Below are 44,431 nucleotides of genomic sequence, written 5' to 3'. Positions count from 1 at the left end.
CGCTCGACGAAGCCGGCGACGCGGTCGCGGTGTTGCGCGGTGATCAGCGGGCCGAGTTCGGTCGATGGATCGTCCTGCAAGCCGTACTTGATGCTGCTCACGGCGGCGCCGAGCTTCTCGACGAATTTCTCGTAGATGCCTGCCTGGGCATAGATGCGGCAGGCGGCGGTGCAGTCTTGACCGGCGTTGTAGAAACCGAAGGTGCGAATGCCGTCGACCGCGGCGTCGATGTCGGCGTCGTCGAAGATGATCACCGGGGCCTTGCCGCCCAGTTCCATGTGCATGCGCTTGACGCTGTCGGCGGTGCTGGAAATGATGTTCGCGCCAGTGGCGATCGAACCTGTCAGCGACACCATGCGCACTTTCGGATGGGTGACCAGCGGGCTGCCGACCGTAGGACCACGGCCGAACACCAGGTTGAGCACGCCAGCCGGGAAGATTTCCGCTGCCAGTTGCGCCAGGCGCAACGCGGTCAACGGCGTCTGTTCCGAGGGCTTGAGCACCACGGTGTTGCCGGCGGCCAGGGCCGGGGCGATTTTCCAGGCGACCATCATCAGCGGGTAGTTCCACGGCGCGATGGAGGCGATCACCCCGACCGGGTCGCGGCGGATCATCGAGGTGTGGCCGGGCAGGTATTCGCCGCCGGCCGAGCCGCTCATGCAACGGCTGGCGCCGGCGAAGAAACGGAACACGTCGGCAATCGCCGGGATCTCGTCGTTGAGCGCGGCGCTGTAGGGCTTGCCGCAGTTGTCCGATTCGAGCTTGGCCAGCTCTTCGCCGTGGGCCTCGATGGCGTCGGCGAGTTTGAGCAGCAGCAGCGAACGCTCCTTGGGCGGAGTCTGCGACCAGCTGTCGAACGCGGCATCGGCGGCGCGCACGGCGGCATCGACCTGGGCTTCGCTGGCCTCGTTGATTTCCACCAGCACGCGCCCTAGCGCCGGGTTGAACACCGGTTGGGCGGGGCCTTCGCCGGTGAGCAGTTGGCCGTTGATCAAGAGTTGGGTTTGCATGACATCGTCCTCTTCAAAGCTAATTATTTTTATCTGCAGAAACCGGCCCCTGTAGGAGCTGCCGCAGGCTGCGATCCTTTGATCTTGATCTTCAAAAGCAAGATCAAAGGATCGCAGCCTGCGGCAGCTCCTACAGGTTTGTAATCAGTTACTTCCCGCCGCTACCGGCCACGCTCTCACCACCCCGGGTCAGGTAATAGGCACCGAGGATCGGCAGCATCGTCACCATCATCACCAGCATCGCCACGACATTGGTCACCGGCACGTCCCGTGGGCGGCTGAGCTGGTTGAGCAGCCATAGCGGCAGGGTGCGTTCATGGCCGGCGGTGAAGGTGGTGACGATGATCTCGTCGAACGACAGCGCGAACGCCAACATGCCGCCGGCCAGCAGCGCCGAGCCGAGGTTCGGCAGGATGATGTAGCGGAAGGTCTGCCAGCCATCGGCGCCGAGGTCCATCGAGGCTTCGATCAGGCTGTGGGAGGTACGGCGCAAGCGGGCGATGACGTTGTTGTAGACGATCACCACGCAGAAGGTCGCGTGGCCGACGATGATGGTGAACATCCCCGGCTCGATGCCCAGTGTCTTGAACGTCGCCAGCAATGCGATACCGGTGATGATCCCCGGCAGGGCAATCGGCAGGATCAGCATCAACGAGATACCTTGCTTGCCGAAAAAGTCCCGTCGGTACAGCGCCGCCGACGCCAGCGTGCCAAGCACCATGGCAATCAACGTGGCAATGGCCGCGATCTGCAGCGACAACTTGATCGCTTCCAGTACGTCGGGCCGTGAGAACGCCACGCCGATCCACTTCAGGGTGAAACCCTTGGGCGGGAAACTGAACGCCGCGTCTTCGGTGTTGAAGGCATACAGGAAGATGATCAGGATCGGGAAGTGCAGGAACACCAGCCCGCCCCAGGCGGCGATACGCAAGCCCAGGGATGCTTTGTCAGAGTGCATCGAAGGCCCCCAGTCGTTTGACGATGGACAGGTAGATGGCGATCAGCACGATCGGCACCAGGGTGAAGGCTGCAGCCATTGGCATGTTGCCGATCGCACCTTGTTGGGCATACACCATGCTGCCGACGAAGTAGCCGGGCGGGCCGACCAGTTGTGGCACGATGAAATCGCCCAGGGTCAGGGAGAACGTGAAGATGGAGCCTGCCGCAATACCCGGCACCGACAGCGGCAGGATCACCTGCATGAAGGTCTGGCGCGGCTTGGCGCCGAGGTCGGCGGACGCTTGCAGCAGTGACGGTGGCAGGCGTTCCAGCGAGGCCTGGATCGGCAGGATCATGAAGGGCAGCCAGATGTAGACGAACACCATGAAGCGCCCCAGGTGCGAGGTCGACAAGGTACTGCCGCCGACCCCCGGGATGCCCAGCACAAACTGCAATAACGATTCAAGCCCCAGGTTCTGCACGAACCACTGTGCTACGCCGCCTTTGGCCAGCAGCAGCGTCCAGGCGTAGGCCTTGACGATGTAGCTGGCCCACATCGGCATCATTACGGCGATGTAGAAAAATGCCTTGGTTTTACCCGAGGTGTAGCGCGCCATGTAGTAGGCAATCGGGAAGGCGACGATGGCGCTGGCGATGGACACGACAATCGCCATGCTCAGGGTGCGCAGGATGATGTCGAAGTTCGATGGCTGGAACAGCGCGGCGAAGTTCGCCAGGGTCAGGTCAGGGGTGACCGCCATGGTGAAGTCGTCGAAGGTGTAGAAACCTTGCCACAGCAACGTCAGCAACGAACCCAGGTAAATGGCGCCGAACCACAGCAACGGCGGCACCAACAGCATCGACAGGTACAGGTTTGGCCGGCGGTACAGCAGGTTGGAAAACCTGCGCAACGCCGAGCCGCCCGACGAGGAATGAGGAACAGCCAGGGTGCTCATGTCACACCCCGCCTGTCAGGGTGTCGTGCAGCGGGATCATCGCTTCACGGGCCCAGCGTGCGCTCAGGCGTTGCCCGGTCTGGTGCTGGGCACTGGTGTCGAGCCATTGATTGTTGGCCTGGCTGATGTTCAAGGTCTGGCCGTTTTCCAGCTTCAATTCGTAGCGGGTGGCGCTGCCCTGGTATTGGATATCGTGCAGCAGGCCGCTGACTTCGATCTCATGGCTGGCCAGCGGGCCTTCGGCGAAGCGCACGTGCTCCGGGCGAATCGAGAACGGCTGGGGATTGCCGCTCAACTGCCGTGCCAGGTCGCCGCGAATCACATTGGAAGTGCCGACGAATTCGGCGACGAAGGTGGTCGAAGGTTTCATGTACAGGTTGCGCGGCGAATCGACCTGTTCAATGCGACCCTTGTTGAACACGGCGACGCGGTCGGACATGGACAGCGCTTCGGTCTGGTCGTGGGTGACGAAGATGAAGGTGATGCCCAGCTGGCGTTGCAGCTTCTTCAATTCGCCTTGCATCTGCTCGCGCAACTTCAGGTCCAGCGCGCCGAGCGGTTCGTCGAGCAGCAACACCCGTGGGCGATTCACCAGGGCACGGGCCAGGGCCACACGTTGGCGCTGGCCACCGGAAAGTTGCACCGGCTTGCGCTCGCCGTAGCCGCCAAGGGCGACCATGTCGAGGGCTTCCTCGGCGCGTTTGAGGCGTTCGGCCTTGGCGACGCCTTTGACTTTCAAGCCGTAGGCGACGTTGTCGCGAACGTTCATGTGGGGGAACAGCGCGTAATCCTGGAACACGGTGTTCACATCACGCTGGTAAGGCGGAAGGCCGGCGGCTTCCTCGCCATGAATACGAATGGAACCCGCGCTCGGTTGTTCAAAACCGGCGATCAGGCGCAGGCAGGTGGTTTTGCCTGAGCCGGAAGGCCCCAGCATGGAGAAAAACTCGCCGTCCTGGATGTCGATGGAAACCCGGTCAACGGCTTTCACTTCGCCGAACTGACGGGAAACGTTGGTGAACTGGACTGCAAGCGTCATGGTGCGGTGCTCCAAAAAGGCGCGCTTTCTAAAAAATCTGAATCGGTTGTGGCGTCGAAAAGATCGCAGCCTTCGGCAGCTCCTACAGGATTTGCAGAAGGCACCGAATCTGCGGTGCCTGCGGTCGCGGTAGGAGCTGCCGCAGGCTGCGATCTTTTGATCTTAAGAGGGCTTACCTGCCGCCCATGATCGCGATGTAGTCCTGGGTCCAGCGGCTGTACGGCACGAATTTGCCGCCCTCGGCCTGCGGGGTTTTCCAGAAGGCAATCTTGTCGAAGTTGTCGAAACCGTTGGTCTTGCAGCCTTCGGCGCCAAGCAGTTCGCTCTCTTTGCACGCCGCCGGTACCGCTGGCAACGAACCGAACCAAGCCGCCACGTCACCCTGGACTTTCGGTTGCAGCGACCAGTCCATCCACTTATAGGCACAGTTCGGGTGCTTGGCATCGGTGTGCATCATGGTGGTGTCGGCCCACCCGGTGGCGCCTTCTTTGGGGATGGTCGAGGCGATCGGCTGTTTCTCATTGATCAGGCCGTTGACCTGATACGGCCAGGCCCCGGACGCCACCACACCTTCATTCTTGAAGTCACTCATCTGTACGGTGGTGTCGTGCCAGTAGCGGTGGATCAACGGCTGCTGGGCGCGCAATAGATCGAGCACGGCCTTGTATTGCGCTTCGGTCAGTTCGTAGGGGTTCTGGATGCCCAGTTCCGGCTTGGCGGATTTCAGGTACAGCGCTGCGTCGGCGATGTAGATCGGACCGTCATAGGCCTGCACGCGGCCCTTGTTCGGCTTGCCGTCCGGCAGGTTCTGCGCGTTGAACAACACGCCCCAGCTGTCGGGCGCGGTCTTGAAGACGTTGGTGTTGTACATCAACACGTTCGGCCCCCACTGGTACGGGGTGCCGTAGGTCTGCTTGTTGACCACGTACCACGGCGCATCCTTCAGGCGCGGATCGAGGTTCTTCCAGTTCGGGATCAACGCCGTGTTGATCGGCTGCACGCGCTTGCCGACGATCAGGCGCAGCGAGGCATCGCCCGACGCGGTCACCAGGTCATAACCGCCCTTGGCCATCAGGCTGACCATCTCATCGGAGGTCGCAGCGGTTTTCACGTTGACCTTGCAGCCGGTTTCTTTCTCGAAACCGGTCACCCAGTCGTAGGCCTTGTCGCTTTCGCCACGTTCGATGTAGCCAGGCCACGCGACGATATCCAGCTGGCCTTCGCCGGCACCGACGGCCTTCAATGGCTCGGCGGCCTGGACAAACACGCCACTGGCCAGCAGTAAGGGGGTGATGGCACTGAGCAGTGCGGTCTTGTGCACGAACATGGGGTTTCCCTCTTCTTCAAATTATGGTCGGGGCAGTGGTGAACGTGGTGAAGCATGCCGTTAACGGCTTGTTATTAGCGTAGTCAGAGATGCTGCCCGTGGCGTGCCATGATGTGCCGCACCACGCTGTAGTCCTGGAGTGAATCGCTGGACAGGTCCTTGCCATAACCCGAACGCTTGAGCCCGCCGTGGGGCATCTCGCTGACCAGCATGAAATGGCTGTTGATCCAGGTGCAGCCATACTGCAACCGCGCGGCAACCTGCATCGCCTTATCCAGGTTCTGCGTCCAGACCGACGAGGCCAGGCCGTATTCCGAGTCGTTGGCCCAATCCACCGCCTGTTCCAGCTGATCGAATCGGGTCACGGTGACCACCGGCCCGAACACTTCGCGCTGGACGATTTCATCGCCTTGCTTGCAACCGGCGAGCAACGTCGGTTGGTAATAGAAGCCGGCGCCGGAATGCACCGCCGCGCCGGTCACCCGTTCGATATGCGGCTGGCCGAGGGCGCGTTCGACGAAACTGGCCACGCGGTCGCGCTGGCGGGTGCTGATCAACGGGCCGATTTCGTTGTCGGCATCGCGTTTACCGGCGAAACGCAGGCTGCTGACCGCCGCGCCGAGTTCGGCCACCAGGCGATCGTGAATGCCGGCCTGGGCGTACACCCGGCAAGCGGCGGTGCAATCCTGCCCGGCGTTGTAGTAGCCGTAGGTGCGCACGCCTTCGACCACCGCCTGGATGTCGGCATCGTTGCAGACAATCACGGGGGCTTTGCCGCCCAGTTCGAGGTGCGTACGCTTGAGGGTCTTTGCCGCGGCCTGGAGGATTTTCTGCCCGGTGACGATATCGCCGGTCAGCGACACCATGCGCACCTTGGGGTGGCTGACCAGATGACTGCCGACGCCTTCGCCGCCACCGCAAACAATGTTGATCACGCCGGGCGGCAGGATCTCGGCCAGCGCCGGGGCCAACGCCAGGATCGACAGGGGCGTGTGCTCCGAGGGCTTGAACACCAAGGTATTGCCGGCGGCCAGGGCCGGGGCGATTTTCCACGCCGCCATCATGATCGGGTAATTCCACGGCGCAATCGATGCAACCACGCCAATCGGATCGCGCCGCACCATGCTGGTGTAGCCCGGCAGGTACTCGCCGCTGAGCTGGCCGGTCTGGCAGCGCACGGCGCCAGCGAAAAAACGGAACACATCGACCGTGGCGCTCAGGTCGTCCTGACGCGCCAGATGCAACGGCTTGCCACAATTGAGGGATTCGAGGCGGGCGAGCAGGTCGGCGTTTTTTTCGATGGCGTTGGCGATATCGAGCAACAGGTTCGAGCGTTGCTGCGGCGTGGTCCGCGACCAGCCGGCGAAGGCGCGGTGCGCGGCGAGAATAGCGGCTTCGACTTGTTCGGTGCTGGCTTCGGCGATGTGCGTCAACACTTCGCCGGTGGCCGGGTTGAGGATCGCCTCGACACGGCCTTGCCCTGCGACTAATTCACCTTCGATCAACAATGCGGTGAACAACGGGGTCTGTGCGCCAGCCATTCTTCGGGTTCTCTTTTCTTGTGTGGCCATGCTGCTCCCTGTGACTGGGGCTGGCCGTCTTATATAGATACGACAAGACTAGTGCGCAGACCCGAGGTCGACAAATTCTAAATACTGAAGGTGGCGTTCGATTAAATAGATGGCTTGCGCCCGCCGTGGGGTTGCTCGCGAGCGACGGTCAGGAACGGGTCCACCAAGGCCGGGCGCGCAGTGCCGCGGCGCCACGCCAGGCCGACATCGAGGGTCTGGCTCAGGTCGGCAATCGGCCGCGCTTCGATGATGTCGCCCTCCAGCGACCACGGGCGATAAGTCATGTCGGGCTGGATCGAAACACCCAGCCCGGCTGCCACCAGGCTACGCACCGCTTCGGTCGAGGCCGTGCGCAGGGTGATGCGTGGTTGCAGGGAGGCGGCTGTCCACATGCGCTGGGCGTTGCGATCCATTTCATCGACGTTCAATTGAATCAGCGGCTCGCGGGCCACGTCGGCGAGGTTGATGCTGTCGTGTTCCAGCAGCGGATGCTGGGCCGGCAACCACAGTCGATGGGGTGAATGGGTCAGCACTTCGGTCTGCAAGGCGTGACGGTCTTCAAGGTTGGAGAGGATCAGCACCCCGACATCGATCTCGCCGCTGACCAGCAAATGTTCGATGTAGGGACGTTCGTCTTCCATCACGCGGATTTCGACGTTGGGGTAGGCGCGCTGGAAACGCGTGAGCAGGTCCGCCAGGTAGTAACCGGCGACCAGGCTGGTCACCCCGACGATCAATTGCCCGGCCACCTGGTCGGTGCTTTGTTGCAGGCTGCGCTTGGCATTGTCCACGGTGGCCAGGATCAAATGCGCCTGGCGCAGGAACTGATGCCCCTGATGGGTCAGGGTCATGCCCTTGGCGTGGCGATTGAACAGGCCAACGCCGATCTCCTGCTCGAGCTGCTGGATCGCCAGGGTCAGGGTGGATTGGGAAATGAACGCGGTTTGCGCGGCGGCGGAGATCGAACCGGTCTCGGCCACCGCAATGAAGTGCCGGATTTGACGCAGGGTCATCATGAGGCCGTACCAAGTAAGTAGTTTTTATAGATTTTATGCAGTGTATATCTTTTTTTTCGATGGGCTTCTGGGCAGTAATGGAACAAGCACTGGCAGGAGCTCTTTCCCAGCAACATCTGGAAGCAAACTCACCGGGGTCGCCGGGCACTTTCGATTTAGGCTGATGGCCTTAGTGTCCGGTTAAACCCTTTTGTGGAGGCGGAAAATGATCACCCGTGGATTGCTCGACCAACTGCTCAAGTCTGGCCAGGATCTGTTGCAAAAAAATACCGGTGCGGCGCAGAACAAGGGGGCGAGCAGTGGCATCGGCAGCTTGCTCTCCGGTGCGGGCGGCGGGGCCCTCGCCGCCGGGGCCATGGGCCTGCTGCTGGGTAACAAGAAGGCGCGCAAGGTCGGAGGCAAGGTCGCGGTTTATGGCGGCCTCGCCGCATTGGGCGTGCTGGCCTACAAAGCCTACGGCAACTGGCAAGCCCAGCAGGGCACGGCCCCGAAGACCGAACCGCAAACCCTGGATCGCCTGCCAATGGCGCAAGCCGAGCAGCACAGCCAGGCGATTCTCAAGGCCCTGGTGGCCGCGGCCAAGGCAGACGGTCATATTGACGCGCGCGAACGCGAGCTGATCGAAGGTGAGTTCAGCAAGCTCGACAACGATCAGGAGCTGCAACACTGGCTTCACGCGGAACTGAACAAGCCACTGGATCCGACCGATGTCGCCCGCGCCGCCAGCACCCCGGAAATGGCTGCCGAGATGTACATCGCCAGTGTGATGCTGGTGGATGAGGAGAGCTTCATGGAGAAGTCCTACCTCGATGAGCTGGCGCGGCAACTCAAGTTGGCGCCAGGGTTGAAGGCCGAACTGGAGAAGCAGGTGCGCCAGGCTTCGATGTAAGCCTTCAAAGATCGCAGCCTGCGGCAGCTCCTACAAGGGATCGGCGTGCACCTGTAGGAGCTGCCGCAGGCTGCGATCTTTTGACTATAAACCGACCACTTCGATTTTTTTTGCCAAGAGATGAGAAGTGGCGCAACCGTCTTATAAATGAAACAGCGCCCTCGGCTATACTCCCCGCATTTCAAAATGGCCCCGAGGATTGACTGTGAAGAACTGGACGTTGCGCCAACGCATTTTGGCGAGCTTTGCGGTAATTATCGCCATCATGTTGCTGATGGTGGTCGTCTCGTATTCGCGCTTGTTGAAGATCGAGACCAGCGAAGCCAGCGTTCGTGAGGATGCGCTGCCGGGCTTGTATTACAGCTCGATGGTCCGCGGCGCCTGGTCCGACAGTTACTTGCGGATGTTGGAGATGCTCGGGCTGGAGCAGGGGAAGGGCTTCACCGCCAAGGATGCCTCGGATTTCAAGGATTTCTCCGCGCGCTTGCAAGAGCAGATGGAGCTTTATCGCGCCACGGTGACGACGGATGAAGACAAGGTCGAATATGCCGCGTTTGAAAAACTCCACGCGGACTACCACCGCATCCTGCTCGCCGTTACGGATTTGCATAAACGCAACCAGGACGCCGAAGCCATCAGGATGTTCAACGAAGAGCTGACCCCCGTCTGGACAGCGGGTCGAATGAAGCTCAGTGATATTCTGCGCCACAACAAAGCAGTGGCAGACCAGGCTGTGGCGGCCATCGACGATGCGGTACTCACCGCCAAGATCATCATGGGTATTTCCCTGGTGTTCGCGGTATTGGCCGCCGGCCTTTGCGGCCTGCTGCTGATGCGCGCCATCATGGCGCCGATGAATCGTATCGTGCAAATCCTCGAAATCATGCGCACGGGCGATCTGAGCTCGCGTCTCAATCTTGAGCGCAAGGACGAATTCGGTGCCGTGGAAACCGGCTTCAACGACATGATGACCGAGCTGACCGCCCTGGTGTCCCAGGCCCAGCGCTCGTCGGTGCAAGTGACCACATCGGTCACCGAGATCGCCGCGACGTCCAAGCAACAGCAGGCCACCGCCACCGAAACGGCCGCGACCACCACTGAAATCGGCGCGACTTCCCGGGAAATCGCCGCTACGTCTCGTGACCTGGTACGCACCATGACCGAAGTGTCCACCGCCGCCGACCAGGCTTCGGTGGCCGCCGGTTCCGGGCAACAGGGCCTGGCGCGCATGGAAGAGACCATGCATTCGGTGATGGGCGCGGCCGACCTGGTCAACGCCAAGCTGGCGATCCTCAACGAGAAGGCCGGCAACATTAACCAGGTGGTGGTCACCATCGTCAAGGTCGCCGATCAGACCAACCTGTTGTCGCTCAACGCGGCTATCGAAGCCGAGAAGGCCGGCGAATACGGTCGAGGTTTTGCCGTGGTTGCGACTGAAGTCCGGCGTCTGGCGGACCAGACCGCCGTCGCCACCTACGACATCGAGCAGATGGTGCGCGAAATTCAATCGGCGGTGTCGGCCGGTGTGATGGGCATGGACAAATTCTCCGAGGAAGTGCGCCGCGGCATGTTCGAGGTGCAGCAGGTGGGCGAGCAGTTGTCGCAGATCATCCATCAGGTCCAGGCGCTGGCGCCGCGGGTGTTGATGGTCAACGAAGGCATGCAGGCCCAGGCCACCGGCGCCGAGCAGATCAACCACGCGCTGGTGCAATTGGGTGATGCCAGCAGCCAGACCGTCGAATCCCTGCGCCAGGCCAGCTTCGCCATCGACGAGCTGAGCCAGGTGGCGGTAGGGCTGCGTAGCGGCGTCTCGCGATTCAAAGTCTGATGAGCGAACTCACGGCCAAGCGCTCTGCCGTGAAACAGGCGGCGCACGCGTTATTCCTGGTGTTTCGCATCGGTCACGAGCGGTATGCCTTGCAGGCGATCGAGGTGGCGGAAGTGCTGTCGCGCCTGCCATTGAAGCCGATTGCCCAGGCGCCGCATTGGGTCGCCGGGGTATTGGCCTATCGTGGCGCGGTGGTGCCGGTCATCGACCTCAGCGCATTGACCTTCGGCACGCCCGCGCAGGCGCGCACCAGCACGCGCCTGGTGCTGGTGCATTACCGGCCGGATGCAACCGCCCAGGCGCAATTACTCGGTCTGATTCTGGAACGGGCCACCGACACCGTGCGTTGCAATCCGGCGGAATTTCAGCCCTATGGCCTGGACAATCCACAGGCGCCGTACCTGGGGCCCGTACGTGAAGATGCCCAGGGTTTGTTGCAATGGGTGCGGGTGGCCGACCTGCTGGACGATCAGGTCCGTGCGCTGTTGTACCCGACGCCACCCCTTGACCCGGCATTGCTGGAGCAGTGGCAATGAGTAGCGACCAGCGGTTTTTCGATTTTCTCAAGGAGCGTATCGGCCTCGACGTGACGTCGGTCGGCCCGGCGATCATCGAGCGTGCGGTACGCCAGCGCAGTGCCGCGTCCCAAGCGCAGACCGCCGACGAATATTGGCGCACCTTGCAGTGTTCAAGCGACGAGCAGCAGGCGTTGATCGAAGCGGTGATCGTCCCTGAAACCTGGTTTTTCCGTTACCCGGAATCTTTCACCACCCTGGCGAAACTGGCGACCAGGCGCCTGGCCGAGCTCAACAACATGCGCGCCCTGCGGATTCTCAGCCTGCCATGCTCCACCGGCGAAGAGCCTTATTCCATTGCCATGGCGCTGCTGGATGCCGGGTTCAAGCCGCACCAGTTCAAGGTCGATGGCATGGACGTCAGCCCTTTGTCGGTGGAAAAAGCCCGACGAGCGCTATACGGCAAGAATTCGTTTCGCGGTCAGGACATTGCGTTTCGTGACCGCCATTTCAGCGCCGAAAACGACGGCTATCGACTCAGCGCCCCGGTACTGGAGCAAGTGCGCCTGCAGGTCGGCAATCTGCTCGATCCGACCTTGCTCGCCAGCGAGCCACCCTTTGACTTCGTGTTCTGCCGCAATCTGCTGATCTACTTCGATCTGCCAACACAGAAACAGGTTTTCGAGGTACTCAAGCGCTTGACCCATGTTGATGGGGTACTGTTTATCGGCCCGGCGGAGGGCAGTCTGCTGGGGCGCCTGGGCATGCGTTCGATTGGCATCCCACAATCCTTTGCCTTCAGTCGCCATGGCGCTCCTGAGCCCGAGCCGCTGCCGGCATTCGTACCCACACCGTTGCCAATGCCGCAACCCGTGCGCAGGGTTGCGCCGGTACCGACTCAACGGCGCCCGTTCGCCAGCGTCAATCAGGTATCGCACCCGGTCGCACCAAGCACATCCGACGCCGCCGCGCTGCTGGCGAACGTCGCCGCGCTGGCCAACGAAGGCAAAAGCGCCGAAGCCCGTGCCGCCTGTGATAACTATCTACGCCACCACGAACCGGTGGCCCAGGTGTTTTATTGGCTGGGGCTGCTCAGCGATGTCGCCGGTAGCGTCCTCGAGGCCCAGGGTTTTTATCGCAAGGCGTTGTACCTCGACCCGCAACATGCCGATGCGTTGATGCACTTGGCCGCCTTGCTGCAATCCCAGGGGGATACCGCGGGAGCCAGACGATTGCAGGACCGCGCCGCCCGCAGCGAGCGCGCCGCCGACAGTGAGCGTAAACGATGATCGCCTCCGACACCTTGAACGTCACCCATGAAGATGCCCAGTCCATCGACGACTGCTGGAATCGCATTGGCATTCACGGCGACAAGTCCTGCCCGCTGCTGAGCGAACACATTCACTGCCGTAATTGCGCGGTGTATTCGGCGGCCGCCACGCGCCTGCTGGATCGCTACGCGTTGCAGCAGGAGGAACGCGCGTCAGCGTCCATTGCCGTCGAAAGCGAGGTGAAAACCCGTTCGCTGCTGATGTTCCGCCTCGGCGAAGAATGGCTGGCGCTGGCCACTCGCAGCCTGGTCGAAGTGGCGCCGTTGCAAACCATTCATTCATTGCCCCATCAACGCTCCCGGGCCTTGCTAGGGGTGGCGAATGTACGGGGTGCGTTGGTGGCGTGCCTCTCTCTGGTCGAGTTGCTGGGTCTCGATAGCACCAGCAGCGTTGCCAGCGGCGCGCGAGTCGTGCCGCGCATGCTGATCATCGCCGCCCACGGCGGTCCCGTGGTGGTGCCGGTAGACGAAGTGGACGGAATACATGCCATCGACGAACGCATCCTCGAAGCGGCGTCCCGCTCTGGCGCGCAGGCCAGTGCCAAGTACACCCGTGGCGTGATGCAATTCAAAGGTCGCAGCCTGCGCTGGCTGGATGAAGATCAGCTGATGTCCGCCGTGACCCGGAGCCTCACATGACCCCCGAGCAAATGCGCGACTCTTCGTTGCTGGAGCTGTTCAGCCTGGAAGCCGAGGCCCAGACCCAGGTGCTGAGCGCAGGTTTGTTGGCGCTGGAACGTGATCCGACCCAGGCTGATCATCTCGAATCGTGCATGCGTGCGGCACATTCGCTAAAAGGCGCGGCCCGGATCGTCGGCGTCGATGCTGGCGTCAGCGTTGCCCATGTCATGGAAGATTGCCTGGTCAGTGCCCAGGAAGGGCGCTTGTACCTGCGCCCGGAACACATTGATGCGTTGCTGCAAGGCACCGACCTGCTGATGCGCATCGCGACACCGAACAATGCGCCGGGCGCTGCGGACATCGAAGCGTATGTCGCATTGATGGGGCGCTTGCTCGATCCAATGGCTGCTGCGATACCGAGCATGACCCCCGCCGCGCTGGTGATGGCCGAGCTGCAAGTTGAAGCGCCCGCACCCACGATCGAAGAGCCGGCGGCGCCCGTCGAATCGCTGGCGGTATCGCCGAAACTGGCCAGGCGCACCACCGAAAACGGCGAGCGCGTACTGCGCGTCACTGCCGAGCGCTTGAACAGCCTGCTCGATCTGTCGAGTAAATCCCTGGTGGAAACCCTGCGGCTCAAACCGCACCTGGCCACCATGCAGCGGCTCAAGCGCATGCAGAGCAACAGTCAGCGGGCGCTGGAAAACCTCAACGTCCATCTCAAGGAGCAAGTCCTGAGCCTCGAAGCCCGGGAAGCCCTCGACGATGCACGCCGGCTCCTGGCGGAGTCCCAGCAATTGCTGGTGGAAAAAAACGCCGAACTGGATGAGTTTGCCTGGCAGGCCAGCCAGCGCGCGCAGGTGTTGTACGACACCGCCCTGGCTTGTCGCATGCGGCCGTTCGCCGATGTCTTGACGGGGCAGGTGCGGATGGTCCGCGACCTCGGTCGTAGCCTCGGCAAGCAAGTGCGGCTGGAGATCGAGGGCGAAAAGACCCAGGTCGATCGCGACGTCCTGGAAAAACTCGAAGCGCCACTGACTCACTTGCTGCGCAATGCCGTCGATCACGGTATCGAAAGCCCGGAACAAAGGCTGTTGGCGGGTAAGCCAGCAGAGGGCCTGATTCGTCTGCGCGCGTCCCATCAGGCCGGGTTGCTGGTGCTGCAACTGAGCGATGACGGTAACGGGGTCGATCTGGAAAAGGTCCGTCGCAGCATCGTCGAACGCCAGTTATCCCCGGCCGATACCGCCGCGCAATTGAGTGAAGAGGAACTGCTGACCTTCCTTTTCCTGCCCGGCTTCAGTCTGCGCGACACTGTCACCGAAGTCTCCGGGCGCGGCGTTGGCCTGGATGCGGTGCAGCACATGGTTCGCCAGTTGCGCGGTGCGGTGGTGCTGGAGCAGACGGCGGGCGAGGGCAGTCGTTTCCATCTCGAGGTGCCCCTGACCCTGTCCGTGGTGCGCAGCCTGGTGGTGGAAGTCGGTGAAGAGGCTTATGCCTTCCCGCTGGCCCACATTGAGCGCATGTGTGATCTGGAGCCGGCGGATATCGTTCAGGTCGAGGGCCGCCAGCATTTTTGGCATGAAGGCCGGCATGTCGGGCTGGTCGCCGCCAGTCAACTGTTGCAGCGTCCGGCCAGTCAAGGCAGCCAGCAAACCCTGAAAGTCGTGGTGATCCGCGAGCGTGATGCGATATATGGCATTGCGGTAGAACGCTTTATCGGCGAGCGGACATTGGTTGTATTGCCCCTGGATGAGCGCCTCGGCAAGGTCCAAGATATCTCCGCCGGCGCTCTGCTCGACGACGGTTCGGTGGTGTTGATCGTCGACGTCGAAGACATGCTGCGTTCGGTGGATAAGTTGCTCAACACCGGGCGGCTGGAGCGCATTGCGCGCCACAGCAACCAGGTCGTCGCAGCGGCCCGCAAGCGAGTCCTGGTCGTCGATGACTCCCTGACCGTGCGTGAGCTGCAGCGCAAACTGTTGCTCAATCGAGGTTATGACGTGGCCGTGGCGGTCGACGGCATGGATGGCTGGAATGCCTTGCGTTCCGAAGATTTCGACCTGCTGATCACCGACATCGACATGCCGCGCATGGACGGCATCGAGCTGGTGTCGTTGTTGCGCCGGGACAATCGTCTGCAATCGCTGCCGGTGATGGTGGTGTCCTACAAGGATCGTGAAGAAGACCGTCGTCGTGGACTGGACGCCGGGGCCGACTATTATCTAGCCAAAGCCAGTTTTCACGACGATGCCCTGCTCGATGCAGTGGTTGAGCTCATAGGAGGAGCACGGGCATGAAGATCGCAATCGTCAATGACATGCCAATGGCCGTGGAAGCCTTGCGCCGGGCATTGGCTTTCGAGCCGGCCCACCAGGTGATCTGGGTGGCGAGCAATGGCCGCGAGGCGGTGCAAAAGTGTGCCGAACAGACGCCAGACCTGATCCTGATGGATTTGATCATGCCGGTGATGGACGGAGTGGAGGCCACCCGGCGCATCATGGCTGAAACGCCCTGCGCGATCGTCATCGTCACCGTCGATCGCCAGCAGAACGTGCATCGGGTGTTCGAGGCCATGGGCCATGGCGCCCTGGATGTGGTCGACACGCCGGCCCTCGGTGCGGGTAATGCCCAGGAAGCGGCGGCACCGCTGTTACGCAAGATCATGAATATCGGCTGGCTGATCGGCGACAAGGGCAATCGGGAACGATCGGCACCGGATCCGACGCGCAGTTCGGGCCCACGCCAGAGCCTGATCGCCATCGGTTCATCCGCTGGCGGGCCGGCGGCTTTGGAATGCCTGCTCAAGGGATTGCCGCGGGATTTTTCCCCGGCCATCGTCTTGGTCCAACACGTTGACCAGGTATTTGCCGCTGGCATGGCCGAATGGCTCGGCAGCGCCAGCGGCCTGAACGTGCGCCTGGCCCAGGAGGGCGAGCCGCCGCAAAGCGGCACCGTGCTGCTGGCGGGCACCAACCACCATATTCGTTTGTTGAAAAACGGCAAGCTGGCCTACACGGCCGAACCGGTCAACGAGATCTACAGGCCCTCTATCGATGTGTTTTTCGAGAGCGTGGCCAGTTACTGGAATGGCGATGCGGTTGGCGTTTTGTTGACCGGGATGGGGCGTGATGGCGCGCAAGGGCTTAAACTCATGCGCCAGCATGGCTACCTGACCATCGCACAAGATCAACAAAGCAGTGCGGTGTACGGCATGCCGAAGGCTGCAGCCGCCATCGATGCCGCCGTGGAAATACGCCCGCTGGAAAAGATAGCGCCACGATTGCTGGAGATATTCCCCAAGTGACCCTTTCAACCGCATTCCTGGCCCAAGTAGTATTCAGGTGAACGCACATGAATGATTTACAGCTCGACGACTTCAAGACTGACGAAAATGCCGCCATGGTGCTGTTGGTGGACGATCAGGCGATGATCGGCGAGGCCGTACGACGCGGTTTGTCGAGCGAAGAAAACATCGACTTCCACTTTTGCGCCGACCCGCACCAGGCCATCGCCCATGCCGTGCGCATCAAGCCGACGGTGATCCTGCAGGACCTGGTCATGCCCGGCCTCGATGGCCTGAGCCTGGTACGCGAATACCGCAACCACCCGGCGACCAGGGACATTCCGATCATCGTCCTGTCGACCAAGGAAGACCGCTGATCAAGAGCGCGGCGTTCGCGGCCGGGGCCAACGACTACCTGGTCAAGCTGCCGGACAACATCGAGCTGGTGGCGCGCATTCGCTATCACTCGCGCTCCTACATGACGCTGCTGCAGCGTGATGCGGCCTACCGCGCTTTGCGGGTCAGCCAGCAACAGTTGCTCGACACCAACCTGGTGTTGCAACGCCTGATGAACTCCGACGGCCTGACCGGGCTGTCGAACCGTCGGCATTTCGATGAATACCTGGAACTCGAATGGCGCCGCTCGCTGCGTGAGCAGACCCAATTGTCGTTGCTGATGATCGATGTGGACTACTTCAAGACCTACAACGACACCTTCGGCCATCTGGAAGGCGACGAAGCCCTGCGCCAGGTCGCCGCGGCGATCCGCGACGCCAGCTCCCGACCTTCCGACCTCCCGGCCCGCTACGGCGGCGAAGAATTCGCCCTGGTACTGCCCAACACCTCGCAGGGCGGCGCGCGGCTGGTGGCGGAAAAACTGCGCATGACCGTGGCCGCGCTGAAGATCCCGCATATAGCCCCGACCGAAGGATCGAGCCTGACCATCAGCATCGGCCTGTCTACCATCATCCCGATATCTGGCAGCAATTGTCGTGAATTGATCTCGGCGGCGGACAAGGGGTTGTACCAGGCGAAGAACAACGGGCGTAATCAGGTGGGCATAGGCTGACCGACACAAAACACCCTGTGGCGAGGGGATTTATCCCCGCTGGGCTGCGAAGGGGCCCCAACAACGGGACTGCACAGTCCAACGGGGATAAATCCCCTCGCCACAGGTGATCTCCACAGTTGCAGAGGGCGTAGGTGAACCCCGCCTTTTCGGCCAAGCGGACTGCCGTTTCCGGCCGTTTACCGTTATACTCGCCGGCTTTCAAAAGTTCGCCAACGAGTGCTGCCCGCCATGGAAATCAACCCGATCCTTAACACCATCAAGGACCTGTCCGAGCGCTCCGAAACTATTCGGGGGTATCTTTGACTACGATCAAAAGCATGAGCGCCTGACCGAGGTCAATCGCGAGCTTGAAGATCCGAGTGTCTGGAACAAACCTGAATACGCCCAGGAACTGGGCCGCGAGCGCGCTGCGCTGGCGCAGATCGTCGATACCCTCGACGAACTGAACACGGGTCTGGCCGATTGCCGCGACCTGCTGGACATGGCTGTCGAAGAAAACGACGAAGGCGCAGTGGGCGATGTCGTCGCCGAGCTGGCCCGTCTTGAGGAAAACCTCGCCAAGCTTGAATTCCGCCGCATGTTCAGCCATGAAATGGACCCGAACAACGCCTACCTGGATATCCAGGCCGGCTCCGGTGGCACCGAGGCCCAGGACTGGGCCAACATCCTGCTGCGCATGTATCTGCGCTGGGCTGACAAACGCGGTTTCGACGCCACCATCATGGAACTGTCGGCCGGTGAAGTCGCTGGCATCAAGGGCGCGACCGTGCACATCAAGGGTGAATACGCCTTTGGCTGGCTGCGTACCGAGATCGGCGTACATCGCCTGGTTCGCAAGAGCCCGTTCGACTCTGGCAACCGTCGTCACACTTCGTTCTCGGCGGTTTTTGTCTCGCCAGAGATCGATGACAAGGTGGAAATCGAGATCAACCCGGCGGACTTGCGGATCGACACCTATCGTTCCTCCGGTGCCGGTGGTCAGCACGTAAACACCACCGACTCGGCCGTACGTATCACCCACGTACCGACCAATACCGTGGTCAGCTGCCAGAACGAACGTTCCCAGCATGCCAACAAGGACACCGCCATGAAAATGCTGCGGGCCAAGTTGTATGAGCAGGAAATGCAGAAACGCAACGCCGCGTCCCAGGCGCTGGAAGACACCAAGTCGGATATCGGCTGGGGTCACCAGATCCGTTCTTATGTGCTCGATGCGTCGCGGATCAAGGATCTGCGTACCAACATCGAACGCAGCGACTGCGACAAGGTGCTCGACGGCGATATCGACGAATACCTGGAAGCCAGCCTGAAATCAGGGCTGTAAGACATGCAATACGGGATCGGTCCCGATCCCTGTAGGAGCCGGCTTGCTGGCGATCCCCGGGCCGCAGGCCCGGGGGCAACGAACCTGTGATGGAATATTTAAAGACATGAGCGACCTAGAACTCGACCCGCAAGCCCTGCAACAGGAAGAAAACTCCCTGATCGCCCTGCGCAAGGAAAAGCTTGCTGCCGAGCGCGCCAAGGGCAATGCCTTCCCCAACGACTTCCGCCGCGAAAACTACTGCAATGACTTGCAGAAACAGTACGCGGACAAGACCAAGGAAGAGCTGGCAGAGGCTGCAATCCCGGTCAAGGTTGCCGGTCGCATCATGCTCAACCGTGGCTCGTTCATGGTGATCCAGGACATGACCGGTCGCATCCAGGTCTACGTCAACCGCAAGACCCTGTCCGAAGACACCCTGGCCGCGGTGAAAACCTGGGACATGGGCGACATCATTGCTGCCGAGGGCACCCTGGCCCGTTCCGGCAAAGGTGACCTGTACGTTGAAATGACCAACGTGCGCCTGCTGACCAAGTCCCTGCGCCCGCTGCCGGACAAGCACCACGGCCTGACCGACACCGAACAGCGCTATCGCCAGCGTTACGTTGACCTGATCGTCAACGAAGACGTGCGCCAGACGTTCCGCGTACGTTCGCAAGTGATCGCGCACATTCGCAGCTTCCTGATGAAGCGCGACTTCCTCGAAGTCGAAACGCCGATGCTGCAGACCATTCCTGGCGGTGCCGCGGCCAAGCCGTTCGAAACCCACCACAACGCGCTGGACATGGAAATGTTCCTGCGTATCGCGCCAGAGCTGTACCTGAAGCGTCTGGTGGTTGGTGGCTTCGAAAAAGTGTTCGAGATCAACCGCAACTTCCGTAACGAAGGCGTTTCGACTCGTCACAACCCTGAATTCACCATGTTGGAGTTCTACCAGGCCTACGCCGACTACGAAGACAACATGGACCTGACCGAAGAACTGTTCCGTGAGCTGGCACAGCTGGTCCTGGGCAGCACCGACGTGCCGTACGGCGACAAGGTGTTCCACTTCGGCGAGCCGTTCGTGCGCCTGTCGGTGTTCGACTCGATCCTCAAGTACAACCCTGAGCTGACCGCCGATGACCTGAACGACATCGACAAGGCTCGCGCCATCGCCAAGAAGGCCGGCGCCAAGGTGCTGGGCTTCGAAGGCCTGGGCAAGCTGCAGGTGATGATTTTCGAAGAGCTGGTCGAGCACAAGCTGGAGCAGCCGCACTTCATTACCCAGTACCCGTTCGAAGTATCGCCGTTGGCTCGCCGCAACGACGAGAACCCGAATGTCACCGACCGCTTCGAGCTGTTCATCGGTGGTCGTGAAATCGCCAACGCCTACTCCGAGTTGAACGACGCGGAAGACCAGGCCGAGCGTTTCATGGCCCAGGTGGCCGACAAGGACGCCGGCGACGACGAAGCCATGCACTACGACGCCGACTTCGTGCGCGCGCTGGAGTACGGCATGCCACCGACGGCCGGTGAAGGCATCGGCATCGACCGCCTGGTGATGTTGTTGACCAACTCCCCGTCGATCCGCGACGTGATCCTGTTCCCGCACATGCGGCCACAAGCGTAAGTGTTTCAATAAAAAGCCGCCTCTTCAGGCGGCTTTTTATTGCCTGTCTGGTACAAACGTATCAACTTGTTAGTTTCATCTGAGAGGAAAGACCTGTCGTGAATCGTGCAATGGCTCAAGAAGGTGCAGCGGGTATCGCCACTGCGGTTGCTGAAAGTGTTCAGTACCAGGGCCGCAAGGCCAGCCGGCAGGGCAGCGAGCAACGTCGACAGGACATTCTCGATGCCGCGATGCGCATTGTCGTGCGCGATGGCGTACGGGCCGTAAGGCATCGCGCGGTGGCTGCCGAGGCACAAGTGCCGTTATCGGCGACCACTTACTACTTCAAGGATATCGATGACCTGCTCACCGATACCTTCGCCCAGTATGTGGAGCGCAGCGCGGCCTACATGGCCAAGCTGTGGGTGAATAACGAGGGCCTGCTGCGCGACATGATCGCCAGTGGCGACGGCAGTGCGCAGGCTCGTTCAAAACTGGCGGACGACATTGCGCGGTTGATGACCGACTATGTGCACCGGCAACTGATCACCCGTCGTGAGCACTTGATGGCCGAGCAGGCGTTCCGCCAGGAAGCGCTGCTGAACCCGCGCCTGGCCGAGTTGGTGCGCTCCCATCAGCAAATCCTGTTGCAGGGTTCCTGCCAGCTTTTCCAGGTGCTGGGTTCTCGCGAACCACAGCAGGACGCCAAAGTGTTGACGGCGATAATCGGACGGATGGAATATCAGGGCCTGCTCAACGACGCCGAACCGGACGCCGAAGAGGAGATGCTGGGCATACTGACGCGTTATATGCATTTGGTGCTGGCTTCGGTATAACGCGCCCCCCGTACCGATCGTTCCCACGCGGAGCGTGGGAACGATCAGCGTGGACAAGTCATCGTGTGTCGATAGGGAGTGTTGAATGAAAGCTTGGTGCGCCGTAGTAATCGCCTTGTCGTTCCTGCTGCTCAGCGGCTGCCTGGTGACCTTCAAGGAGCCGCTGCCCACGAGCGAGCCCGCACCAAAAGGTTTATTGGGAAAATGGACCAGCACCAATGCCTGGGGTGAACCGCTGAATCTTGAGTTGACGCGCATCGGCGACAATCGCTATCAGGCAGTCAGCTACTTCAAGGCCAGGCCCAAGGAACGCGAGTCCTATCCATTTACCGTGTCTCACCACGGTAGCCGCTGGTATCTCTCGGCGAAAGCGCCAGCCCGGTTCGGCGGAAATTTCACGATTGCCGGCTTCGAACTCACCGACAAGCGTGAACTGGTGGTGTACAACCTCGACCTCGAGCAAATCAAGCAGGCGCTTGGGCAGAAAATTCTCAGTGGCGAAGGCTTCCAGACCGACGACGGCGAGGGTGTGTTGATCGACAGCAAGATGGACCAGGTATCGGCCTACCTCGACGATCCCGCCAACTCCGATGTATTCGTCGAAGCGGTCCGCTACCAGCGCCAGGCCAAGGCCCAATAACCAACAGGTTTCAACAGGAGTTCCGGGTGGACGATTACCAGCAGTCGATACGCATTTTGTCCGATCGCATTGTGCTGGCACAGACGCCGATTCGTGTCCTCGATGCGGTGAAATGGGACGACAACATCCGCAAGGGCTTCCTCAAGGCCAAGGGCAAGGAAATGCCCGCGGTGGACCGTGATTACTATCTCAACCGTCCGCTGGCCTTCGATTCCAGCAAGGTCAAGCTGGAATTCCAGAACATCGAGCGCGACATCACCCGTCAACTCGGCCAGTTCAACCCGGTCGGGCAAATCATGCGCCGCATGTGCAAGGAATACCGGATGGTGGTGCGCATGCTCGAAGCGCGTGGCACCGAGGATTTCGGCCTGATTTCCCAGGAGTTGTATGGCGCTGCCTCGGACGCCTTTCATGCTGGCGACCCGACCCTGTCCGACCTGGGCATGATGCTGTCCGAGTACCTGAACAACATCGACGGTCGTGGCGACCTCAAGGATGAACCGAAGACGCTGACGGCCAAGGAAGCGGTCGACCTGTTGCAACATCGCTTGAACAAAGTATTTGGCGAAGCCGAGGAAACCATCCGCGTGTTCGAGTCTGACGGCATCGTCGCCGATGCGGCTGCCGGCGCTGACTACATCAAGATCCGCTCCGATGCGATGTTCAATCAGCGCGATGTGCGCGCCCTGGAGGTCCACGAAGGGCTGGTGCATGTCGGTACCACCCTCAACGGTTTGAACCAGCCGATCTGCACCTTCCTGTCCAAGGGGCCGCCCTCGTCGACGGTGACCCAGGAAGGCCTGGCGATCCTGATGGAAATCATCACCTTTGCCTCCTACCCGAGCCGCCTGCGCAAGCTGACCAACCGCACGCGGGCCATTCACATGGTTGAGGAGGGCGCGGATTTCCTGCAGGTGTTCGAGTTCTTCCGCGAACAAGGCTTCGAGATGCCCGAGAGCTACAGCAACGCCAGTCGCGTTTTCCGCGGCTCGGTGCCGACAGGTCTGCCATTCACCAAAGACTTGTCCTACCTCAAGGGCTTCATCATGATTTACAACTACATTCAACTGGCCGTGCGTAAAGGCAAGCTGGAGCAGATACCGCTGTTGTTCTGCGGCAAGACTACCCTGGAAGACATGCGCACCTTGCGCCTGCTGGTGGATGAAGGCCTGGTGGTGCCGCCCAAGTACCTGCCTGAACAGTTTCGCGACATGAACGCGTTGTCGGCGTGGATGTGTTTCTCCAACTTCCTCAATCACCTGAGCCTGGACCGGATCGAGGCGGATTACTCCAATATCCTTTGATCAGATCGTTCCCACGCTCTGCGTGGGAATGCCGCCATGGACGCTCCGCGTCCACTGTGACGCGGAGCGTCACGTTATGCATTCCCACGCGGAGCATGGGAACGATCACCCACATTGAGGTTTCACCGGATGAGAATCCTCGGCATCTTCTGCCTTCTCCTGGCCCTGAGCGGTTGCAGCTCACTGCTGTTCTACCCCGAGCCCGGCCAGTTGTTCACCCCGGAGAAAGCCAAGCTCGAATACCGCGATATAACCCTGACCACCGCCGACGGCCTCAAGCTGCACGGCTGGTGGCTGCCGGCAAAAAAAGGTGTCGAGGTCAAAGGCACCGTTTTGCACCTGCACGGCAACGGTGGCAACCTGCCCATGCACCTGGGCGGGAGTTGGTGGCTGCCTAAAGAGGGTTACCAGGTGTTGCTGGTGGACTATCGCGGTTACGGCTTGTCCGAGGGCGAACCGAGCTTGCCGGCGATCTATCAGGACATCGACGCCGCGTTCAAATGGCTCGACCAGGCCCCGGAGGTCAAGGGCAAGCCGCTGATCTTGCTGGGACAGAGCCTTGGCGGTTCGATGGCGGTTCACTACCTCGTGCAACACCCCGAGCGGCAAAAACAACTGAAGGCGGTTGTGCTCGATGGTGTGCCTGCCAGTTACCGCAGTGTCGGTCGTTATGCGCTGAGCAATTCATGGGTGTTCTGGGCGTTCCAGGTGCCGCTGTCCTGGCTGGTGCCTGATGGCGACAGTGCGATCAATTCCATGGCTCAGCTCAATGGCGTGCCGAAACTGATCTACCACAGCATCGACGATCCGCTCGTGCCTCTTTCCAACGGCATCCGTCTGTATCAAGCTGCGCCGCCGCCCAGGGTGCTGCAACTGACCCGTGGCGGTCACGTGCAGACATTCGCCGACCCGGTCTGGCGCAAAGTCATGTTGCGTTATCTCGATGACCCGCAGCATTTCAACGGCCTGCGCCGCTTGGGCGAAATCCCCAATTACCCGGCACCCGAACATTCTGAAAATGAACCACCAGAGAGCCCGCAATGAGTGAAGAACGTAACGCCATCCCGCTGATCATCACCGGTATCTGCAGCATCCTCGGCACCGTCGCGGCCTTGTGGTGGTACGGCTACCTGCACTTCGCCAAGCCAGAGGATGCGTTGCTGCTCAACGAATTCACCATGCTCAAGACCGTGCCGGGCGAAGACTACAAGGTCTCCCTGGAACCGGCGGCGCAAGTGGCGCAGTGCATTGATGGCGTGTTGGTGCTGTTCGACACCGAACAGAAAGGCCTGACCGGCGTGCTGGTCAACAACAAGAAGAAAGCGGTGCGTTGCATGGGGCAGGAAACCCCGCAGAAGCTGGAACAGTAGGAGCTGCCGAAGGCTGCGATCTTTTGATCTTGAAAACTAAAAGCCCCGCCTGATCAGATCAGGTGGGGCTTTTGGATTATTGCGTGATGCTTAATTCGAGCTCACCGCCGAACGCGGAATCACCGGCTGGTTGTCATTGGAAATCGTCACTTCCACCCGACGATTCTGTGCCCGGCCCGAGACACTGGTATTTTCCGCCACGGGATATTCCTTGCCATAACCCTGGGCGACGATGCGGGTTGGATCAACACCCATCTTCACCAGCGCCATGCGCACGGAGCTGGCGCGGCGTTCCGACAGTGACTGGTTGTGCGAGGCGGTACCGGTGCTGTCGGTGTAACCCTCGACAATCACCTTGCGGTCCGGATTCTCCTGAAGGTACTGGGCCAGTTTGTTGATGTTCATCATGCCGTTGGATTTCAGCTCGGCCTTGTCGGTGGCGAACAGCACATCACCGAAGGTCACCAACGTGCCGCGATCGGTCTGTTTGGCATTGAGGCTGTCCTGCAGCTGCTTGATCTGCTGGTCGCGGGCGTCAAGACGCGCCTGGGCCCGTTGTGCAGAAGCGTTTTTCAGATTGGCTTCGGCGGTGCGCAGGGCGATGGTCTGCTTTGCCACTTCGACACGCTGGTTGGTCAGGTAGGCCAACTGGTCAACCTTGGCCGGGTCTTCCTTATCCAGGTAGGCCTTGTCGGCCTTGTCCAGGTAATCGCTGGCGTCCTTGGTTTCCAGCGCCGCGACTTTGCTCGCCTGCGGGTTGGCTTGCAGGCCGGAATAATTGGTACGGGCCTGTTCCAGATTGGCGTTCGGTGGCGTTGAGCATGCGGCCAAAGTAACGCTGGCGGCCAGCAGGGCAGGGATCATCAAATTTTTTGAATTCATGGTTTTAGTCCTTTTCAATCGAGTAAGAAATACGTCGTGCAGCGCTGTTACTGAACGGTGCGCTGGCTTTCCTGACGCAGTTCCTGAACCCCTTTCTGAGAGTCCTTCACAGATTGTTCGGCTTTCATCGCCTGGGCTTTGCGCTCGGCTACACGAGCGTCCCACTCAGCCTGTTCGGCCAAGGTCTTGGCTTGATCGAACTTCTTGTCGTGCATGGCGATTTCGGCTTGCTTGAGTTTGTCTTGTGCAGCCTTCATTTCCACTGCAGCGAATTCGGTACCACCGGCACTGACGGCGCTGTTGACCGCTGACTCGGTGACGGCGAATTGCTCGGTGGGTGGGTTACCCGCGCAGCCGGCCAGCACGAGGCCTGTGCCGATGGCCAGTGCCGCCATTTTCAGTCCGTGCAGGGAAGAGGATTTGCCAGTTCGGGTTTTCATCGTTTTCAACTCCATTGGGCTAACTCCTGAGCAACGTGAATATCCATCCTGGGCAATGAGCCGAAACCGTATTTCACAAGGCTTTTGAAACGGCCGTCCCAGGCGTGGTTACTGGGTTGACCCGAGGCGTTTTTTGAAAGTTCAGAAATTTAGCTGGCTATCGAAAAAATTTCGACGCAGCGCGAAGGGCTCTATATCAAGGAATGTGGCGATGAACACAGCTGTTCACACCCCTCGAAGGGGGTGCGAACAGTGATTTTCAGGAGGGACAAATACAAAAAAAATCAGTGCTTTTGCTTGTCGCCAGCGGCCGACAGGTCATGCAAGTGACGACGGGACAAAGCGAGGAAACGTGGGGTCGGGCCGATGTCTTCGTACAACGGATCGCCCTCTTCATCAGTGGCGACTACGGTGGAACCTTTCACATACGGAAAACTTTTTTCCAGTTCTTCCAGGGCAGCCCCGATCAGTTCGCCCAGCAGTTCTTCAGGATGCCGCTTGGGGTACATCTCGATAATCGCCGCAAGCCGTGCGGCAGCCTCCACGTCCAGATGAATCGAATAGCCTGTGTCGGTCAGGCGACCCTTGGCGTTTTCTTCCCAGTGGTTGGCAAGCTCGCGGATTTTCATAATGACCTCATTGCACTCCTGCTCCCGGCAGGCGGGGAATGTCCGGCAGATGCCGGCGACAGCCGTTGTACGGCTTACCCTTGAGACTAGCTTTTACGCCAAAGGTTTAAAGGCCCTTCGTCGTCTTGCTTGTAAGAACCGGTCTGGAGCGGCACTCTTAAGGTTCCTGGTCGACCGGATTTTTCGCTGGAGAACTGTTGATGACCGATATTGATGCACGCTTGCGCGAAGACGTTCACCTGCTCGGTGAGTTGTTGGGCAACACCATTCGGGAACAGTATGGGGACGGTTTTCTCGACAAGATCGAGCAGATCCGCAAGGGCGCCAAGGCTGACCGTCGCGGTTCCATGGATGCCGAGCTCAGCGCCAGTCTGAACCAGTTGACGGAGGACGAGCTGCTGCCAGTGGCGCGGGCGTTCAACCAGTTTCTCAACCTGGCCAACATCGCCGAGCAGTACCAACTGATTCATCGTCGCGAAGAATCCCAGCCCGCGCCATTCGAGGCGCGGGTGCTGCCGGAGCTGCTCGCCCGCCTGCGCGCCGAAGGTCATGGCGCCGAGTCCCTGGCCCGTCAGTTGGGGCGGCTGGAAATCGAGCTGGTGCTGACGGCGCACCCGACCGAAGTCGCGCGCCGCACGCTGATCCAGAAATACGACGCCATCGCTGCGCAACTGGCGGCGCAGGACCATCGCGACCTGACCAGCGCCGAGCGCGAGCAGATCAAGTCGACATTGCAGCGCCTCATCGCCGAAGCCTGGCACACCGAAGAAATCCGCCGCACGCGCCCGACACCGGTCGACGAAGCCAAATGGGGCTTCGCGGTGATCGAGCATTCACTGTGGCAAGCGATCCCCAACTACTTGCGCAAGGCCGACCAAGCCCTGCATGCCGCCACGGGACTGCATTTGCCATTGGAAGCGGCGCCGATTCGCTTCGCCTCGTGGATGGGCGGCGACCGCGACGGCAACCCCAACGTGACGGCGGCCGTGACCCGTGAAGTGCTGCTGCTGGCGCGCTGGATGGCGGCCGATTTGTACCTGCGCGATGTCGATCATCTGGCTGCCGAGTTGTCGATGCAGCAGGCCAGTGAAGAATTGAAGGCCAAGGCTGGCGACAGCGCCGAACCTTACCGCGCTGTGCTCAAGCAGCTACGCGAACGCCTGCGCGCCACGCGAAGCTGGGCGCACACCGCGTTGTCGACGCCGACGCCTGCACCGGCCGATGTACTGCAAGACAATCGCGACCTGCTCGACCCACTGGAGCTGTGCTACCACTCGCTGCATGAGTGCGGCATGGGCGTCATCGCCGACGGTCCCTTGCTCGATTGCCTGCGCCGGGCCGTGACGTTCGGCCTGTTCCTGGTGCGCCTCGATGTACGCCAGGACTCGTCGCGCCATACCGCGGCCATGACCGAAATCACCGACTACCTTGGCCTGGGTCGCTATGAAGACTGGAGCGAAGAAGAGCGCATCGCCTTCCTGACGCGCGAACTGAATAACCGTCGACCCTTGTTGCCGGCCTACTACAAGCCTTCGGCCGATACCGCCGAAGTGCTGGCGACTTGCCGGGAAATCGCTGCGGCGCCAGGAGCGTCGCTGGGCTCCTACGTGATTTCCATGGCCGGTGCCGCTTCCGATGTGCTGGCCGTGCAGCTGCTGCTCAAGGAGTCCGGGGTATTGCGGCCGATGCGCGTGGTGCCGCTTTTCGAAACCCTTGCCGACCTCGATAACGCAGGTCCGGTGATCGAGAAGCTCTTGTTGCTACCGGGCTATCGCTCGCGCCTGCAAGGCCCGCAGGAAGTGATGATCGGTTATTCCGACTCGGCCAAGGACGCAGGGACCACGGCAGCCGCCTGGGCCCAGTACCGGGCGCAGGAACAACTGGTGGATATCTGCCGCTCGCACGACGTGGAACTGCTGTTGTTCCATGGTCGCGGCGGCACCGTGGGGCGGGGTGGCGGCCCGGCGCACGCGGCGATTCTGTCGCAGCCGCCGGGTTCGGTCGCCGGACGTTTCCGCACCACCGAGCAGGGAGAAATGATTCGATTCAAGTTCGGCCTGCCGGACATCGCCGAGCAAAACCTCAATCTGTATCTGGCCGCGGTGCTCGAAGCGACCTTGCTGCCACCGCCGCCGCCGACACCTGAGTGGCGCCATCTGATGGACGAACTGGCCGCCGATGGGGTCAGCGCCTACCGTGCGGTGGTGCGGGAAAATCCGCAGTTCGTGGAATATTTCCGCCAGTCCACCCCGGAACAGGAGCTTGGGCGCCTGCCGCTGGGCAGTCGCCCGGCCAAGCGCCGTGCTGGCGGGATCGAAAGCCTGCGGGCCATCCCGTGGATCTTCGGATGGACCCAGACCCGGTTGATGCTGCCCGCCTGGTTGGGCTGGGAAGCGGCCCTGAGCAAAGCGCTGGAGCGCGGTGAGGGCGAACTGCTGCAGCAGATGCGCGAGCAGTGGCCGTTTTTCCGCACGCGCATCGACATGCTGGAAATGGTCCTGGCCAAGGCCGACGCGGATATCGCCCGCTCCTACGACGAGCGTCTGGTCGAGCCGGACTTGCTACCTTTGGGCGCGCATTTACGCGACCTATTGTCGCAGGCATGCGCCATCGTTCTCGGCTTGACCGGTCAGTCGCAGCTGCTGGCACATAGCCCAGCCACCCTGGAATTCATCCGCTTGCGCAACACTTACCTCGACCCGCTTCATCTATTGCAGGCAGAGTTGCTGGCACGATCGCGGCAACCGGATGTGGCCCAGGACAGCCCGGTAGAACAGGCGTTGCTGGTGTCTGTAGCAGGGATTGCCGCCGGTTTGCGCAACACCGGCTGAGGATTTTTGCCATGCTTTTGGGCATCCGGCGGGGGCGCCGGATGCGGTTCCAAGGCGGGTTAAAAAGTGCTGCCAGGCGACAGTTAATGATGGGGTTGCGACTTGGGGAACCCGGTTGCGCGGTCACGACAGGCAGTGGTTTCTCCGACTTTTGGCGGCTTGTGTGGGCGAAGCCTGCTGTGTATCTTGATCAGCCTTTGGCCGTTTGGGCGGTCACGACCCTATTTTTGAGATTGGCCCCACGAGGCGAATCTGACGTTATCCATATAAAAAATTGAGGAGCACATCGATGCGCGTCATTCTGCTGGGAGCTCCCGGGGCCGGTAAAGGTACTCAGGCTAAGTTCATCACCGAAAAATTCGGTATTCCGCAAATCTCCACCGGCGACATGCTGCGTGCCGCGGTCAAGGCTGGCACCGAGCTGGGCATCAAGGCCAAGAGCATCATGGATGCCGGTGGCCTGGTGTCCGATGACTTGATCATCGCCCTGGTCAAGGACCGTATCGCCCAGTCCGACTGCGCCAACGGTTTCCTGTTCGACGGTTTCCCGCGCACCATTCCACAGGCTGAAGCCCTGGTGACTGCCGGTGTCGAGCTCGACGCGGTGGTTGAAATCGCCGTTGAAGACGAAGAGATCGTGCAGCGTATCGCCGGTCGCCGTGTTCACGAGGCCAGCGGTCGTGTCTACCACATCGTCTACAACCCGCCGAAAATTGCTGGCAAGGACGACATCACCGGCGAAGAGCTGGTACAGCGCAAGGACGACACTGAAGAAACCGTGCGTCATCGCCTGTCCGTCTACCATTCGCAGACCAAACCGCTGGTGGACTTCTACCAGAAGCTGTCTGCTGCCAACGGCAAGCCGAAGTACAGCCATATCGAAGGCGTCGGCTCGGTTGAAGCGATCACCGACAAGGTGCTGGCTGCCCTGAGCTGAAAATAGCTTGATCTTCTACGGCCCGCTTGCGGGCCGTAGTTGTTTATACTGACGGACTTTTTTCTGACCTCTCTTGTGGAAACATCGATGAGCACCTTGCTGGCCCTGGACACCGCGACTGAAGCTTGCTCCGTTGCCTTGCTGCATGACGGCAAAGTGACGAGCCATTACGAGGTGATTCCGCGCCTGCATGCACAGAAGCTGCTGCCGATGATCCAGCAGTTGCTTGCCGATGCCGGTACCACCCTGCAAGCGGTCGATGCCATCGCCTTCGGTCGCGGGCCGGGTGCATTCACCGGCGTGCGGATTGCCATCGGTGTGGTGCAAGGCCTGGCCTTTGCACTCGATCGCCCAGTCTTGCCGGTGTCGAACCTGGCGGTGCTGGCCCAACGCGCCTATCGCGAACACGGTGCCAGCCAGGTCGCGGCGGCCATCGATGCGCGGATGGACGAGGTGTATTGGGGCTGCTACCGAGAAACCGCAGGGGAGATGCGCCTGGTCGGCTCCGAAGCGGTATTGCCACCGGAAGTCGCTGCATTGCCGGCCGATGCCAGCGGTGAGTGGTTCGGCGCGGGCACCGGTTGGGGCTATGCCGAACGCATTGGCGTCAGCCTGAGCGGGCAGGATGCGGGCATGTTGCCCCATGCTGAAGATTTGCTGACCCTGGCGCGTTTCGCTTGGGATCGTGGCGAGGCGATCGTGGCGGATGAGGCGCAGCCGGTTTACCTGCGCGATAAAGTGGCGACGCCGAAAGCGCGTTAATCCCTTGGTCCCAGGTGTCCGCTTCGCGAGCAGGCTCGCTCCCACAGGAGTTATGCCAATCCCTGTGGGAGCGAGCCTGCTCGCGAGGACGATCATGCCTGGCGAAGCCAATCGTCGTTTTCTAACCCCGGGTTTTAAACCTTTTGCCTTTTATGTGTTCTAGTTATCACTAGGCAGTTTGCGATGTGGGTTATGTGCCACTAGACTGCCATTACTGATACCGAGCATGCACCTATGCGTATAGACGGCGTTTCCTCTCAGTCCTACCCCATCAAGCGCAAGCCTCGCAAAGACCCGCGAGTGGAAGACGAGTCCGTCGATATCGAAGGCGAACTTGCATTTGCGACTGAAGAACAGCTGGCTGCCCGTGCCGCCAAAGCCGCTGCACAGAAGCTGAGCAATCTTCCCGCCCGCCAGCAGGACATGCTTTATCACCGCGCGATGAACAAAAGCGTGGCAATGGCGCTGGCCAGTTACCTGAGCACCGCCAGTTTCGTCGATTGGGATGCACAAGTGCTGGGCCTCGACCTGTACATCTGATGTTGCCTTACTACCTTGGTTGCCCGTCCTGGAGCGAAAACGCCTGGCGTGATTACCTCTACCCGGCAGCGGCCAGGCCCGCCGATTTTCTGGGTCTCTATTCCCAAGTGTTCAACGCCGTGGAAGGCAATACGACCTTCTACGCGAGTCCCTCTGCCAGTACCGTGCAGCGATGGGCCGAGGTCATGCCCGCACACTTTCGCTTCACCGCGAAGTTTCCCCGCGAGATCAGTCACGGCGGGGACCTGCGAGAACAACTGACTGCCGCCGAAACCTTCACCCGATTGCTCAGCCCGCTGGGCGAGCGGATAGCGCCGTTGTGGCTGCAATTATCCAAGGGCTTTACGCCGCAACGCTTGCCCGAGCTGGCCGGATTCATCGACGCGCTGCAGCGCCCGCTGGCCGTTGAAGTGCGGCATGACGAGTTCTTTGCCAAGGGCGAGAACGAGCGGATGCTCAATCGCCTGTTGCTCGATCGTGGGGTCGAGCGCATTTGCCTTGATCCCCGTGCTTTGTTCAGCTGTACCTCCACCGACCCTTCGGTGCTGCACGCCCAATCGAAGAAACCCCGTGTGCCGCCGCGCCCTGCAGCGTTCACGCAGTTCCCGCAGGTGCGTTTCATCGGTCATCCGCAGCTTGAGGCCAATGAACCGTTCCTGTTGCCGTGGGTGGAGAAAATCGCCCTGTGGATCGAAGAAGGTCGTACGCCCTACATCTTCCTGCACACCGCCGACAATGTGCTCGCGGCCAAACTGGCACAACGTTTCCACGCGCGCCTGATGCTGCGTCTGCCTGGCTTGCCGGCGCTGCCTGAGCTATACAGAGAGCCCGCGGCGGAGCAACTTGGCTTGCTCTGAAGCGGACTCGTTTCCCTTCAGAGGAGCCTGCCAATGGATGCGCAAACCCTTCGAGCCCAAGCGTTCAGAGCCTTGCACGAACGCGACGGGGTTTTTGTGATTCCCAACCCGTGGGATGCTGGTTCGGCCAAGATGCTCGCCAGCCTGGGTTTCGAGGCGCTGGCGACCACCAGCGCCGGTTACGCTTTTTCCCAGGGTCGCCCTGATGGCGGCCTGACGCTTGACGACACCCTGGCCAACGTCCGGGCGATTGTCGCCGCCACCGACCTGCCGGTCGCGGTCGATCTGGAAAACGGATTCGCCGATGATCCCGCCGAATGCGCGCAAAGCATTCTGGCGGCGGCGGCCGCGGGTGCCGTCGGCGGTTCGATCGAGGACTTCACGGGCCGACCGGACGCTCCGATTTATTGCTTCGAACATGCCGTGGCGCGCATCGAGGCCGCCGTCGCTGCCGCTCGCAGCTTGCCTTTCGCGTTCACGCTGACAGCCCGTGCCGAGAACTATCTGCATGGCAATCCGGATCTGGCCGACACGATCCTCCGCTTGCAGGCGTTCGCCGAAGCGGGTGCCGACGTGTTGTATGCGCCAGGGTTGCGCAGCGCTGAAGAGGTATTGGCGGTGGTTCGCGCCGTGGCGCCGAAACCGGTCAACGTGTTGATGTCCGGCGGCTTGAAGCTGACGGTCGAGCAGTTGGGCGAAATGGGCGTCAAGCGCATCAGTGTCGGCTCGGCGCTGGCCCTGGCGGCGCTGGGTGAGTTCTACCGCGCGGCCGAAGAGATCAAGACGGCGGGCACGTTCGGCTTCACGTCGCGCTCCATGCCCTACGCCCAGGCCAATCAGTTTTTCAAAGGCTGACGGTGCGGTTTCGCGGGTGGCTGCTGCTGATCCTGTTGATCATCGCAGCTGCGGGAGTGGGCGCCTGGCGCGGTTGGATCTCACTGCCGCCGCAGTGGAATCCCTGGGCGCCGCTGGACGTCAAGGCGGAGCCCAACCTGCTGACCCGCTACAAACTGATGCGTCTGCGCGCTGATTCGCAGCTGTGCGATCAGGCGTTGAGCAGCTCCGGATTGCGCGTGACCCGTCAGGCCGACAGCCCGGACGCCAAATGTCCGCTGACCAATGCCCTGCGTGTGCAGGGCGGGGACGTGGCCCTGAGCAGCAGTTTCCTTGCCAGCTGCCGACTCGCCGTGTCGTTTGCCCTGTTCGAGCATCACGCGCTGCAACCTGCGGCGCAGGCGATCTACGGGCAAGCGGTCACGCGGGTCGATCACCTTGGCAGCTTTGCCTGCCGCAATGTCTACAGTCGCGAGAATGGCAGGCTCAGCCAGCACGCGTCGGCCAATGCACTGGATATCGCCGGTTTTCGACTGGCGGATGGCCGGACCGTCAATGTGCTCAAGGATTGGTCGAAGGATAATCAGGATGGAAGATTTTTAAGGCAGGTGCGCGATGGCGCCTGTGGCCTGTTCAGCGTGGTGCTGAGCCCGGATTACAACGCGGCCCATCGCAATCACTTTCATCTGGATGTCGGGCCTTGGTGGGTCTGTCGGTGATGCTTAGGCGGCGAGGCGCAGGTTCTGCAGGATGATCGGGCGTGCCCAGCCGTTATCGAAATCGAGTTGTTTCTGTTGCTCCAGCAGTTCTTCCGGCGAGAACGGCGGGAACGGCTTGTCCAGCAGATCGAGCTCGAACTCGGCGATCGGCAAATGCAGTGGACGCGGTTGCGGTGCGGGACCGGCTTGCGGCAACGGCTGACCGGCGGTGAGCACGATCGGGCGTACCCAGCCGCTCTCGAAGTTTTGCTGTTGCTGCTGGGCAACGATTTCTTCGGCGGGGAACGGTGGGAATGGTTTGTCGGCCAGTTCCATTTCGAACTCGGCAATTGGCAGGAACAGCGGTTCGGGCGGGCGAACTTCGTTGTCTTTCACGTCGCATTCGCGCTGGGAAACGATGTGCGCTAGCAGGTCACTGCCCACGGTAGGTTCAACCGGGCTTTGCAAATCGACCGGTGGAAAATTCAGCGATTGCGGAAGCACTTCACCCGACTGTTCGGCCAGTGCACGGGCAAAGAAATCCTGCCATATGTGACTGACGCCGCCCAGTACCTGGGTATTTCGCAGGTTGTAATCGCCGTAGGGCGAGATAAAGCCTGTGATTGTGGGTTGAATGTCTGACATTTCTCTCGGTCGACGCTCAGCTCTGGCAAAATGCTCGATAGTTTTGTTATCGGCCGTTTTTGCCGATCATTAATTTTTTGAGCGTGTTTTCCCATGATTGATCAACCTGCGGCCTGCCGCATCCATGTCGAGGCGCTGAGCGCGGCCTTCGAGCCCCAGGCCGAGCAATGGGCCGAGCGTCTGGGCCTGCCGTTGCAAGTGACTGATGGCGAGTTCGCGTTGCAGGTGGGTGACCAGGGTCTGCAGCTGCAACAGCTGGGGCCGGACGCGCCCGGACCAGTGCGGGTGGATTTCGTCGAGGGTGGCGCGGCGCATCGCCGGTTGTACGGTGGCGGCAGCGGGCAGATGATCGCCAAGGCCGTCGGCGTCGCCCAAGGCGTGCGTCCGCGTGTGCTGGATGCCACTGCGGGGCTGGGCAAGGATGCGTTCGTGCTGGCTAGCCTGGGCTGCGAGATGAGCCTGATCGAGCGTCAGCCGTTGATTGGTGCCTTGCTTGAAGATGGCCTGGCCCGTGGCGCGGAAGATTTTGACGTAGCGCCCATCGTGGCGCGCATGCGCTTGCTCAAGGGCAATTCGATCGAGGTGATGCGCAATTGGCAGGGCGAACCGCCGCAGGTGATCTACCTCGACCCGATGTTCCCCCATCGTGAGAAAACCGCGCTGGTGAAAAAGGAAATGCGCCTGTTCCGGCCACTGGTTGGGGATGATCCGGATGCGCCGGCTTTGCTTGAAGCCGCCCTGGCCCTGGCCAGCCACCGGGTGGTGGTCAAGCGTCCGCGCAAGGCGCCGTGCATTGAGGGGCCCAAGCCGAGCCATGCACTGGATGGCAAGTCCAGCCGGTATGACATTTATCCGAAGAAAGCGCTCAAGCCCTAAGACCGAGTCGCCTTCATCGCGGGCAAGCCACGCTCCCACAGGATTTGTGTTGAACACAATTTCTATGAATACCTCGAACCCTGTGGGAGCGGGCTTGCCCGCGATGGCGTCAGATCAGCCAACCAATATCTGTCAGGCCTACTCCGGCCGATAAGCCCGCATAAACAATCCCACCACTTCCTGCACATGGCTCTCGGCCGCGTCCCCGGTCAGTGGCTCACCGCAGCCATACAACAACCGAAAATTCCCCGCGCCCTTGAGCAGGCAGAAGAAGTGCTCAGCCGCATTGTGCGGTTTGTCGATACTCAACGCGCCACTTTCGTCGATCCGGGTCAGCAAACGCTCCATGCCATGCAGCATGCGTTGCGGGCCCGCCTCAAAGAAGATTTGCGAGAGTTTCGGGTCCTGGCTGCCCAGGGTCATCATCAACCGATGCAGGTTCACCGACTCGTCGCTGTTGATCAACTGGTGAAAGCCGCGGGCGATGTTCAGCAGTACGGTTTCCACTGCCACGCCTTCGGGCAATTCAAAGAACAGTGACGGCAACTGTTCCTCGCACTTGGCCACCACGGCAGCGGAGAACAGCGTCTCCTTGTCGTTGAAGTGGCTGTAGACCGTGAGCTTCGACACACCGGCCTGCGTAGCGACAGCATCCATGCTGGTGTTGGCATATCCCTTGGTCAGAAACAGCGTTTTCGCTGCATCGAGGATCGCCTGGCGCTTGGCCAGATCCTTGGGGCGGCCCGGGCCATTGGGTGCTGAAAGATTGTTCGGCATATTCGCTTTTATTACTGGACTGGTGAGTTTGCTATTAATAACATACTCGTCAGTATAATTATTCCAAGCACCATTGGCGAAAGGTCCTTCACCATGTTCCGCTATGCCTTGCCCCTCGCGTTGCCAGTCACCCTGGCGTTTTTATTGACCGCGTGCGGTCACGAAGAGGCGCCTCAAGTCAGCGTTCGACCGGCCATGGTGGTCCAGCCAGAGCCTTCAACCCAGGCGATGGAAAGTTATCCCGGTGAAGTCCGTGCCCGCTTTGAACCGGAGCTGGCGTTCCGCATTGGCGGAAAAGTCAGCCGACGACTGGTCGACGAAGGGCAGCGGGTCAAGGCCGACCAGCCACTGGCGGAACTCGATCCCCAGGACGTGCGCCTGCAACTGGAGGCCACCCGTGCCCAGGTCGCGGCCGCCGAGGCCAACCTGAACATGGTGCGTGCCGAGCGTGATCGCTATAAAACGCTGATGGAGCGCCAACTGGTCAGTCGCTCGCAGTATGACAATCACGAAAACCTGTACCGGTCCGGTGAAGCGCGTCTTAAACAGATCAAGGCCGAGTTCAACGTCTCCACCAATCAGGCCAGTTACGCGGTGCTGCGGGCGCCGCAAGATGGCGTTGTGGCCAAGCGAGCCGTGGAAGTCGGGCAAGTGGTCGCGGCGGGGCAAACGGTGTTTACCCTGGCCACCGATGGTGAGCGTGAAGTGTTGATCAGCTTGCCGGAGGCAAGCTTCGGCCGCTTCAAGGTGGGTCAACCGGTTTCGGTTGAACTGTGGACGCAACCGGATCAGCGCTTCGCCGGGCACATCCGCGAACTGTCGCCGGCCGCTGATCCAAAGTCGCGCACCTTCGCCGCGCGTATCGCCTTCAATGCGGGCACGGTACCGGCCGAACTCGGCCAGAGCGCCCGTGTCTTCGTTCAGAGCGCCCAATCCGTGCCGTTGTCAGTGCCACTGTCGGCGCTGACCGCGGAGAACGGCGTGACCTACGTCTGGGTCGTCAGCGCCAACAACACCTTGAAAAAGACCCCGGTTCGGGTCGGTGCCTTCGGTGAGAAAACCGTCCCGGTACTCGAAGGCCTCAATGCCAGCGACTGGGTGGTGGCCGCCGGCGTCCATGTGCTTCTCGACGGGCAGTCCGTGCGCCCGGTGGATCGCTCCAACCGCGTGGTCAATCTGGCTGGCAAGGAGTAGTCCCCGATGGGTTTCAATCTTTCTGCCTGGGCGCTGCGCAATCGCCAGATCGTCCTGTTCCTGATGCTCTTGCTGGCGATTGTCGGCGCACTGTCCTACACCAAGCTGGGTCAAAGCGAAGACCCGCCGTTCACCTTCAAGGCCATGGTGATCCGTACCAACTGGCCGGGGGCGACCGCACAGGAAGTCTCGCGCCAGGTCACCGAACGCATTGAAAAGAAGCTGATGGAAACCGGCGAGTACGAGCGCATCGTGTCGTTCTCGCGCCCGGGTGAATCACAGGTGACCTTCATCGCCCGAGACTCCATGCACTCGGTGGAGATACCGGACCTCTGGTATCAGGTGCGCAAGAAGGTCAGCGATATTCGTCATACCCTGCCGCCAGGTATCCAGGGGCCGTTCTTCAACGATGAATTCGGCACCACCTTCGGCAATATCTACGCCCTGACCGGTGAAGGTTTCGATTACGCCGTGCTCAAGGACTACGCCGACCGCATCCAGATCCAGCTGCAACGGGTCAAGGATGTGGGCAAGGTCGACCTGCTCGGTTTGCAGGACGAAAAGATCTGGATCGAGTTGTCCAACGTCAAGCTCGCCACCCTCGGATTGCCGCTGGCGGCGGTGCAGCAAGCCCTTGAAGAACAGAATGCGGTGTCCACCGCCGGCTTCTTCGAAACCACCAGCGAACGATTGCAGCTACGGGTCTCGGGGAATTTCCAGACGGTCGAAGAGATCAAGAACTTCCCGATTCGTGTCGGCGATCGTACGTTCCGCATCGCCGATGTCGCCAACGTGCGCCGCGGTTTCAACGATCCACCGGCGCCGCGCATGCGCTTCATGGGTGAAGACGCCATTGGCCTGGCCGTGGCCATGAAGGACGGCGGCGACATTCTGGTGCTGGGCAAGGCCCTGGAAATCGAGTTTGCCCGTATCCAGAAGAACCTCCCGGCCGGCATGCAGTTGCGCAAGGTCTCGGACCAACCGGCCGCCGTGAAAACCGGCGTCGGCGAATTCGTCCAGGTGCTGGTCGAAGCGCTGGCCATCGTCTTGCTGGTGAGCTTCTTCTCCCTCGGGGTGCGCACCGGCATGGTGGTGGCCCTGGCCATCCCGCTGGTATTGGCGATGACGTTCGCCTGCATGTATTACCTCGGGATAGGCCTGCACAAGATCTCCCTCGGCGCCCTGGTGCTGGCGCTGGGCTTGCTGGTGGACGACGCCATCATCGCCGTGGAAATGATGGCGATCAAAATGGAGCAGGGCTTCGACCGGATCAAGGCGGCGAGTTATGCCTGGACCAGCACCGCGTTCCCGATGCTCACCGGTACGCTGATCACCGCCGCCGGTTTCCTGCCCATCGCTACCGCGCAATCGGGCACCGGCGAATACACCCGTTCGATCTTTGAAGTGGTGACCATTGCACTGGTGGCGTCCTGGGTGGCGGCGGTGCTCTTCGTGCCTTATCTGGGGGAAAAGCTCCTGCCGGACCTGGCGAAAATTCACGCGGCCAAACATGGCACTGATCAACCCGATCCCTATGGCACGTCGTTTTATCAACGCGTACGGCGTCTGGTGGAGTGGTGCGTGCGCTGGCGCAAGACCGTGATCACGGCGACTGTGGTGCTGTTCATTGCCTCCATCGTGCTGTTTCGATTTGTGCCTCAACAGTTCTTCCCGGCCTCGGGCCGACTGGAGTTGATGGTCGACCTGAAGCTGGCCGAAGGCGCGTCCCTGAGCAATACGGCCGAGGAGGTCAAGCGCCTCGAAGCGTTGCTCAAGGACAAAGCCGGCATCGACAACTACGTGGCCTACGTCGGGACCGGCTCACCGCGTTTTTACCTGCCGCTTGATCAGCAATTGCCAGCAGCGAGCTTCGCCCAGTTCGTCGTCCTGGCAAAAACCATCGAAGATCGCGAACCCTTGCGCACCTGGCTGATCACGACCCTCAACGAACAATTTCCGGCCTTGCGCTCGCGGGTCACGCGCCTGGAGAACGGTCCGCCGGTTGGCTATCCGGTGCAATTCCGGGTGACCGGTGAGCACATCGAGGAAGTCCGCGCACTGGCCCGAAAGGTCGCGGCCAAGGTTCGCGAAAACCCGCATGTGGTCAACGTCCACCTGGACTGGGAAGAGCCCAGCAAGGTCGTCTATCTGAATATCGATCAGGACCGTGCACGGGCATTGGGCGTGAGCACGGCAAACCTGTCGAAGTTCCTGCAGAGCTCGCTGACCGGTTCCAGCGTCAGCCAGTACCGCGAAGACAACGAGTTGATCGAGATCCTGTTGCGCGGCACCGTGCATGAGCGCACCGAACTGTCGCTGCTGCCAAGCCTGGCGGTGCCGACCGACAATGGTCGCAGCGTTGCGCTGTCGCAGATCGCGACCCTGGAATACGGCTTTGAAGAAGGCGTGATCTGGCACCGTAATCGCCTGCCCAACGTGACGGTTCGCGCCGACATCTATGGCAAGGAACAACCGGCGACCCTGGTGCAGCAGATCATGCCGACCCTCGATCCGATCCGCGCCGAATTGCCGGATGGCTATCTACTGGATGTCGGCGGTACGGTCGAGGATTCCGCTCGCGGGCAGAACTCGGTGAAGGCTGGCGTGCCGTTGTTCATCGTGGTGGTGTTGACGTTGCTGATGCTGCAGTTGCGCAGCTTCTCCCGCACGGCGATGGTGTTCCTGACGGCGCCCCTGGGGTTGATCGGGGTGACGCTGTTCCTGATGGTGTTCCGCCAGCCGTTCGGGTTTGTGGCCATGCTTGGGACCATCGCGTTGTCGGGGATGATCATGCGCAACTCGGTGATCCTGGTGGATCAGATCGAGCAGGATATCGCGGCCGGGTTGAAGCCGTGGCAGGCGATTATTGAGGCGACCGTGCGGCGGTTCAGGCCGATTGTGCTGACGGCGCTGGCTGCTGTTCTGGCGATGATTCCATTGTCGCGCAGTGTGTTTTTCGGGCCGATGGCGGTGGCGATCATGGGCGGTTTGATCGTGGCGACGGCGTTGACGTTGTTGTTTTTGCCTGCGTTGTATGCGGCTTGGTTCCGGGTCAAGAAAGAAACGGCCTGAGTTCGTTGGACTTGGCGGCCTTTGGGCCGACCAAGCTCTGGTTTTCGAGTACATATCCGTTTCTGCGGTAAGGGCGGCTGACGGTTTCGCCCTTACGGCGACTCACTTTTTTTCAAACCCCTCCGGTTGGCTTCGCTGGCACCTACATGCAGCGTGTTCGACTGCGTCGAACGGCGCTGCGCGCCACTCCCCGGATGAACACCTCCGCTCAGCCTCCCGAAGGGACGGGTGGATCAAGATCAACAGCTGAAGGCGAGCTAACGCTCGGCCTGATGAGTGGTGAAGAGCGGAGGGTGTATACCCTGTGGGAGCGGGCTTGCTCGCGAAGGCGGCCTGCTGGCCGACCTGCATCTGGCGGATGTACCTGATCCCCTGTGGGAGCGGGCTTGCCCGCGAAGGCGGCCTGCCAGCCGACCTGCATCTTGATCGTTCCCACGCTCTGCGTGGGAATGCCGCCGGCGTCACGGGATGCATTCCCACGCGGGCGTGGGAACGATCAGGGTGGTGGCTTAGAGCGTACCAAACACCTTCTTCGCCAAACTGGTCGCCGCCGCCGTCGGGTTCTGGCGGATGGTTTCTTCCTGTTTGCCGATCATTTCGAACAAACCGTTCAACGCCTGCTCGGTCACGTAGTTTTCGACGTTGGCACTCTTCGCGTCGATCACGCCCATGGTCGCGGCCTGCCCGGCGAATGAGTTGTACTGCTGGGCCAGGCCAACCTGGTCGGTGGCTTGCTTGACGATGGGCAGGAATTTGGCGCGGATTTGTTCGCGGCTGGTCTTGTTCAGGTACTGGGTGGCCGAGTCATTGCCGCCGCTGAGAATGCCCTTGGCATCGTCGACCGTCATCTTCTTCACGGCGTCGACGAGGATCGGTTGGGCCTGGACCACGGCGGTTTCCGCCGCTTTGTTCATGCTGGCTTCCAGTTGATCGACCTGATCGCCCATGCCGAACTGTTTCATTTTGCTGGCAACTTTGCCCAGTTTGCCCGGCAGTTCGATCTTCACGTCCGGGTTGTTGCTGAAGCCGCCCGGGGTGCCGAGTTGTTTCACCGCCAGTTGCGCGCCTTGGGTCAGGGCGTCCTTGAGACCGCCGGTGGCGTCTTTTTGCGACAGGTCGCTCAGAGACAGTGCCAGGGCGCTGGCAGAGATCATCAAGCCTGCGCACAGGCCGGCAAAACGGAGGGTAGGGCGGAGCATGGCAACTTCCTTTTTCAAAGACACTTATTTGAATAAGCTCTAGCGGGCCGCGTCAACGCGGACCTTCACGGGCTGCGGATCGGAGCCGTCCAGGCGCACGGCGTGATTTTCGGTGGTGATAAACAGCAGTTTGCCATCGACTTCGATGCGTGCGTTGATCGAGTAACGGTGGTTGGGCTCGATCTTCAGCGGGTCGTAGCTCAGGTGGAACGGTAGCGGCACCTGGCCTTTGACCGGGCCACGTTGTTCGTCGATGACCTTGGCCGGGGCGTCGGCGAGTGAGATGTCTTGCAGGCTGACACTCAGGATTGCCGTCGGTGGCAGTGCAATGCGTTGCAGGTAGAAGACTTCGCCATCAAGGGATGCCTTGGGCGCGGGAGTCGGGTGCTGGCAGGCTGTCAGCAGCACTGCGGCTGCTATCAGGGAAAGCTTTTTCATTGGCAGATCTCCGTATCGACGGCACCAGGACCGACTGGCGCCTTGATCAATCTAGACGGTTTGTTCGGGCGTAGCGGGTTGGTCGGCGGCATCTTCACTGCGATGCAGCGCCACCTGACGGATCGACAAGCGAATCTCCGCCGACAGCACCCGCTTCGCCGCACCTTCGGCCAACTCCCCCAGCAGCTCGTGATAGCTCAGCTTGCCGGCTTCATCGCGCTTGAGCACGTCCAGGTCCAGCAAAGTCTGGATGAAATGGCGGAACAGGCTCTTGTCGAAGAACTCCGGGGCGTTCAGGCCATGCAGGATCGACAGGCGCTGGGCCATGACCGTGCACAGGTCTTCCAGTTCTTCGGCGCTGATGCTGTTCTGGCCGCTGTTGAGCAGCAGGGACACCGTCATGTAGAAGCGCTGCAAGGTCTGGGCAATGCTTTTCGATAGCAGCGTCAACAGCACGAAATGCCGTGAACTTGGGGCCGGACGCAGGTAGACGTCATTCTCGAAACGCAGCAGGCCTTGTTCGACGAACGCTTGCAGCCATTGGTCGATCACCCCGTCCAACTCGTCCAGCGGCCAGCGAATGAACAGTTCCGCTTGCAGGTAGGGGTACAGCGCACGGGTGTAGCGCAGGATCTGTTCGCGGCTCATGCGCGAGGCGCTCTGGAAGAAGCTCGCCAGCAGCGCCGGCAGCGCGAAGATGTGCAGTACGTTGTTGCGGTAGTAGGTCATCAGGACGGCGTTTTGCTCGTCCAGATAGAGAATCTTGCCCAACGCATCGCTTTGTTCCGAGAGCAGGTCCATGTCCTTTACATGCTCGATCAACGCTCGGCCATCACCTTCGGGCAGGGTGGTGTGCGGCGAGTACGGGACTTTGCGCAACAGCGCCAGATACAGGTCGAGAACCCGCGCCATGGCGCGATCATCCAGGGCCAGGCGGCTTGTGGACAGCAGCGCCAGCGCGACCAGGTTGACCGGATTGATCGCCGCCGCTTCGTTCAGGTGCTGCGCGACTTTTTGACCAAGGCGGTTGGTGGTTTCGTTGAGCCAGGCGGGTTTGAACTGGGGACCCAGTTCCTGCTCGCGCCAGTCCGGCTGCTCGCTGTCGAGAAATTGCGCCAGTTTGATCGGCTCACCAAAGTTCACCGCGACTTGACCGAAGCGCTGCTTGAGCGCGCCGATGACCTTGAAGATGTCGAAGATCGATTCTTTCTTCTTGCTCGCGCCACGCAACTCGCCCAGGTAGGTCCGGCCTTCCAGCACGCGCTCGTAGCCGATGTAAACCGGCACGAAGACAATGGGCATGCGTGACGAACGCAGGAAGCTGCGCAGGGTGATTGCCAGCATCCCGGTTTTCGGTTGCAGCATGCGCCCGGTGCGCGAACGGCCGCCCTCGACGAAGTACTCCACCGGGAAGCCCTTGGTGAACAGGGTGTGCAGGTATTCGTTGAACACCGAGGTGTACAGCGGATTGCCCTTGAAGGTGCGGCGCATGAAGAAGGCGCCGCCACGGCGCAGCAGGCCGCCAATCCCGGGCATGTTGAGGTTGATCCCGGCGGCGATGTGCGGCGGGGTCAGGCCATTGCGAAACAGCAGGTAGGACAGCAGCAGGTAGTCGATGTGGCTGCGATGGCAGGGTACATAGATCACTTCGTAACCCGGGGCAACCTTTTGTACGCCTTCGATGTTGTTGACCTTGATGCCATCGTAGATTTTGTTCCAGAACCAGCTCAGCACCACTTCCATGAAGCGGATGGCGGTGTAGGTGTAGTCCGAGGCGATCTCGTTGCCGTACCGCAGGGCCAGGGCCTTGGCTTTCTCCGGCGAGATGTTCTCGCGCTCGGCTTCGTCGAGGATCGCCTGCTTTACCAGCGGCTGGTTGACCAGACCCTTGACCAGGTTGCGACGGTGGGAAATATCCGGACCGATGACCGCGGCTTTCAGGTTGCGAAAGTGCACCCGCAGAATTCGTTGGGCCATGCGCACGGTGCGCTCGTGACCTTTGTCGTGCTCGATCAGTTCACGCAGGTGGATCGGCGCGGAGAACTGCACGCGGGTCTTGCGCCCCAGCACGATGATGCTCAGCAGGCGGCGCAAGCGCCCGGTGACCGCCCAACTGTCGGCGAACAACAGTTTCCACGGGCTGTTTTCGCTGTCCGGCGACTGCCCCCAGAACACGCTGACCGGAATGATCTGCGCATCTTCGGCGGCGTTCTGGCTCAAGGCACTGACCAGGCGGGGCAAGGGGGGGGGGGGGCCGCGCCTGTCCTGGCGCCCGAGCCCGTCCGGGTCCGGGGGGCGGGAGAAGAACGCGGCCGGGTGCAGCAGGTTGCTGCCCGGCACCGCGAGCAACGAGCCCGGC

Annotated in this window: 39 protein-coding genes and 1 pseudogene; 25 read left to right on the top strand and 15 right to left on the bottom strand. The window is 61.0% G+C overall.

The window, feature by feature from the left end:
• The 7 genes from PG5_RS23715 to PG5_RS23685 all read right to left on the bottom strand — a co-directional run.
• Positions 1-1,010 (bottom strand): aldehyde dehydrogenase family protein (locus PG5_RS23715; RefSeq protein ID WP_042955690.1); only part of this gene is annotated, 1,010 nt, incomplete at its 3' end.
• A 148-nt stretch (positions 1,011-1,158) separates the two neighbouring features.
• Positions 1,159-1,968: an ABC transporter permease gene (locus PG5_RS23710; protein ID WP_020799670.1), complete on the bottom strand. Its 810-nt coding sequence runs from the start codon at positions 1,966-1,968 to the stop codon at positions 1,159-1,161.
• Positions 1,958-2,905, bottom strand: coding sequence for an ABC transporter permease (locus PG5_RS23705; RefSeq protein ID WP_020799669.1), 948 nt, complete (start codon positions 2,903-2,905; stop codon positions 1,958-1,960). The genes PG5_RS23710 and PG5_RS23705 overlap by 11 nt, the downstream gene beginning before the upstream one ends.
• Before the next feature lies 1 nt (position 2,906).
• The gene (locus PG5_RS23700; protein WP_020799668.1) at positions 2,907-3,944 is read right to left on the bottom strand and encodes an ABC transporter ATP-binding protein; all 1,038 of its coding nucleotides are present in this window, start codon (positions 3,942-3,944) and stop codon (positions 2,907-2,909) included.
• A gap of 172 nt (positions 3,945-4,116) precedes the next feature.
• Entirely contained in the window at positions 4,117-5,271 is a 1,155-nt protein-coding gene (gene ydcS / locus PG5_RS23695; protein WP_020799667.1) for a putative ABC transporter substrate-binding protein YdcS, read from the bottom strand.
• Positions 5,272-5,354: 83 nt separating this feature from the next.
• Positions 5,355-6,812: a gamma-aminobutyraldehyde dehydrogenase gene (locus PG5_RS23690; protein ID WP_008058707.1), complete on the bottom strand. Its 1,458-nt coding sequence runs from the start codon at positions 6,810-6,812 to the stop codon at positions 5,355-5,357.
• A gap of 131 nt (positions 6,813-6,943) precedes the next feature.
• The gene (locus PG5_RS23685) at positions 6,944-7,858 is read right to left on the bottom strand and encodes a LysR family transcriptional regulator (RefSeq protein ID WP_020799666.1); all 915 of its coding nucleotides are present in this window, start codon (positions 7,856-7,858) and stop codon (positions 6,944-6,946) included.
• Between the two features lie 205 nt (positions 7,859-8,063).
• On the opposite strand from PG5_RS23685, the gene PG5_RS23680 reads away from it, so the two are divergent.
• The 15 genes and pseudogenes from PG5_RS23680 to PG5_RS23605 all read left to right on the top strand — a co-directional run bounded on the left by PG5_RS23680 (position 8,064) and on the right by PG5_RS23605 (position 24,461).
• Positions 8,064-8,747: a tellurite resistance TerB family protein gene (locus PG5_RS23680; RefSeq protein WP_020799665.1), complete on the top strand. Its 684-nt coding sequence runs from the start codon at positions 8,064-8,066 to the stop codon at positions 8,745-8,747.
• 205 nt (positions 8,748-8,952) lie between these two features.
• Positions 8,953-10,575, top strand: coding sequence for a methyl-accepting chemotaxis protein (locus tag PG5_RS23675; RefSeq protein WP_020799664.1), 1,623 nt, complete (start codon positions 8,953-8,955; stop codon positions 10,573-10,575).
• The gene (locus PG5_RS23670; RefSeq protein WP_020799663.1) at positions 10,575-11,111 is read left to right on the top strand and encodes a chemotaxis protein CheW; all 537 of its coding nucleotides are present in this window, start codon (positions 10,575-10,577) and stop codon (positions 11,109-11,111) included. The genes PG5_RS23675 and PG5_RS23670 overlap by 1 nt, the downstream gene beginning before the upstream one ends.
• On the top strand, positions 11,108-12,379 hold the full coding sequence (locus PG5_RS23665; RefSeq protein ID WP_020799662.1) for a CheR family methyltransferase: 1,272 nt from the start codon (positions 11,108-11,110) through the stop codon (positions 12,377-12,379). The genes PG5_RS23670 and PG5_RS23665 overlap by 4 nt, the downstream gene beginning before the upstream one ends.
• Entirely contained in the window at positions 12,376-13,059 is a 684-nt protein-coding gene (locus PG5_RS23660; RefSeq protein WP_020799661.1) for a chemotaxis protein CheW, read from the top strand. The genes PG5_RS23665 and PG5_RS23660 overlap by 4 nt, the downstream gene beginning before the upstream one ends.
• A complete protein-coding gene (locus PG5_RS23655; RefSeq protein ID WP_020799660.1) occupies positions 13,056-15,341 on the top strand; it encodes a hybrid sensor histidine kinase/response regulator in 2,286 nt (761 codons plus the stop codon). The genes PG5_RS23660 and PG5_RS23655 overlap by 4 nt, the downstream gene beginning before the upstream one ends.
• Positions 15,338-16,348, top strand: a complete 1,011-nt coding sequence (locus PG5_RS23650; RefSeq protein ID WP_020799659.1) for a chemotaxis response regulator protein-glutamate methylesterase — start codon at positions 15,338-15,340, stop codon at positions 16,346-16,348. Before PG5_RS23655 ends, PG5_RS23650 begins: the two co-directional genes overlap by 4 nt.
• A gap of 47 nt (positions 16,349-16,395) precedes the next feature.
• Positions 16,396-17,396: pseudogene (locus PG5_RS23645) on the top strand (diguanylate cyclase domain-containing protein).
• A 231-nt stretch (positions 17,397-17,627) separates the two neighbouring features.
• A protein-coding gene (prfB, locus tag PG5_RS32965) for a peptide chain release factor 2 (RefSeq protein ID WP_098465888.1) occupies positions 17,628-18,723 on the top strand; the annotation gives its coding sequence in 2 pieces (ribosomal slippage) (positions 17,628-17,699 and positions 17,701-18,723; 1,095 coding nt in all).
• Positions 18,724-18,829: 106 nt separating this feature from the next.
• Positions 18,830-20,332 carry a lysine--tRNA ligase gene (lysS, locus tag PG5_RS23630; protein WP_033043263.1) on the top strand — a complete coding sequence of 501 codons (1,503 nt, stop codon included), beginning with the start codon at positions 18,830-18,832 and terminating at the stop codon, positions 20,330-20,332.
• Between the two features lie 98 nt (positions 20,333-20,430).
• Positions 20,431-21,147, top strand: a complete 717-nt coding sequence (locus PG5_RS23625; RefSeq protein ID WP_020799654.1) for a TetR/AcrR family transcriptional regulator — start codon at positions 20,431-20,433, stop codon at positions 21,145-21,147.
• Positions 21,148-21,232: 85 nt separating this feature from the next.
• Positions 21,233-21,787: a hypothetical protein gene (locus tag PG5_RS23620; RefSeq protein WP_020799653.1), complete on the top strand. Its 555-nt coding sequence runs from the start codon at positions 21,233-21,235 to the stop codon at positions 21,785-21,787.
• A 26-nt stretch (positions 21,788-21,813) separates the two neighbouring features.
• Positions 21,814-23,091: a flavohemoglobin expression-modulating QEGLA motif protein gene (locus PG5_RS23615; protein ID WP_020799652.1), complete on the top strand. Its 1,278-nt coding sequence runs from the start codon at positions 21,814-21,816 to the stop codon at positions 23,089-23,091.
• Positions 23,092-23,220: 129 nt separating this feature from the next.
• Positions 23,221-24,135 carry an alpha/beta hydrolase gene (locus PG5_RS23610; protein WP_020799651.1) on the top strand — a complete coding sequence of 305 codons (915 nt, stop codon included), beginning with the start codon at positions 23,221-23,223 and terminating at the stop codon, positions 24,133-24,135.
• Positions 24,132-24,461, top strand: coding sequence for a hypothetical protein (locus PG5_RS23605; RefSeq protein WP_020799650.1), 330 nt, complete (start codon positions 24,132-24,134; stop codon positions 24,459-24,461). The genes PG5_RS23610 and PG5_RS23605 overlap by 4 nt, the downstream gene beginning before the upstream one ends.
• Positions 24,462-24,551: 90 nt before the next feature.
• On the opposite strand, the gene PG5_RS23600 is transcribed toward PG5_RS23605, so the two are convergent.
• The 3 genes from PG5_RS23600 to PG5_RS23590 form a co-directional block, all read right to left on the bottom strand.
• Positions 24,552-25,343: an OmpA family protein gene (locus PG5_RS23600; protein WP_020799649.1), complete on the bottom strand. Its 792-nt coding sequence runs from the start codon at positions 25,341-25,343 to the stop codon at positions 24,552-24,554.
• 47 nt (positions 25,344-25,390) lie between these two features.
• Positions 25,391-25,798, bottom strand: coding sequence for a DUF4398 domain-containing protein (locus PG5_RS23595; protein ID WP_020799648.1), 408 nt, complete (start codon positions 25,796-25,798; stop codon positions 25,391-25,393).
• 269 nt (positions 25,799-26,067) lie between these two features.
• The gene (locus PG5_RS23590) at positions 26,068-26,412 is read right to left on the bottom strand and encodes a hypothetical protein (protein WP_020799647.1); all 345 of its coding nucleotides are present in this window, start codon (positions 26,410-26,412) and stop codon (positions 26,068-26,070) included.
• Positions 26,413-26,612: 200 nt separating this feature from the next.
• On the opposite strand from PG5_RS23590, the gene ppc reads away from it, so the two are divergent.
• The 7 genes from ppc to PG5_RS23550 all read left to right on the top strand — a co-directional run bounded on the left by ppc (position 26,613) and on the right by PG5_RS23550 (position 33,892).
• Positions 26,613-29,243 carry a phosphoenolpyruvate carboxylase gene (gene ppc, locus PG5_RS23585; RefSeq protein WP_020799646.1) on the top strand — a complete coding sequence of 877 codons (2,631 nt, stop codon included), beginning with the start codon at positions 26,613-26,615 and terminating at the stop codon, positions 29,241-29,243.
• Between the two features lie 289 nt (positions 29,244-29,532).
• Positions 29,533-30,180, top strand: a complete 648-nt coding sequence (gene adk / locus PG5_RS23575) for an adenylate kinase (RefSeq protein ID WP_020799645.1) — start codon at positions 29,533-29,535, stop codon at positions 30,178-30,180.
• Positions 30,181-30,267: 87 nt separating this feature from the next.
• On the top strand, positions 30,268-30,942 hold the full coding sequence (tsaB, locus tag PG5_RS23570; protein WP_020799644.1) for a tRNA (adenosine(37)-N6)-threonylcarbamoyltransferase complex dimerization subunit type 1 TsaB: 675 nt from the start codon (positions 30,268-30,270) through the stop codon (positions 30,940-30,942).
• A 234-nt stretch (positions 30,943-31,176) separates the two neighbouring features.
• Positions 31,177-31,482: a hypothetical protein gene (locus PG5_RS23565; protein ID WP_033043307.1), complete on the top strand. Its 306-nt coding sequence runs from the start codon at positions 31,177-31,179 to the stop codon at positions 31,480-31,482.
• Positions 31,479-32,339, top strand: a complete 861-nt coding sequence (locus PG5_RS23560; RefSeq protein ID WP_173667173.1) for a DUF72 domain-containing protein — start codon at positions 31,479-31,481, stop codon at positions 32,337-32,339. Before PG5_RS23565 ends, PG5_RS23560 begins: the two co-directional genes overlap by 4 nt.
• Before the next feature lie 33 nt (positions 32,340-32,372).
• Positions 32,373-33,194, top strand: coding sequence for an oxaloacetate decarboxylase (locus tag PG5_RS23555; protein ID WP_020799641.1), 822 nt, complete (start codon positions 32,373-32,375; stop codon positions 33,192-33,194).
• A gap of 2 nt (positions 33,195-33,196) precedes the next feature.
• Positions 33,197-33,892, top strand: coding sequence for an extensin family protein (locus tag PG5_RS23550; RefSeq protein ID WP_020799640.1), 696 nt, complete (start codon positions 33,197-33,199; stop codon positions 33,890-33,892).
• Positions 33,893-33,895: 3 nt separating this feature from the next.
• Here the strand turns inward: PG5_RS23550 and PG5_RS23545 are convergent, their stop codons facing one another.
• Entirely contained in the window at positions 33,896-34,516 is a 621-nt protein-coding gene (locus PG5_RS23545; protein WP_020799639.1) for a hypothetical protein, read from the bottom strand.
• Between the two features lie 93 nt (positions 34,517-34,609).
• Here PG5_RS23545 and PG5_RS23540 point away from each other — a divergent pair, with 93 nt between their 5' ends.
• A complete protein-coding gene (locus PG5_RS23540) occupies positions 34,610-35,392 on the top strand; it encodes a class I SAM-dependent methyltransferase (protein WP_020799638.1) in 783 nt (260 codons plus the stop codon).
• A gap of 138 nt (positions 35,393-35,530) precedes the next feature.
• On the opposite strand, the gene PG5_RS23535 is transcribed toward PG5_RS23540, so the two are convergent.
• Positions 35,531-36,169 carry a TetR/AcrR family transcriptional regulator gene (locus tag PG5_RS23535; protein WP_020799637.1) on the bottom strand — a complete coding sequence of 213 codons (639 nt, stop codon included), beginning with the start codon at positions 36,167-36,169 and terminating at the stop codon, positions 35,531-35,533.
• Positions 36,170-36,262: 93 nt separating this feature from the next.
• Between PG5_RS23535 and PG5_RS23530 the strand changes: the two genes are divergently transcribed.
• Positions 36,263-37,363 (top strand): efflux RND transporter periplasmic adaptor subunit, encoded by a 1,101-nt coding sequence (locus PG5_RS23530; RefSeq protein ID WP_020799636.1) that lies wholly within the window; start codon positions 36,263-36,265, stop codon positions 37,361-37,363.
• A gap of 6 nt (positions 37,364-37,369) precedes the next feature.
• Entirely contained in the window at positions 37,370-40,435 is a 3,066-nt protein-coding gene (locus tag PG5_RS23525) for an efflux RND transporter permease subunit (protein ID WP_020799635.1), read from the top strand.
• A gap of 509 nt (positions 40,436-40,944) precedes the next feature.
• Here the strand turns inward: PG5_RS23525 and PG5_RS23520 are convergent.
• From PG5_RS23520 to plsB, 3 genes are all read right to left on the bottom strand, one after another.
• A complete protein-coding gene (locus tag PG5_RS23520; RefSeq protein WP_020799634.1) occupies positions 40,945-41,634 on the bottom strand; it encodes a DUF4197 domain-containing protein in 690 nt (229 codons plus the stop codon).
• Between the two features lie 39 nt (positions 41,635-41,673).
• Entirely contained in the window at positions 41,674-42,072 is a 399-nt protein-coding gene (locus tag PG5_RS23515) for a YbaY family lipoprotein (protein ID WP_008058778.1), read from the bottom strand.
• A 51-nt stretch (positions 42,073-42,123) separates the two neighbouring features.
• On the bottom strand, positions 42,124-44,431 hold a 2,308-nt coding region (gene plsB / locus PG5_RS23510; RefSeq protein WP_052024726.1), incomplete at its 5' end, for a glycerol-3-phosphate 1-O-acyltransferase PlsB.

It is taken from the genome of Pseudomonas sp. G5(2012) (genome assembly GCF_000408945.1).
Lineage (GTDB): Bacteria > Pseudomonadota > Gammaproteobacteria > Pseudomonadales > Pseudomonadaceae > Aquipseudomonas > Aquipseudomonas umsongensis.
The sequence above is the reverse complement of the archived record's forward strand: the minus strand, read 5'-3'. Positions and strand labels throughout refer to the sequence as shown.

Excerpts from the sequence above, each read along its gene's own strand:
- PG5_RS23595 (WP_020799648.1), bottom strand. The coding sequence starts at position 25,798 with ATGGAGTTGAAAACGATGAAAACCCGAACTGGCAAATCCTCTTCCCTG.
- PG5_RS23565 (WP_033043307.1), top strand. The coding sequence starts at position 31,177 with ATGCGTATAGACGGCGTTTCCTCTCAGTCCTACCCCATCAAGCGCAAG.
- adk (WP_020799645.1), top strand. The coding sequence starts at position 29,533 with ATGCGCGTCATTCTGCTGGGAGCTCCCGGGGCCGGTAAAGGTACTCAG.
- PG5_RS23600 (WP_020799649.1), bottom strand. The coding sequence starts at position 25,343 with ATGAATTCAAAAAATTTGATGATCCCTGCCCTGCTGGCCGCCAGCGTT.
- PG5_RS23515 (WP_008058778.1), bottom strand. The coding sequence starts at position 42,072 with ATGAAAAAGCTTTCCCTGATAGCAGCCGCAGTGCTGCTGACAGCCTGC.
- PG5_RS23690 (WP_008058707.1), bottom strand. The coding sequence starts at position 6,812 with ATGGCTGGCGCACAGACCCCGTTGTTCACCGCATTGTTGATCGAAGGT.
- PG5_RS23665 (WP_020799662.1), top strand. The coding sequence starts at position 11,108 with ATGAGTAGCGACCAGCGGTTTTTCGATTTTCTCAAGGAGCGTATCGGC.
- PG5_RS23700 (WP_020799668.1), bottom strand. The coding sequence starts at position 3,944 with ATGACGCTTGCAGTCCAGTTCACCAACGTTTCCCGTCAGTTCGGCGAA.
- PG5_RS23525 (WP_020799635.1), top strand. The coding sequence starts at position 37,370 with ATGGGTTTCAATCTTTCTGCCTGGGCGCTGCGCAATCGCCAGATCGTC.
- PG5_RS23590 (WP_020799647.1), bottom strand. The coding sequence starts at position 26,412 with ATGAAAATCCGCGAGCTTGCCAACCACTGGGAAGAAAACGCCAAGGGT.
- PG5_RS23705 (WP_020799669.1), bottom strand. The coding sequence starts at position 2,905 with ATGAGCACCCTGGCTGTTCCTCATTCCTCGTCGGGCGGCTCGGCGTTG.
- PG5_RS23610 (WP_020799651.1), top strand. The coding sequence starts at position 23,221 with ATGAGAATCCTCGGCATCTTCTGCCTTCTCCTGGCCCTGAGCGGTTGC.
- ydcS (WP_020799667.1), bottom strand. The coding sequence starts at position 5,271 with ATGTTCGTGCACAAGACCGCACTGCTCAGTGCCATCACCCCCTTACTG.
- PG5_RS23710 (WP_020799670.1), bottom strand. The coding sequence starts at position 1,968 with ATGCACTCTGACAAAGCATCCCTGGGCTTGCGTATCGCCGCCTGGGGC.
- lysS (WP_033043263.1), top strand. The coding sequence starts at position 18,830 with ATGAGCGACCTAGAACTCGACCCGCAAGCCCTGCAACAGGAAGAAAAC.
- tsaB (WP_020799644.1), top strand. The coding sequence starts at position 30,268 with ATGAGCACCTTGCTGGCCCTGGACACCGCGACTGAAGCTTGCTCCGTT.
- PG5_RS23540 (WP_020799638.1), top strand. The coding sequence starts at position 34,610 with ATGATTGATCAACCTGCGGCCTGCCGCATCCATGTCGAGGCGCTGAGC.
- PG5_RS23555 (WP_020799641.1), top strand. The coding sequence starts at position 32,373 with ATGGATGCGCAAACCCTTCGAGCCCAAGCGTTCAGAGCCTTGCACGAA.
- PG5_RS23605 (WP_020799650.1), top strand. The coding sequence starts at position 24,132 with ATGAGTGAAGAACGTAACGCCATCCCGCTGATCATCACCGGTATCTGC.
- PG5_RS23660 (WP_020799661.1), top strand. The coding sequence starts at position 12,376 with ATGATCGCCTCCGACACCTTGAACGTCACCCATGAAGATGCCCAGTCC.
- PG5_RS23655 (WP_020799660.1), top strand. The coding sequence starts at position 13,056 with ATGACCCCCGAGCAAATGCGCGACTCTTCGTTGCTGGAGCTGTTCAGC.
- PG5_RS23535 (WP_020799637.1), bottom strand. The coding sequence starts at position 36,169 with ATGCCGAACAATCTTTCAGCACCCAATGGCCCGGGCCGCCCCAAGGAT.
- PG5_RS23620 (WP_020799653.1), top strand. The coding sequence starts at position 21,233 with ATGAAAGCTTGGTGCGCCGTAGTAATCGCCTTGTCGTTCCTGCTGCTC.
- PG5_RS23545 (WP_020799639.1), bottom strand. The coding sequence starts at position 34,516 with ATGTCAGACATTCAACCCACAATCACAGGCTTTATCTCGCCCTACGGC.
- PG5_RS23670 (WP_020799663.1), top strand. The coding sequence starts at position 10,575 with ATGAGCGAACTCACGGCCAAGCGCTCTGCCGTGAAACAGGCGGCGCAC.
- PG5_RS23520 (WP_020799634.1), bottom strand. The coding sequence starts at position 41,634 with ATGCTCCGCCCTACCCTCCGTTTTGCCGGCCTGTGCGCAGGCTTGATG.
- ppc (WP_020799646.1), top strand. The coding sequence starts at position 26,613 with ATGACCGATATTGATGCACGCTTGCGCGAAGACGTTCACCTGCTCGGT.
- PG5_RS23685 (WP_020799666.1), bottom strand. The coding sequence starts at position 7,858 with ATGATGACCCTGCGTCAAATCCGGCACTTCATTGCGGTGGCCGAGACC.
- PG5_RS23650 (WP_020799659.1), top strand. The coding sequence starts at position 15,338 with ATGAAGATCGCAATCGTCAATGACATGCCAATGGCCGTGGAAGCCTTG.
- PG5_RS23530 (WP_020799636.1), top strand. The coding sequence starts at position 36,263 with ATGTTCCGCTATGCCTTGCCCCTCGCGTTGCCAGTCACCCTGGCGTTT.
- PG5_RS23680 (WP_020799665.1), top strand. The coding sequence starts at position 8,064 with ATGATCACCCGTGGATTGCTCGACCAACTGCTCAAGTCTGGCCAGGAT.